This window comes from Paraburkholderia acidipaludis NBRC 101816 (genome assembly GCF_000684975.1).
Classification (GTDB): Bacteria; Pseudomonadota; Gammaproteobacteria; order Burkholderiales; family Burkholderiaceae; genus Paraburkholderia; species Paraburkholderia acidipaludis.
This window is the reverse complement of record NZ_BAXZ01000023.1, coordinates 57672-113510: the sequence shown is the minus strand read 5'-3', so window position 1 is coordinate 113510 and position 55839 is coordinate 57672. Positions and strand designations below refer to the sequence as shown.

Here is a 55839-nt window from a genome sequence, read left to right as displayed (position 1 = left end):
TGCCATTCTCGGCGACGGCAAGCTCGCCGCGAACGTGCAGCGCCTGCGTAATGGCGAAGCGGCGCCCGTTACGGCGCCCGTCCAGCCCGTCGCGCCGGCTGCCCCGGTAAGCGCACCGCACCCCGCGCCGGCCGCAGCGCCCGCACCCGCTATCGAAGCCGCCAGCCCGGACTCCGCCCTGCAACTGCTCGGCCTGCTCCAGCGCAACGCGCGCTTCGTCGATTTCGTCGAAGAGGACATTGCCGGCTATTCGGACGCCGACATCGGCGCGGCCGCGCGCCTCGTCCACGAGGGCTGCCGCTCGACGCTGCGCGAGCACTTCACGATCCGCCCCGTGCGCGACGAGGCCGAAGGCAGCCGCGTCACGCTGCCCGAAGGCTTCGACGCCACGGCCGTGCGTCTCACGGGCAACGTGGTCGGCGCGGCGCCGTTTACCGGCAGCATTGCGCACCGCGGCTGGCGCGTGGCCGACGTGAAACTGCCGAAGCTCGTCAAGACCCACGACGTGAGCGTGATCGCACCGGCGGAGGTGGAGCTATGAGCGAGTCGCGCTACTGCATCGGCATCGACCTCGGCACCACGCACTCGGCGCTCTCGTTTGTCGATCTCGCCGCCAGCGAAGGCGAAAAGACGAACCAGGGTGTGCTGCCCATCGCGCAGCTCACGGCGCCCGGCACGCTCGAAACGCCGAACCTGCTGCCGTCGTTCCTCTACCTGCCGCATTCGGGCGAGCTCACGCCCGGCGACCTCACGCTGCCCTGGACCGCGAGCCGCGACTACGCGGTGGGCGAACTCGCGCGCAGCCGCGGCGCGGGCACGCCCATCCGCCTGGTGTCGAGCGCCAAGAGCTGGCTCTGCCATCCGGGCGTGGACCGCCGCGCCGCCATCCTGCCGAACGACGCGCCGCCCGAAGTCGCGCGCGTCTCGCCGCTCGAAAGCTCGGTGCGCTACCTCACGCACCTGCGCGAAGCGTGGGATCACGCGCATCCGGAAGCGCCCTTCGTCGATCAGGACATCACCGTCACGATCCCGGCCTCGTTCGATCCGGCCGCGCGCGAACTGACCGCCGAGGCCGCGCAGGCGGCCGGCTATGCCCGCATGACGCTGCTGGAGGAGCCGCAGGCCGCGCTCTATAGCTGGATCCAGAAAAGCGGCGGCATCTGGCGCAAGGAGGTCAAGGTCGGCGACATCCTCCTCGTCGTGGACGTGGGCGGCGGCACGACCGACCTCTCGCTGATCGCCGTCGTGGAGCGCGAGGGCAATCTCGAACTGCATCGCGTGGCCGTGGGCGACCACATCCTGCTCGGCGGCGACAACATGGATCTCGCGCTCGCCCACGTGGTCGCGCGCAAGCTCGCGGCGCAGGGCACGCAGGCCGATCCGTGGCAGCTGCGCGCCCTCACCTACGCCTGCCGCGCGGCCAAGGAAACGCTGCTCAACGACCAGAGCGCGGACGCGGTGCCCCTCGTCGTGCCGAGCCGCGGTTCGAAGCTGATCGGCGGCTCGATCCGCACCGAGCTCACGCGCGCCGAACTTACGCAGACGATCCTCGAAGGCTTCTTCCCGATTGTCGACGCAGCGGCGCGGCCCGTGAGCCGCGCACGCGCGGGCCTCACGCAACTGGGCCTGCCGTATGCGCAGGACGCGGGCATCACGCGCCATCTGGCAGCCTTCCTCGGCAAGCAGGTGGGCGCGCTCGCCAACCTCGAAGGCCTCGCCGACGCGGTGCCCGAAGGCGCGAGCTTCCTGCATCCCACGGCGGTCCTTTTCAACGGCGGCGTGTTCAAGTCCGAACTGCTCGCAAGCCGCATTCTCGACGTGCTCAACGGCTGGCTTGCCGCCGAAGGCGTCGCACCCGCGCGCCTGCTGGGCGGCGCCGACCTCGACCTCGCGGTCGCGCGCGGCGCGGCCTACTACGGCTACGTGAAGCGCGGCAAAGGCGTGCGCATTCGCGGCGGCACGGCGCGCGCCTACTACGTGGCGATCGAGTCGGCCATGCCGGCCGTGCCGGGCCTGGAGCCGCCCGTTTCGGCGCTGTGCGTCGCACCCTTCGGCATGGAAGAAGGCACCGACGCGGCCCTGCCCCCGCAGGAATTCGGTCTCGTCGTGGGCGAGCCCGTGCATTTCCGCTTCTTCGGTTCGTCGGTGCGCCGCCAGGACCAGGTGGGCACGATGCTCGACTACTGGTCTCCCGAGGAGTTGCAGGAACTCGATGAAATCCAGGCCACGCTGCCGACCGAAGGCCGCACGCCCGGTGACATCGTGCCGGTGCGCCTGCACGCACGCGTGACCGAGGCGGGCACGCTCGAACTCGAAGCGGTGCCCTCGGGCAGCAGCGAGCGCTGGAAAGTCGAGTTCGACGTGCGCGGCGGCGCCTGACGCCCATGAAGCCGTACCTCGTCGGCATCGACCTGGGGACGAGCAACACGGTCGTGGCCTACGTCGAGGCCGGCGGCGGGCAGATCCGCGTCTTCGACGTCGATCAGCTCGTGGCCGCGGGAGAGGTCGGCACGGCGCCGCTCCTGCCTTCCGCGCGCTATCACCCGGCTCCCGGCGAACTCGCGCCGGAGAGCACGGAGTTGCCATGGAGTCCTGAGAAATCCGCGCAATCCGGCGCCGTGCCGCCCGCGGTGATCGGCCGCTTCGCGCGCGTGCTGGGGGCGCAGGTGCCCGGGCGACTCGTCAGCAGTGCGAAGAGCTGGCTCTCGCATACGGCCGTGGACCGTCTCGCGCCGATCCTGCCGTGGGGCGCCGCGGACGACGTCGCCAAGGTCTCGCCCGTTGCCGCGAGCGCGAGCTACCTCGCGCAGGTGCGCGCCGCATGGAACCGGCGTTTTCCGCATGCGCCGCTCGAAGCCCAGGACGTGGTGCTCACGGTGCCCGCGTCTTTCGACGACGGCGCGCGCGCGCTCACGCTGGAGGCCGCGCGGCTCGCCGGCCTGCCCGCGCTGCGTCTGCTGGAAGAGCCGCAGGCCGCGTTCTACGACTGGCTGTTCCATCATCGCGCGACGCTCGGCGCCGAGCTGGCCGGCACGAAGCTCGTGCTCGTCTGCGACGTGGGCGGCGGCACGACCGACCTCACGCTCATCAAGGTCGAAATCGAGGGCGGCGAGCCGCGGCTCACGCGCATCGGCGTGGGCAACCATCTGATGCTGGGCGGCGACAACATGGATCTCGCGCTCGCGCATCTCGTCGAGTCGCGGCTTGCCGCGCAGCCGGGCGAGGCGCGTCTTTCGGCGGCCGCGCTCTCGCAGCTCGTCGAACGGTGCCGCGCCGCGAAAGAGCAGTTGCTCGACGAAGCGGCGCCCGCCAGCGTGCCGGTCACGCTGCTTGGTACGGGCTCGCGCCTGATCGGCGGCGCGCGGACCACGCAGCTCGCCCGCGAGGAAGTCGAACAGGTTGTCGTGGACGGCTTCTTTCCGCACGGCGAAGCGAACGATCTTCCGCGCCGCGCGCGAGCGGCGCTCGTGGAGTTCGGCCTGCCCTATGCCGCCGATCCGGCCGTCACGCGGCACGTCGCCGCCTTCCTGAACCGTTTCGCCGCGCAGTCGCGCGAAGCGTTTGGCAAGACTCACAGCGAAGCGCAAAACGAAGCGCAAGCGCTCCCGGTTCCCGACACCTTGCTGCTGAACGGCGGCGTGTTCCGCGCGCGCGCCCTCTCGGAGCGGCTGGCCGAAACGCTCGGCGGCTGGCGCGGGCAGCCGCTCAAGGTACTCAACAACGATCAGCCCGACATCGCCGTCGCGCGCGGCGCGGTGGCCTATGCGCTCGCGCGCAGGGGCTACGCGCCGCGCATCGGCGGCGGCTCGCCGCGCAGCTATTTCCTCGTGCTCGACGAAGCGGAGCCAACACAGCGCGGCGTCTGCCTGCTGCCGCGCGGCACCGAGGAAGCGCACGAAGTGCATCTGGACGAACGCGTTTTCGCACTGCGCCTCGGGCATCCGGTGCAGTTCCACCTCGTCTCCACCGTGGCCGACACGGCATGGCGTGCCGGCGAGATCGCCGACGTTTCGACGGCCGACTTCGTGCGCCTGCCGCCGCTCGCGACCGTGGTGCCGCACGACGGCGCAGACGGTGCGCGCGAACGCGAGGTCAAGCTCATGACGTCGCTCTCGGAGCTGGGCACGCTGGAAGTGCACTGCATCGCCACCGACGACCCTGCGCAGCGCTGGCTGCTGGAATTCCAGCTCAGGCGCGAGGACGCCACAAGCGAAGCCGAAGCCATTACGCGCCACCCTTCGCTCGACGCCGCGATCGCCCTGATCGACCGCGTGTTCGGCCCGCCTTCCGCCAAGGGCGACCCCAAGGATGTGAAACGCCTGCGCCAGCAGCTCGAACAGTGCCTCGGCCCGCGCGAAAACTGGGACGGGCCGCTGCTGCGCGAACTGTTCGGAGTCCTGTGGGAGCGCGCGGGGCGGCGCCGGCGCTCGGCCGATCACGAACGGCTCTGGCTGAACCTCGCGGGCTTTTGCGTGCGCCCCGGCTTCGGCTATCCGCTCGACGAATGGCGCGTGGAGCAGCTATGGACGCTCTTCGACGACGGCATCCAGCACGTCAACGACGGCCAGGTCTGGTCCGAATGGTGGACGCTCTGGCGCCGCACGGCCGGCGGCCTGCCCGAAGCGGCCCAGCAGCAGGTGCTCGAAGCGATGGACTGGCTCGAGGAAGCGGCCGCGTCGAAGCGCCACAAGCTGCCCTTCGACGCGGCGAAGCTCGGCCAGGCCGATATGGTCCGCCTCTACGCGTCGCTCGAACACATTGCGGTCGAGCGCAAGATCGCGATCGCGGAGCGCCTGCTCGAACGGCTCGCGCAACCCTCGGAAAATCCGCAGAGCTGGTGGGCCGTGGGGCGCATCGGCGCGCGCCTGCCGTTCTATGGCAGCGCGCACGGCGTGGTGCCGCCCGACGTGGCGACGCGCTGGCTCGAAGCGATACTCGCGCACAACTGGCGCAAGGTGGAGCCGGCCATGTTCGCCGCCGTGCAGATTGCGCGCATGACGGGCGACCGCTCGCGCGACCTGGCCGATCCGCTGCGCGAGGAGATCGTGCGGCGGCTCACGGCGGGCGGCGCGCCACCCGCGTGGATCGCCATGGTTCGCGAAGTGGTCGCGCTCGATCACGCGGATACGGGGCGCATCTTCGGCGAGTCGCTGCCGGCGGGGTTGAAGCTGATCGGCGGATAAAACAGGACGGTGCGCTGCATACCCGCCCCGCCAGCGACGCCTACGCCCCGCCCGCCCCGCTCGCCCGCATGTCGGCCAGCGAGACCCGCTGCCGCCCCGCTTCGTCGAAATTCTCCGCGGCGAGCCAGGCCGCGAAAGCGCGCTTGAGCGGCGGCCACTCCGCATCGACGATCGAGTGCCACGCCGTATCGCGATTGCGTCCCTTGTAGACGATCGCCTGGCGGAAAACCCCCTCGAAGGTGAAACCCAGCCGCGCGGCCGTCGTGCGCGAAGGCACGTTGCAGCTGTCGCACTTCCACTCGTAGCGCCGATAGCCGAGCGTATCGAAGACATAGGCCATCAGCAGAAACTGCGCTTCGGTCGAAACAGGCGTGCGCTTGAGCAGCGGCGAAAACGTCACGTGACCCACTTCGATCACGCCATTGGCCGGATCCTGCCGCATCAGCGCCAGGCTGCCCACGGCGCGGCCCGTCCTGAGATCGATCACCGCGTAGTGACGCGGATCCGTGCTTTGCGCCGCGGCCTCGATGTAGCGGCGAAAGTCTTCCGCATGCTCGAACGGCCCCACGCCAAGATAGGTCCAGTCGCGATGGTCGGGCGCATTGCCCCAGGCGAGGAAGAGATCGTCGGCATGACGCGCGGCGTCGAGCGGTTCGAGGCGGCACCGCGTGCCCGTGAGCACGACGGCTTCGGGCCGCGCGCGCGGCGTCCAGCCGGCAACCGGCTCGCCTATGGGTTGCCCGTATTCGTTGAGGCGCTGAGTCACGGATTGCTCCAGCAAGAGTGATGGGATCGTGTGCTAGATTACGCCTTTCGTGGCTCCTATAGAGGATCCACCGATGCCAATTCTGGTGGTGCCACGCCCTGCGCCTCAGGAACCGTTCCGCCCTTGCCCATGACCGACGATACGCCCGATTCGCTGGTGGACTTTCTGCTCGAAACACCGCTCGAGCGCGATCGCGAGGGCGAGTCCCTCCAGCGGCAACTGCTCCATCGCATCCGCGGCGGCATCCTGGAAGGGCGCCTGCCGTCGGGCTGCCGTCTGCCCGGTTCGCGCGCGCTGGCCGCCGCGATCGGCGTGTCGCGCAACAGCATAACGGCCGCCTATGAACTGCTGAGCGCAGAAGGCTATATCGAACTGAGCCGGCAAGGAACCCGCGTGGCCGCGCTCGCACGGCCGAGGTCCGCGCGGCGCGCGAGCCGCACCGCCCCCGCGCCGGCGATCGCCACGCGCGGCACGCAAGTTCGCCAAAGCTGGCAGAACGGCGCGGACACGCTCGCTTTCCGCCCCGGCGTGCCCGCGCTGGGCCGCTTCCCGCTCGGTGTCTGGAAGCGCTGCCTCGATCGCGCCATCGCGCGCGGCGGCGCGCACACACTAGGCTACGGCACGCCCCAGGGCGACATGGCGCTGCGAGCGGCCATCCTGCGCCATCTGGCGGTGGCGCGCGGCGTGCGCGCGGAGCCGGAACAGGTGGTCATCACGGAAGGCGCGCAGGAAGCGCTCGCGCTGTGCGTGCGGCTCCTGACCAATCCCGGCGACACGGCATGGGTCGAAGACCCCGGTTATCGCGGCGCACAGACGGCGTTCCAGTGCGGCGACCTGAGCGTGCGGCCGGTGCGCGTGGATGCCGACGGCCTGCAGGCCGACGCCGAAGCCTGGGCCAACGGCACGCCGCGCCTCATCTACTGCACGCCCTCGCACCAGTACCCGACGGGGGCGGTGCTGCCCGCGCCGCGCCGGCTCGAACTGATCGACAAGGCATTGGCGCACGGCGCATGGATCATCGAAGACGACTACGACAGCGAATTCCGCCGCTCGGGCGAGCTCGTGGGCGCGATGCAGGGCCTCGTGCCGCACGCGCCGGTGCTCTATGTCGGCACCTTCAGCAAGACGCTGTTCCCCGCGCTGCGCATCGGCTTTCTTGTGCTGCCCGAGGCGCTGGCGGCGCGCGCCGCACCGCTGCTCGGCGAACTGTTGCGCGGGGGCCATCGCCATGAGCAACTGGCGCTGGCCGAGTTCATCGAAAGCGGTCAGTTCAGCCGGCACCTCGGGCGCATGCGCCGGCTCTACCGCAGCCGCCGCGATCTGCTGCAAGCAGCCCTCGCCGCTCATCTGGACACACCGCATAACGTGACGGGCGGCGACAGCGGCATGCACCTCACCGTCCGCCTGCCCGGCGTGTTTCCGGACGAGCGGATCGCAGCGGCGGCGCGCGAGTACGAGATGGCGCCGGCGCCGCTCTCGCGTTTCGCGTTGCGCCCTGCGCCAGATGACAATGGCCTCGTGCTCGGCTACGGCAACACCTCGGAGTCGCTTTATGTGCCGCTCGTGTAGCGGCTCGCGCAGGTGATCCGGTCGAACAAAAAGGAGACGCTGAAAGCCGCCTCTGCGGCACCGGCGACCGTGCGATCGTGCACTCTGAGCGCAGCCCCGCGACAATCTCGCTAACATGACGGATCGCCTCGCGAATCGTTCGCGCGCTGCTGCCGCGCACGGTTCTGGTGCAGTACGGGCCTGGGGTGGCGGCATCCGGTTGTCGCCGTCGGCAACATGGCTCGCAAAAGCGTTCCGATCTCAAACAGGAGAACAACAAGATGGCATTGAGCAAGACGATGTTGGCAGTAGCCGTTCTGGCCGCAGGCGTGGCCACCAGCAGTGCTTACGCGCAGGTCGCCGGCACGCAGCCGCTCAGCGTGACCGTCGAGCAATCGCAGGCGCTCCTCGAAGGCTGGAGCGTGAAGAAGAGCGTGCTCGGCAAGGCCGTGTACAACGACAGCAACGTCAAGGTGGGCGTGGTCCGCGACCTGATCATCGCGCCGGACGGCACGGTTTCGGCGGCCATCGTCTCGGCCGGCGGCTTCCTCGGGGTCGGCGTGCATGACGTGGCCGTGCCCATCGCTTCGCTCGACGTGCACAACGGCAACCTCTATCTGCCCGGCGCAACGAAGGAAGCGTTGAAGGCCACGCCGGCATTCGAATACGCGAAGGTGCAATCGCCGCCGAAGCCGAAGCAGGCCGACGCCAAGCAGCAGTAAGCAGACAAGAAGTAACCAGCAAGTGACTCAAAAGGCGGCGCGGCGGCCTGGTCTTGCACCGAACGCCGCACTCCTCCCCCTCGCTCTCCCTGCCCTGATCGCCGCGCGACTTCCGCCTGACCCTCAGTCCTGCGAATCAACCTGAATTGACCGTCTCGCAACTGTCACACTCGACGGAATATTGCCCGCCTATACTGCGCGCACCCGTCACGCGCGCGACCATCATGAGACGAATCTCCATACACCGTTCGCCCATTCATGGGCGAGGCGTTTTCGCCTTGCAGGCGCTGCACGCCGGCGAGCGCATCTTCGAATACCGGGGCAAGGTGACGACGTGGCGCGAAGCGGCGCGTCACTGGCAATCGCGCGGCGAGTGCGCGCATACCTTCCTGTTCGGCCTTTCGGACGGGCGCGTGATCGACGGCGGCCGCGGCGGGAACGGCGCGCGCTGGCTCAATCACGCCTGCGCCGCCAATTGCGAAACGATCGAGATCGGCGGCCGCGTGTTCATCGACGCGGTCTGCGACATCGCAGCCGGCGCGGAACTGTTCATCGACTACGCCCTGGAAGTCGAGCCCGACACGCCGGTCGAGACGCGGCTGCTCTACGCCTGCCGCTGCGGTTCGAGCCTTTGCCGCGGCACGATGCTGGGCGGCGGCGCATAACGGCGCATGGCGGCACATAGCGGCACGCCGAGTCCGCGCGCCAAGGCAACCGCCTTCACCCCGGCACTCGCTCACGGCTTCGACAACGGCCCGGAAGCTTCCCCCATGTCGGCCAGATAACGCCCCGGCGTCGTGCCTGTGGCGCGCCGGAACATGTCGATGAATGCGCTCACGTTGTCGTAGCCCAGTTCGAGCGCAATCGTCGTCACCGGCACGGCGTCCGCCACCCGCTCCAGCGCACGCATCAGTCTCGCCTGCTGGCGCCATTGCGCGAAGCTAAAGCCGGTCTCGGCCACGAAGCGGCGGCTCAGCGTGCGCGACGACACCCCGCCCCACTCGGCCCACGCTTCCAGCCCGCGGTTGTCGGCAAGGTCGCTCGCCAGGGCGTCGGCAATGCGCACGAGGCGCGCATCCGTGGGACGCGGCAATCCCAGCAACTCCGCCTTCGAAGCCGCCAGCTCGTCGAGGATCACCTCCGCCACGCGGGCCTGCGCCGCGTCGAGTTCCGCGCCGGGCCACGTCGCCGCGCGGCGCACGGCCTCGCGCAAAAGCGGCGTGGCGCGAATCGCGCGCGGCTCGCGCGGCAACGCCGCGCAGCGCGCCTCGGCAATGAACACGCTCCAGCCCGCAAACGGCCCGTACGAACTCACCGAATGCACGCGGTGCGGTGGAATCCAGATCGCGTGGATGGCCGGCACCACCCAGCGTTGCGTATCCACGCCCACCGAAACCAGCCCGCTCAGCGCGCCCATCAGTTGCCCGCGGGCGTGAGCATGCGGGGCGGTCTCGCGACTTTCCTTCTGTGTCAGTTCGGCGGCCGCGAGAAACGGGCCGCTTTGCGAAAGCACGAGATCGGGGCGGATCAAGGGGAGACTCATGGCGGGAACTCCGTATTGAATGGCTGTTATACCGGAGACCGGCCGCTCGCGCACGCCTAGACTCGCCTCATGACATCACTTCCGGAGCCCCGCCCCATGCGAGCCGACCAGATTCTTCCCGACCACCTCGACCACGTCGAACTCGAAGGCACGACGATCCGCAAAGGCACGGTCGGAGCCTTCCTCGCCAATGCGCGCGTGATGACCGATCCCGCGGCCAGCGCCGCCGCGCGCGAGCAGGCCGAAGCGGACCTCGCCGCGATCCTGCCCGCGCTGCGCGCCATCGGCCTCTTCGCAGTGCTGGACATCCGCGACACGGCGCTGCGCGCGTGGGTCGAAGCGCATTGACAGCCCCCATACCATCAGGAGTTCGAATGAAAGCCGCTATCGTCGCCGCCGCGGGCCAGCCCCCCGTTCTCGCCGATTTCGATGATCCCGGCGCGCTCGAAGGTCATCGCCGGATCGACGTTTGCGCGTCCGCGCTGAGCGTCGTGGCGCGATCCAGGGCAGCGGGCAAGCACTATTCGTCGACAGGCGCATTTCCGTTCGTCGCCGGCATCGACGGCACCGGTCGCCTCGACAATGGGCAGCGTGTTTATTTCTTCGGGCCGCATGCGCCCTTCGGCGCGCTGGCCGAACGTACGCTCGTGCCAGCGGCCCAATGCGTTCCGCTGCCCGAAGCGCTCGACGACGTCACGGCCGCCGCCATTGCCATTCCGGGCCTGTCTTCGTGGGCGGCACTCGCCGAACGCGCCCGCTTCGAAGCCGGCGAAACGGTGCTCGTCAATGGCGCCACGGGCACCTCGGGCAAACTTGCCGTGCAGATCGCGAGGCATCTGGGCGCACGACGCGTGATCGCCACCGGCCGCAACGCGGCCTCGCTGGAAGCGCTCAAGGCGCTGGGCGCCGACGTCACGATCTCGCTGCAGCAGGACGAAGAAAGCCTCGTGCGCGCCTTCGAGCCTCTCTTCGCGCAAGGCGTGGACGTGGTGCTCGACTACCTGTGGGGGACGAGCGCGCGCGCCCTGCTCATCGCCGCCGCGCAGGCCGGCGCGGAAACGCAGTCCGTGCGCTTCGTCCAGATCGGTTCGATCAGCGGCGCCGGGATCGCACTGCCGGGTGCGGTCCTGCGCGCCGCGCCGATTACGCTGCTGGGCAGCGGCATGGGCAGCGTGAGCCTCGCCCGCCTGCTCGATGCGGTAAGGGGCGTATTCGGCGCCGTCGCCCCCGCGGGGCTGCGAATCGAGACGCTGGCCCTGCCGCTGGCGGAGTTGGAGGAGCATTGGGCGCGGGAGCGCAGTGACATGCGCACGGTGTTTACGGTCGGGAGCGGGTGGTGAGCCAGCAAAATTTCCGCTTCGGACCATGTGAGATAAAACGCGCGCGGCTCACTCAGTCACTTCACCCAAAAATCGCAAAAAATACATTAAAAATAACTGGACAAAGATCAATATGATTGCGAAAACCACTACCCAAAGCTGAACTCGCCGCCGGTTCCACCTGGCGGCGCGAAGCGCACGACAACCCGGATCAGGAACCGCCATGCCGCGTCCCATCATCGCCCGCATTCATCCCGAAGCCGTCCGCCACAACCTCGGGCTCGTCAAGCAGATGGCGCCCGACTCGCGCGTCTGGGCCGTCGTCAAGGCCAACGCTTACGGGCACGGCATCGAGCGCATCTACCCGGCGCTCGCGCAAAGCGACGGCATCGCCCTGCTCGACCTCGACGAGGCCGTGCGCATCCGGGCGCTCGGCTGGACCCAGCCCATTCTGCTGCTCGAAGGCATCTTCGAGCCCGCCGATCTCGAACTCGCGGACAGCCATCGCCTCACCGTCGCGGTGCACTGCGACGAGCAACTCGACCTGCTCGCCGCCGCGAAGCTGCGCCAGCCCATCGACATCCTGCTCAAGATGAATTCGGGCATGAACCGCCTGGGCTTCCGTCCGCACGCCTACCGCAAGGCGTGGGAGCGCGCGCGGGCGCTGCCCGCGGTCCGCTCGACGGGCCTCATGAGCCACTTCGCCAACGCCGACGACGGCGCCATCGACTGGCAGCTCGACCAGTTCGACGCCGTCACCCAGGACATGCCAGGCGAGCACTCGCTTTCGAATTCGGCCGGCGTGCTCTGGCATCCGCGCGCGCACCGCGACTGGGTGCGCCCCGGCACGATCCTCTACGGCGCTTCGCCCACGGGCGTCGCGCGGCACGTCGCGGGCTTCGGGCTGCGCGCCGCGATGACGCTGTCGAGCCGCATCATCGGCATTCAGACCATCGCGCCACAGGAAACCATCGGCTACGGCCGCACGTTTCAGGCCGATCAACCGCTGCGCATCGGCGTGGTGGCCTGCGGCTATGCCGACGGCTATCCGCGCCATGCGCCCACCGGCACCCCCATTGCCGTCGACGGCGTGCGCACGCGCACCGTCGGGCGCGTTTCGATGGACATGCTCACGGTCGATCTCACGCCCTGCCCGGCGGCCGCCATCGGCTCGCCGGTCGAACTGTGGGGCGAGCAGGTCAAGGTGGACGAGGTGGCCGAGGCTTCCGGCACGATCGGCTATGAGCTCATGTGCGCGCTGGCGCGGCGCGTGCCTGTCGAGGTCGAAAGCGATGCGCCTGCGGCCGGCAGCGTGCGGCAGACGGAGGACGTAGCCGGCTGAGAAAGCCGGGGAGCCAGGGAGCCGGGGGCTGGGCGTCAAATTACGCAGCCGGCCCGCGCCTGGCCGGGTCCGCATCGAGCGGATCCGGCCGGCAACAGGCACAATATGCGGCTCTGGCGCCGCACGGGTTTCATGTTCGATATTCGAACAGATTGGGTTGGCGTCGCGACACCGTTTTTTCGACGCATCCATGAACCACCCGACCTCCGAGAGCGCCGCGACAGCCTCGCGCACGCCGAATTCGCCTCGCTTCCTGCTGATCCTGATCTGCCTATACGCGTCCGCCGGACAACTGGCCATCGACATCTACGTGCCCTCGCTCCCCGCGATGGCGCATTTCTTCGGGATCTCGCCGCAGGCCATCCAGTCGAGCGTCTCCAGCTACATGGCGGCCTACGCGTTCGGCCAGCTCCTCTTCGGGCCGGTGGCCGACGCCTACGGGCGCAAACGCGTCCTGGCATTCGGGCTCATCATCTTCACGATCGGCTGCGTGCTGTCGCTCTGCGCCCCGAATCTGGAAACCTTCGTCCTGGCCCGCTGCCTGCAGGGCTTCGGCATCGCCACGACCAATCTGCTCGCGAAGGCGATCATCACCGACTCGTTCTCCGGGCAGGCGCTCATGCACATGTTCACCTACATGTCGATTGCCTGGGGGCTCGCGCCTATCGTCGCGCCGGTGATCGGCGCCCACCTGCAGACGTGGTTCGGCTGGCAGGCCAGCCTCGTGTTTCTGCTCGTCTACTCGCTGGTGATGTGGGCCGCGCTGTGGCGCTATCGCGAGAGCTTGCCGCGGCCGGTGCGGCTCGAGCCGCGCACGCTCCTCGCGAATGCGCGCAAGGTGCTGTCGAGCCCCGTGTTTCAAAGCTGTTTTCTCGCGCAGGGCCTCTGCTACAGCATCCTGCTCGTGTTCAACATCGTCGGGCCGTTCATGGTGCAGAGCACGCTGCACGAGCCGCCCACCTTTTTCGGCTACCTCGCCCTCGGGGTCGGCATGGCGTACTTTCTGGGCGGCCTCTCGAACCGCGTACATGGTCCGCGTCTGCCAGGCGCCGAGGCGCGGCTGCGCATCGGCGCACGCATCATGGCGGCCGCGTCGATCGTCATGCTCGTGCTGGCGCTGACGATCGGCCTGCGCGTCTGGACGCTCGCGGCGCCCGTCGTGGTGATGGGATTCTGCGCCGGCGCCATGTATCCCACCTTCATGGCCAAAGGCAATTCGCTGTTCCCGCACATCGCGGGTCTGACGAGCGCGATCCTCGGCTGTGCGCTGCTGCTCGTTTCTTCCGCGATGATGGCGCTCGCCGGCTTCGTGTCGATCCAGATCCTGGCGCCGCTCGCGGCGTTCTTCGTGATTCTCGCGTTCACGGTCGTCGGGATGGTGAACAAACTGCTGCGCCATCTCGCGCTGCTTCAGTCCGCGGCCGTCGTGCGCGGCAGCAGCGAAGCGGCATAAGTCTTGCTCCGGTTCCGCGGGCTGTCGCGCCGCGGAATGACCTCGTCAACGATGCACGTCGATCTTCTCACTCTTTATTTCCTCGCGATCGGGACGTTACTCGCCAGTTCCGCGATGACGCTATGGGAACGTCGAACGCATCTGCGACGCAGCCGGGAACTGAAGATTCTGGCGGCGGGATACGCCACGCTGGCCATCGGATGCGTGGCGATCACCGTCCGTCACGCACTGCCTGGCGCGACGGGTTCGGCGCTTGGCAACCTCGTCATCGTCGCCGGCTATCTGCTGATTCTGCACGGCGTCGCGGCCTTGAGCGGACGGCGGTATCTCACGGGCTCGATCGCCATGCTCGTCCTGCTGGCGCTCACGTGGGCGGTGTTCGGCCCGCGCTGGGAAGATGCGGTGTGGTACTACGCCAGCGCGATTCCCATCGCGCTGGCAAGCGGCGCCACGTCGTTCGTGCTGCTAAGAACCGAGGGCATGAAAGCAATGCAGTCGCGGCAGATCGCCGTGCTCGTGACAGGCATTCATGCGCTCCTCTATGCCGCGCGAGCCGGCATCCTGCCCTGGCTCGCGGCACGCTACGGCCAGGAGGTCGTGCTGGCAGCCAGCAACATCACGATATACGAAGGAGTCCTGTATTCGGTCGTGTTGCCGATGACGCTGTTGCGTTTGATCCGCGAGGAAACTCACGGCGAGCTGCTGCGTCACGCCCAGACCGATTACCTGACCCGTCTTGGCAATCGCCGCTGGTTCTTCGAAGAAGGGGCGCGCGCGATACGCGAGGCGGGACCGCGCCGGCAGGTCTCGCTCTTTGCGTTCGACCTCGATCGTTTCAAGTCGATCAACGATCGATACGGCCACAAAGCGGGCGACGAAGTGCTGAAGGCGTTTGGCGACATTGCCCGCAGCACGCTCGGGCCCGACGCGATTCTCGCGCGCATTGGCGGCGAGGAATTTGCCGCCCTGCTCTCCGGCCATGACGCCGCGCGCGCGAGCGAACTAGGCAAGACCATCGCGCAGGATTTTGCCGACACGATCCATCGCGGGGCGGACGGCAGCGTGATACGGGCCACGGTCAGCATCGGGCTTGCCCGGTCGGGAACCGAAACGCCCGCGCTCGCCGACCTGCTGGCCGCCGCGGACGCGGCGCTGTACCAGGCGAAGTCGCTGGGCGGCAACCGGCTTGTCGTAGCGCCGGCGGGCTCACGGCCCGAGCTCGTCCGAACGCAGCGTTGAAGAAGGGTGAGATCATTCGGTTCGTCGAAGCGCACTCCCTGTCCCCTTGATCGGAGGTACACGCCGTGAACCCCAGAACGCCCTCCCCAGGTTTCGGCTTCGCGGCGGCGCTGGGGCGCCGGATGGGTGCGTGGTGCCTCGCGATCGCGATGGCCCTGTCATGCTGTCCGGCGCGCGCGCAAAACCCGCCCAAAGTCATCGACATCCCAACGCGCTCCGGGGTCACCCAGCGCTTTCTCTTCATCGCACCCGAAGCGCCGAAGGCCGTGGCCATACTCTACGCTGGCGGCCACGGCGGCCTTCAGCTCGACCAGGACGGCGCGTTCGGCTGGGGAAAAAACAACTTCCTCGTGCGCACAAGACAGCTGTTCGTCAACAACGGCATTGCCGTCGCCGTCATCGACGCGCCGAGCGACCGCCAATCCCCTCCCTACCTCAACGGCTTCCGCCTCACGCGCGAACATGCCGAAGACGCCCGCGCCGTGATCGCCTGGCTGAGAGGGCAACTGCACGTGCCGGTGTGGCTCGTGGGCACCAGCCGCGGCACCCAGTCCGTCGCGGCGATCGCCATCGCGCTGGCCGACGGCGGCGGCCCCGACGGCATCGTATTGACGTCGACCATCCTTCGCGACGACCGCGGCGGCGAACCGGTCACGGGCATGGATCTCTCCGCCCTCAAGATACCCGTGCTGGTCGTGCATCACGCCGACGACGCTTGCCGGCTTTGCCCGGTGTCCGATACCGATGCGCTCATGCGCAAGCTCACGCAATCGTCCAGGGCGAACCTGATGATCGTTTCGGGCGGCGCGGCACGGGGCGACCCTTGCGAAGCGTTCGGCCATCATGGTTTCAACGGCATAGAGAGCGACGTCGTCAACGCCATCTCCGCGTGGGTGCTTGCCAACTCAACAGCCGGAACGTAGCGACGTAGCGCTCCCGGCGCACGCCGCCTGGTGTTTACCCGCCAACCCATTGCCAGAAAATTATCGAAATATCGACAATGCGTTCATGAACGCAAAAGCCGCGGCGCGCGTCGAACCGGGATCCCGAGCCGGGCGGCCGCGCAGATTCCCCTCTTGCAGGAGACAGTGAGATGCGTTGGCAGAACCGGCCCGAAGGGTCCAACTGGGGCGACTTCGGCCCCGACGACCAGCTTGGCCGCCCGAACCTCATCGGCACGGAGCAGGTGCTCAAGGGCGCGCAGGAGATACGCGCGGGCCTGAGCTTCACGCTCTCGCTGCCGCTCGATTTCCCCGGCGAAAACAAGCTCAACGTGCGCCGCCACCCGCCCGTGCTGCGCCCGACCTTTCGTGACGGCCTGCCCTACGTGAACTTCCCGTTCGCGCGCAACGAGGCGCTCGCCACCGACGTCGTGAGCGACGACCAGGTGCTGCTCTCGCTGCAGTATTCGACGCAATGGGACTCGCTCGCGCACGTGGGCGCGCGTTTCGACGCGAACGGCGACGGCGTGGCCGAAAGCGTCTACTACAACGGCTACCGCGCGAACCACGACATTGTCGGCCCGATGGCGTACCGCGCCGAAGACGGCTACGCGCCGTATGCCTGCGGCGGCGAGCATAGCCATGCGGACGCGCTCGGCATCGAGAATCTCGCCGTGAAGGGCATGCAGGGCCGCGGCGTGCTGATCGACCTGGCCGCCCACTACGGGCGCGAATTCCGCACCGTCGGCTACGACGATCTGATGAGCGTGATGGAGCAGGACAAGGTCATTGTCGAACGCGGCGACATGCTCCTGCTGCGCACCGGCTTCTCGGAGCTGATCCTCGAGATGAACCGCCAGCCCGACGAAGCGGTGCTCGCGAGCCATTGCAGCGCGCTCGACGGACGCGACGAGCGCCTGCTGCAATGGATCACCGATTCGGGCATCGCCGCGCTCGCCGCCGACAACTACGCCGTCGAACGCTACCCGGCCCGGCCGCCCGCCACGCCCGGCGAGCATCCGCTGCTGCCGCTGCATCATCACTGCCTCTTCAAGCTCGGTCTGCCGCTCGGCGAGCTGTGGTATCTGCGCGAACTGGCCGAATGGCTGCGCGCGCACGGCCGCTCGCGCTTCCTGCTGACCGCCCCGCCGCTGCATCTGCCCGGCGCGATGGGCTCGCCCGTCACGCCCATCGCCACGGTCTGAACGTGCCTGGCCGCACTCACCCGTTACCCCCGCACCTCCGAAAATGACACAAGAACGAGTCTCGATCATCGGCGCCGCCGCCGGCATTGGCGCCGCGTGCGCGGCGGCATGACGGTCGGCGTGGCCGGAGTATGAAAAGAGGACTGCGAAGAAACTGAAGCTGCCTTACGCGCAACACGGTAAAGACTACGACGTAACCGAGGAGCCCATCCCATGCTATTTCTGGTCCATATGCAGGTGCAGATTCCGCCCGATGCCGACAAGGCCCACATCGCCGCCATCGTGGCCCAGGAGAAAGCGTACTCGCAGAAGCTGCAGCACGAAGGCAAATGGCGGCACTTGTGGCGCGTGGTGGGCGAGTACGCGAACTACAGCGTGTTCGACGTCGAAACGAACGACGAACTGCATACGATCCTCAGCTCGCTGCCGCTCTTCCTATATATGAAGATCGAAGTCACGCCGCTCGCGCAGCATCCTTCCGCCATCGCGCCGAACTGAGGCGGATCTGAAGCGAAGCCCCACTGTGAAGCCGCCCGGGACCTCGCCCGCTCTGCCGCTCAATGCGAATGCCGCGGCACCTCGGCGCCGCGGCAGCCCACGAGGAAATCGAAATCGCACCCCTCGTCGGCCTGCAGCACGTGTTCGACATACAGCTTGCGATAGCCGCTGCGGTCCTCGGGCAGCGTCTCCAGCGTCTTCGCCCACGCGTCCAGACGCGCGCGCAATTCCGCTTCGCCGATCTCGACGTTCAGCGTCCCGGCCTCGCAATCGAGCGCGATCCAGTCGCCATCGCGCACGATCGCAAGCGGGCCGCCCGCGCGCGCCTCGGGCGCGACATGCAGCACCACCGTGCCATAAGCCGTGCCGCTCATGCGCGCGTCCGAAATGCGCACCATGTCGGTCACGCCCTGCGCGAGCAGCTTGGGCGGCAGGCCCATGTTGCCCACCTCGGCCATGCCCGGATACCCCTTCGGCCCGCAATTCTTCATCACGAGCACCGAGTCCGCCGTGACGTCGAGATCGGGATCGGCAATGCGCTGCTTGTAGTCGTCGATATTCTCGAACACCACGGCGCGTCCGCGATGCTTGAGCAGCGCGGGCGTGGCGGCCGAAGGCTTGAGCACCGCGCCGCGCGGCGCGAGATTGCCGCGCAGAATACATAGCCCGCCGTCGCGCACGAGCGGCGTGTCGAGCGGGCGAATCACTTCGGGGTTGTGTATGGGCGCTTCGCGCACGTTGTCCCAGAGCGACTTGCCGTTCGCGGTAAGCGCATCCGGGTGCGGAATCAGCCCCGCCTCGCCCAGCCGTCGCAGCACCGCGGGCAAGCCCCCCGCGTAATAGAACTCCTCCATCAGGAAGCGCCCCGAAGGCTGCAGATCGACCAGCGTCGGCGTGCCGCGTCCCAGGCGCGTCCAGTCGTCGAGTTCGAGCGGCACGCCTATGCGCCCCGCAATCGCCTTCAGGTGAATCGCGGCATTCGTCGAGCCGCCGATCGCGGCATTCGCGCGGATCGCGTTTTCGAAGGCCTCGCGCGTGAGCAGCTTCGAGAGCCTCAGGTCTTCCAGCGCCATCTCCACGATGCGCATGCCCGAAAGATGCGCCAGCACGTAGCGGCGCGCATCCACGGCCGGAATCGCCGCATTGTGCGGCAGCGTCACGCCCAGCGCCTCGGCCATGCACGCCATCGTCGAGGCCGTGCCCATGGTGTTGCAGGTGCCCGCCGAACGCGACATGCCGGCTTCCGCCGACATGAACTCGTGGATCGAGATGCGCCCCGCCTTCACCTGCTCGCTCAGTTGCCATACTACGGTGCCCGAACCAATATCGCGCCCTTCGTGCTTGCCGTTGAGCATCGGCCCGCCGCTCACGACGATGGCCGGCACGTCGCAGCTTGCCGCCCCCATCAGCAGCGCCGGCGTGGTCTTGTCGCAGCCCACGAGCAGCACGACGGCATCGACAGGATTGCCGCGTATGGCTTCCTCGACATCCATCGAAGCAAGATTGCGCGTGAACATCGCGGTGGGCCGCAGGTTCGACTCGCCGTTCGAGAACACCGGGAACTCGACCGGAAAGCCGCCCGCCTCGGACACGCCGCGCTTCACATGCTCGGCCAGCTTGCGGAAGTGCGCATTGCAGGGCGTGAGTTCCGACCACGTGTTGCAGATGCCGATGATCGGCCTGCCGTCGAATTCGTGGTCGGGAATGCCCTGGTTCTTCATCCAGCTTCGGTACATGAAGCCGTTCTTGTCGGCGGCGCCGAACCAGGCGGCCGAGCGGAGCTTCCTCGGGCGAGTGCTCATGACAGTGCCTTTCTGGTGATCTGGTAACAATGAACTATAAATAGCATGACTATATAGACCTGTATCATCGGGAAAACGCTAATAAAAACCGTGAGATCTCCTGCATATAGTTTGGCTATTGAAGTCGGCAAGGAACAATCTCCCGATTCCTCGGGAGGTTTGGGATGGCGCGAAATCCTCGTGACGTAGTCCGGCTGTGGTGCACGATGGGTGTAGCGCCCTTTGAGAAAAAATAACGCAAGCTACATCAGGAGACATGTATGAAACTGGCAACGCGCATGATTGCGGGCGCTCTCATGGCCACCGCTTTCGCACTCGCGGCGGGCCCTGGCTACGCCCAGGACAAACAGATCACCCTGGGTTTCGCCCAGGTGGGCGCCGAGAGCGCATGGCGTACCGCGAATACCGTATCCGTCAAGGAGGCCGCGAAGGACGCCGGCATCAACCTGAAGTTCTCGGATGCGCAGCAGAAGCAGGAAAACCAGATCAAGGCGATCCGCTCGTACATCGCGCAGCACGTGGACGTGATCGCGTTCTCGCCCGTGGTGGAATCGGGCTGGGAGCCGGTGCTCGAGGAAGCGAAGCGCGCGAAGATTCCCGTGATCCTGACCGACCGCAACATCGACGTGAAGGATACGTCGCTCTACGTCACGATGATCGGCTCCGACTTCATGGAAGAAGGGCGGCGCGCCGGCCGCTGGCTCGAAGAGCACTACAAGGACAATCCCGGCCCCATCAATATCGTGGAACTGCAGGGCACGGTGGGCTCTGCGCCCGCGAACGACCGCCACGCCGGCCTGATGGAAATCATCAAGAACGATCCGAAGTTCAAGATCATCGCTTCGCAGAGCGGCGACTTCACGCTCGCGGGCGGCAAGCAGGTGATGGAGGCATTCGCCAAGACGTATGGAAACAAGATCAACGTCGTTTATGCGCATAACGACGACATGGCGCTCGGCGCGATCCAGGCGATGGAAGAAGCCGGCATGAAGCCCGGCAAGGACGTCAGCGTGGTGTCGTTCGACGCGACCAAGGGCGGCTTTGAAGCGATGATCGCGGGCAAGATGAACGTGGACGTCGAATGCAGCCCGCTGCTCGGGCCGCAGCTCATGCAGGCCGTGAAGGACGTCGTGGCGGGCAAGCAGTTGCCCAAGCGCATCGTCACGAACGAGACCGTGTTCCCGGAAAACGTCGCGGCGCAGATCCTGCCGTCGCGCAAGTACTAACCCTCACGCGAGAAAGCGGCCCGGCGCATGCCGGGCCGCACGCGCATCCGCCTTCATGAGCACGACGCCCCTACTCGAAACGCATGGCCTCTCGCGCACCTTCCCCGGTGTGCGCGCGCTCGCCAACGTCGATTTCCGCCTCTACCCCGGCGAGGTCCATACCTTGATGGGCCAGAACGGCGCAGGCAAATCGACGCTCATCAACGTCCTCACGGGCGTGCATCAGCCCGAAGCCGGCGAGATCCTGCTGGCGGGCGCGCCCGTGCGCTTCGCCACGCCGCTGGAGGCGGAAGCCGCGGGCATCCAGACGCTTTACCAGGAGGTCAATCTCTGCCCGAATCTCTCGGTTGCGGAGAACATCTTCGCGGGCCGCCAGCCGCGGCGGCGCGGCCTGATCGACTGGAAAACGATCCACCGCCGCGCGGCCGAGGTGCTCGCGGATCTGAACCTCGCGCTGGACGTCACGCAGTCGCTCGACACCTACCCCATCGCGATCCAGCAGATGGTGGCGATCGCGCGGGCCGTTTCGGTGGACGCGCGCATCCTGATCCTCGACGAGCCCACTTCCAGCCTCGACGACAGCGAAGTCTCGCGGCTTTTCGACGTGCTGCGCAAGCTCAAGGCCTCGGGCATCGCCATTCTTTTCGTGACGCATTTTCTTGAGCAGACCTACGCGATTTCAGACCGCATCACCGTGATGCGCAACGGCGAACGCGAGGGCGAATACCTCGCCGCGGAACTGCCCGTGCAGACGCTGGTGGCGAAGATGGTCGGCCAGCAGATCGCGCGCGAGCAGCTGCAAGGCGAGGCGGAAGCGCCGCCCGCCGCCCCGCAGGCGCGCGCAGCCGAACCGTATCTCAGCGCACAGGGCGTGGCGCGGCGCGGCGTGCTCAATCCGCTCGACCTCGACGTGCAGCCGGGCCAGATACTCGGCCTTGCGGGGCTGCTCGGCTCCGGGCGCACCGAAACGGCGCGCCTCTTGTTCGGCGTCGACCGGGCGGACCAGGGGGCCGTGTCGATACGCGGCAAGACCGTGAAGCTCGCGACGCCGCGCGACGCGGTGCGCCACGGCATGGCCTATTGCCCCGAGGACCGCAAGAAGGAAGGCATCGTGGCGGACCTCTCGATCCGCGAGAACATCATTCTCGCGCTGCAGGCGCGGCGCGGCTGGTGGCGCACGATTTCGCGCGCGCGCCAGCGCGAGCTCGCGAACCAATACATCGCACAACTCGGCATCAAGGCTCGCGACGCCGAGCAGCCCATTGGCCTCCTTTCGGGCGGCAACCAGCAGAAGGTGCTGCTCGCGCGCTGGCTCGCCACGGAGCCGAAGCTGCTGATCCTCGACGAGCCCACGCGCGGCATTGACGTGGCGGCCAAGTTCGAGATCATGGACCGCGTGCGCGCGCTGTGCGCCAAGGGATTAGGAATACTCTTCATTTCGTCGGAGATCAGCGAGGTGGTGCGCGTGAGCGACCGCATCGCCGTGCTGCGCGACCGCCGCAAGGTGGCCGAGCTCGAAGGCCACGGCCGTTCCGAAGACGAAGTCTACGATCTGATCGCGGGAGGTCGCCGATGATCCGCCTTTCCACGCTGCTCAGACATCCGCTCATCTGGCCCGCGGCCACGCTCGTGTGTCTGTTCGCAGTCGATGTCGCGCACCGCTCGAATTTCCTCTCGATCACGCTGCTGTCCGGGCATCTGTTCGGCGCGCCCATCGACATCCTCATGAACGCCGCGCCGCTCGTGGTCGTGTCGCTCGGCATGACGCTCGTGATCGCCACGCGCGGCATCGACATTTCGGTGGGCGCCGTGGTGGCTATCGCCGGGGCCGCCGCCGCGATCGTGCTCGAAGCCGACCCCTCGCGCGTGGCCACCGCCTTCGGCGCGGCGCTCGTGGTCGGCCTGCTGGCCGGCATGTGGAACGGGCTGCTCGTCGCCTTCATCGGCATGCAGCCCATCATCGCCACGCTGATCCTGATGGTGGCCGGGCGCGGCGTCGCCCAGCTGCTCACCGGCGGCCAGATCATCCCCATCGGCGCGCCCGGCTATCTGTTCGCGGGCGACGGCTACTTCGCGCTCGTGCCGTGCGACGTCTGGATCGCCCTCGCCGTCACGCTCGTCACGGTGCTCATCGTCAACAAGACGGCGCTCGGGCTCTTCGTGCGCTCGATCGGCGTGAATCCGGTGGCCGCGCGCCTCGCCGGCCTCTCGTCCCAGCTCGTGGTGTTCGGCACCTATGCGTTCTGCGGCGTGATGGCCGCCGTGGCAGGCATCCTCATCAGCTCGAACGTGCGCAGCGCCGACGGCAACAATGCGGGCCTGCTGCTGGAGCTCGACGCGATCCTCGCCGTGACGCTGGGCGGCACGTCGCTCGCCGGCGGGCGCTTCAGCCTCGCGGGCACGGTGCTCGGCGCGCTCATCATCCAGACGCTCACCTACACGACCTATTCGATCGGCGTGCCGCCCGAGGCCACGCTCGTCGTCAAGGCCGTGGTCGTGACGGTCGTGAGCGTGGTCCAGTCGCCCACGGCGCGCGCGCTCGCCGCCCGGCAACTGCTGCGCCTCGCCGGGGCCCGCCGGCCCCAGGCTCCCAACTATTAGGACACCGCGAGAAAATCGTGCGCATGACCCGCTCCCCCCTGCCCCTCGCAATGCTCGCCGCGTGCCGGCGCAGCGCCGCACGCTTCGTCGATCCGCGCGTGCTGCCCATTGCCGTCACCGTGCTGTTGTTCATCGTCCTGTTCGGCTTCGGTTCCGTGATGTACACCGGTTTTTTCTCGCTGCAGGTATTGTTCGGACTGCTCGTGGATAACGCCTTCCTGCTGATCGTCGCGATCGGCATGACGTTCGTGATCATCTCGGGCGGCATCGATCTTTCGGTGGGCGCCGTGGTCGCGCTCGCCACGATACTCTGCGCCGTGATGGCCGAGCGCTGGCACTGGCCCGTGGCCCTCATCGTGCTGGCCGTGCTGGCGTGCGGCACGCTCTACGGCGCGGCCATGGGCGCGCTGATCCACTACTTCCGCCTGCAGCCCTTCATCGTCACGCTCGCGGGCATGTTCCTCGCGCGCGGCACCTGCTTTCTCATCACCACCCAGTCCATCCCGATCAACGACCCGAGCTTCCACGCGCTCGCCGGCTTCAGCATTCCTGTGGGCACCGGCTCGCTCACCACGGGCTCGCTCATCGCGCTCGCCATGCTCGCGGCCGCCATCGTGGTCGCGCACTTCACGCGCTTCGGCCGCAACGTCTACGCGATCGGCGGCAACGAACGTTCTGCACTGCTGATGGGCCTGCCCGTCGCGCGCACGAAGATCGGCGTCTATGCGCTTTCCGGCTTCTGCTCCGCGCTAGGCGGCGTGGTGTTCACGCTCTATGTGCTCTCGGGCTACGGGCTGCAGGCGCAAGGCATGGAGCTCGACGCCATCGCCGCCACCGTGATCGGCGGCACGCTGCTCACGGGCGGCGTGGGTTATGTGATCGGTTCGGTGTTCGGCGTAGGCATACTCGGCACGATCCAGACGCTCATCACCTTCGACGGCACGCTCAGCTCGTGGTGGACGCGCATCGTGATCGGCGCGCTGCTGTGCGCGTTCTGTCTGATGCAGCGCGCCACCGAACACCACGCGGCGCGGCGCAAGTCGGGCAGCACCGGCATGGGCGCGCCCACGGTGAAAGCGGCGCGCCCGCAAAGCAGCACGTCGCTCGACGAAGCCCAGCTCGCCTCGGCGCCGCCGCGCGTCTGAACCGGAACCGATAGCCGCAAAACAGATTTGCTCGAAGTGTGCCGGCATCCCGTGAGGCGATGGACGGCGCGTGCGGGCACGGAGGGGACGGGGAACCCGCGCGCAACCTGACAATAGTCCGACTTATTACGGGTATACGTGGATTAGGCCCCAACAAAGCACTGCACTACCATCTTCGTCGTACCGTCCGGCACGGTCTCACTGTTTTCATTCGCCGCGTTCGCAGGAACGCCGCCGCGCCGCCCGGTGCCATCGTGAATGTGCACGCGCCAGGACCTGCTTTTCGGCAGTTTTTCGACAGGCCCCGGACCCACGAAAACAACCGGAGGAAAAGATGTCGCAAGAACGGGATGATGCGCAAGACCAGATGCAAGACCAGACGCAGGGCGTGGTTCATGCAGGACGGCGCGGCCTGCTGCAGGGCGCGGGACTCGGCGCGGCGCTCTCGCTGCTGGGAACGCTGGGCGCCGGCGCGGGCGGCCTGATTTCGACCGCGCAGGCGGCCGAAATGGCGTTCCCCGGGCACAAGAAGTGGAAGATCGTGTTCGTCAACCACGTCACGACGAATCCGTTCTTCGTGCCCACGCAGTACGGCATTCAGGACGCCTGCTCGATGTTCGGCATGGACTACCAGTGGACCGGCTCGGCCACCTCGGACGCCGGCGAGATGGTGCGCGCCGTGAACGCGGCGATCGCCGCCAAGGCCGACGCGATCGCCGTGCCGATCGTCGACCCCACCGCCTTCGACAAGCCGATCCAGGCCGCGCTCGACGCGGGCATTCCGGTGTTCGCCTACAACGCGGACGCGCCGCGCGGGAAAACCAGCCCGCGCCTCGCGTACATCGGTCAGGACCTCTATCTCTCCGGCTACCAGATGGGCGAGCGCATTGCCTCGCTGATCGACAGCGGGCTCGTGGCGCTCTTCATCGCCACGCCGGGCCAGCTCAACATCCAGCCGCGGCTGGACGGCGCGAGCGACGCGATCAAGAAGTCGGGCAAGAACATCGAGGTCCAGAGCGTGGCAACGGGCGCGACGGTCAACGAAGAGCTTTCGAAGATCAAATCCTTCTATCTGGGACACCAGGACCTGAAGGGCATGTTCGCCGTCGACGCCGGCAGCACCCAGGGCGTCGCGCAGGTGATGAAGGAGTCGAATCTGCCGGCGAAGGGCGTGCACGGCGGCGGCTTCGACCTGCTGCCCACGACGGTCCAGCTGATTCACGAAGGCTTCCTCGACTTCACGATCGACCAGCAGCCTTATGTTCAGGGCTTCTATACTGTGATGGAGGCGTTCGTGTTCCTCGCTTCCGGCGGACTCGTCGGGCCGGCGAACATCAACAGCGGCCTCAAGTTCGTCACGAAGGGCACGGTCGAGCCGTACCTCAACACGTCGACGCGCTATGAGGGCAAGAGCACCAAGCCGCAAATCGTCCCGATGAGCGGCGCGATCAAGTCATGATGGGTACGGTAGACGAATCCCGCAAGGCGGATGTCCCGGCGCGGCCCCCGCGGTCGCCCGGGACGCTTGTTTCGGCGTGGTCGGCGGAACTGCGCATCCTGCTCGTGGCGGCGCTGCTCGCCGCCTGGTTCGAGTTCGCCAACCACGATTTTCTGCTGACGAATGCGAGTCTCGTCAACCTCTCGCAGTTCATCGCGCCGGTTGCGATCATCGCGTTCGGCGAAATCATGCTGATGATCGGCGGCGACATCGATCTTTCGGCAGGCATGGTGTTCGCGTTCGCGCCGTTCATGATGGTGTTCGCCAACGAGGCGGGCGCGCCCATGTGGCTCGCCGTGCTCGTGGGGCTTGTCGCAGCCGGAGTGATCGGCTTCGTGAACGGCGCGATCACGGTATGGCTGCGGCTGCCCTCGTTCGTGACGACGCTCGGCACGCTCTTTCTGATCAACGGCATCACGCTCACCGTCTCGCGCGGCACGCCCGTCGAGACGCCCGGCTCGCCCGCTTTCGCGAACTTCATGGGCGCCTGGGGCTACAGCGAAATCCTCTGGACCGTCGTGCTGGCCTTCGTCATGCACATTCTCCTGCGGCACACGCGCTGGGGGCTGCATACGCAGGCGGCCGGCGCGAATCCGCTCGGCGCGAGCGAGGCCGGCATCCAGGTGAACCGGCTGCGGCTGGGCAACTTCATCCTCGCGGCCGTGCTCGCGGGCCTCACGGGCATACTCGAAGGCTTTCGCATCACCTCGATCGACCCGCAGGCGGGCGGCAACCAGATCATGTTCCTCGCCGTCGCCGCGGCCGTGATCGGCGGCACGCCTCTCACGGGCGGCTCGGGCACGATCGTGGGCGGCCTGATCGGCGCGGCCGTGCTCGGCATTCTCAACGACGGCTTCACGCTTATCGGCATCAACGCCTTCACGTTCAACATCATCCTCGGCGCCGCGATTCTCGCCGCGATGGTCTTCAATATCCACGTCGGTCGTATCCGGCGCAAAGGGGGACGCCGATGAGCGAGCCGCAACCGCCCGCAGGGGCCTCGTCCGCCGAAGCCGCGTCCACAGTCTCCACCGCCGCCGCCGGGCCGCTTGCCATGCGCGGCGAGAAGATCGTCAAGCGCTTCGGCGCTGTGACGGCGCTCGACGGCGTTTCGTTCACGCTCGGCGAGGGCGAGATCCTCGGCATTCTCGGCGACAACGGCGCGGGCAAGTCCACCCTCGTCAAGATTCTCACGGGCTTTCATCAGCAGACCGAAGGCACGCTCCACGTGAGCGGCCAGGAAACGCTGCTGCGGTCCGTCGACCACGCGCGCTCGCTCGGCATCGAATGCGTTTATCAGGATCTCGCGCTGGCGAACTCGCTCAGCATCTACCACAACATGTTCCTGAATCGCGAGATCGTGCGGCGCGGCCCGTTCCGGCTGCTCGATCACGGCCAGATGCGCGAGCGCGCCGCGCAGTGTCTCGACGATATCGGCGTGCACGTGCCTTCGGTGGATCTGCCGGTGGAGCGGCTTTCCGGCGGCCAGCGCCAGGCGATTGCCGTGGCGCGCGCCGTGAATTCGAACGCGAAGATCCTGCTGCTGGACGAACCGCTTGCGGCCATGGGCGCGCGCGAAGCCGGGCTGATCATCGACCTCGTGCTGCGCCTGAAGGAAAAAGGCGGGCTATCGATTATCATGATCATGCACAACTATGCGCAGACGCTCGACATCGCCGATCGCATCATGTTGATGCAACGTGGCCGCGTGACGTTCGAACAGCACAGTGCGCAAACCTCGGTACCGGAGCTGATGGACATCGTGCGGCGGGAATACCGCGCGATGCGCGCCACGACCGCGCATTGAGTACAAGCGAGGGCGGGCCCGCCAGGGTCCGCCAGCCAGCCGGGGAATCATGGATTACCGCAACCTGCAGAATCGCAAGAGCATGCACGGCCGCATCGTGCAGGAGCTGGGCATGCAAATCGTCGGCGGACGCTTCGCGCCCGGCCAGCGGCTGCCGCCCGAGCCCATGCTATGCGAAACCTACGGCGTGAGCCGTCCCGTGCTGCGCGAGGCCACGCGCGTGCTGGTCGCGAAGGGCCTCGTCATTTCGAAGCCGCGCGTGGGCAGCGTGGTGCGGCCGCGCGAAGACTGGCACATGCTCGACCCCGACGTGCTGTTCTGGACCGTCAACAGCATTCCCGAAGGCGAGTTCTTCCAGGCGCTCATGACGGTGCGCCAGATCATCGAGCCCGCCGCCGCGGCGCTCGCCGCGATCTCCGCGAGCGATACGGACGTCGAGCGCATCAGCGTGGCCTACACGCGCATGGAAGCGGCGCAGACGGCCTCCGAACTGCTCGAGCCCGACCTGGAGTTCCACCGCGCGATCATGGCCGCCACCCACAACGACATGCTCGCGTATATCGGCAACATGCTCACGCTCGCGCTCACGGAGTCGATCAAGCTCACGAGCCGCCATCCGAACACGCACGCGCTCTCGCTGCCGCGCCACAAGGCCATCCTCACGGCCATCGAGAACCGCGACGCGCTTTCCGCGCGCCAGGCGAGCGTCGTGCAGCTCGACAACGCGCGCGCCGACGCCAACTCGATCCTCGGCGGCGCGGCGCTCGATCATGCGCAGCCGCGCGGCACCTGAACAGCACCCGCGCTCCTGCCGCAAGCCGTCCTCCGCGCCGCCGACACCCACGCTCACGCTCATGCTCAAACCGCGCGACGGCTGCGGCGGAACTGGTCGAACAGCACGGCCAGCAGCAGAATGCCGCCGCGAATCAGGTACTGGTAGAACGTCGGCACGTTCATGAGACTCATGGCGTCCTGCACGGCGCCCATGATGAGCACGCCCACCAGCACGCCGGAGATGGTCGCCACGCCGCCCGTGAGCGACACGCCGCCCAGCACGCACGCGGAGATCACGCCCAGCTCCAGCCCCACCGAGGTCTTCGGGTCGCCGAGGCTCATGCGCGAGGCGAGCATCACGCCCGCGAAGCCGGTAATGAGCCCCTGCAGCACGAACACGGTGATCTTGATGCGCGTGACGGGCAGGCCCGCGAGCCGCGCGGCCTCGCTGTTGCCGCCCACGGCCAGCACGTTCTTGCCGAACACCGTCTTCTTCAGCAGAAAGCCGAACACGACGAAGCCGACGATGTTGCTCCATATGGGGTACGAAATACCGAGGAACGAGCCGCCGCCCAGGTCGAAGAAGCGCTCCTCGGAAATCATCACGGCGTCGCCGTTCGAGGTGAGGAACGCGAGGCCGCGCACCGCTTCCATCATGGCGAGCGTCGCGATCAGCGAATTGATCTTGAAGCGCGCGATCAGCACACCGTTCACGAGGCCCACGGCGCCGCCGGCCAGGATGCCGGCCGCGATGCCGAGCATGACGCTGTGCGACTGCGTGATCACTGTCGAGGCGACGACCCCCGAAAACGCCACGATGGACGCCACGGAGAGGTCCACCTCGCCCAGCGCGAGCACGAACATCATCGTGACCGCAATGGAGCCGATCAGCGTGACCGAGAGCAGCAGGCCCTGAATGTTGCGCGTGGTGAGGAAGTCGGGCACGGTCGCGGAAAGCACCGCGAAGAGCACGACGAACACCACGACGATGCCCGACTTGTTGATCATGTCCCACGCGCGCACGCGCTGGGCGGCCGCCGGCGCGGCGGCTTCGGTAACGGAGGAGGTGCCCGGAGGTTGCATGGCTTGACTCATCTGAGGTTCTACGGTTCAGCTACGTTTCGGTTCAGCGGCCCGCTTCAGTTGCGGGCCGCGCTGGCACGGGCGCGCTAATGCGGCAGCGCCAGCTTGATCAGTTCGTCGGGGCGCGCATCGGCCTTTTGAACGCACCCTGCGATGCGCCCTTCGCGCATCACCACGATGCGATCGGATACGCCGATCACTTCGGCCAGATCGCTCGACACCATGATGACCGTGCGCCCCGCTTCGGCCAGCTCGTAGAGCAGGTTGTAGATCTCGGCGCGCGCGCCCACGTCGATGCCGCGCGTGGGCTCGTCCATCAGGAACACCTCGATGCGCTCGGCCAGCCAGCGCGAAAGAATCACCTTCTGCTGGTTGCCGCCCGAGAGCGTGCCGATGGGCGTGTCGCCGTTGCGCGTCTTGATTGCCAGCTTCGCGATGTAGTCGTCGGTGAGCTCGCGTTCGCGGCGCGCATCCAGCAGGAAGCGCGCGGGGCTGAAATGGCGGCGCGCGCTGATGTTGAGGTTGTCGGCCACGGAGGCGATCGCCACGATGCCTTCCTGCTTGCGGTCTTCGGGGCACAGCGCGAGGCCGGCGCACACGGCGTCGCGCGGGCTGGCGAAATTCACGCGCTTGCCGTTCAGCTCGACGTGGCCCGCCGTGGCGCGCGTCGCGCCGTACAGCAGTTTCATCAACTCGGAGCGCCCCGCACCCACGAGACCGAAGAAGCCCACGATCTCGCCGCGCCGCGCGCTGAACGAAATGGGCTCGGCCAGTCCCGGCCCGAGCAGCCCCTTCGCCTCGATCAGCACCTCGCCCGCCTCGCGCGAACGATAGCCATATACGTCGCTGATCGAGCGGCCGACCATCGCGGCGATCAGGCGGTTGCGGTCGAGGTCGGCCACCGACTCGAAGGTTTCGATGCGGCGGCCGTCGCGGAACACCGTCACGCGGTCGCAGAGCGTATCGACTTCGTCCATGCGGTGCGTGACGTAGACGATCGCGCGACCGTCGGCGCGCAATGCGTTGATGATGCGAAAGAGGTTCTCCGTCTCGCGCGCCGAAAGCGAACTCGTGGGCTCGTCGAAGGCGATCACGCGCGCGTCGCGCATGAGCGCCTTGCCGATCTCGATCATCTGGCGCTGCCCGATCGAGAGCGCCTTCACCGGCGTGCGCGGGTCGATGCGCTCGCCAAGCCGCTGGAGTTCGTTCATCGCGCGCTCGACCAGCGCTTTTTCGTCGAGCACCCCTAAACGGTTGGGCAACTGCCCGAGCATCAGGTTTTCCGCCACCGTCAGCTCGGGCACGAGATGCAGTTCCTGATAGATGATGGCGATGCCCGCGTCGAGCGCGGCACGCGTGGTCGTGAAGCGCTGCTCCACGCCGTTCAGTTTCAGCGTGCCTTCCTGCGGCTGGTTCACGCCCGAGAGCACCTTGAGCAGCGTGGATTTGCCCGCGCCGTTCTCGCCCATCAGGCCGTGCACCTCGCCCGCTCGCACCTCGAGCGAAACGCGGTCCAGCGCGCGCACGCCCGGAAAGCTCACCGTAATGCCGTCGAGTTCCAGATACGCGCGCGGCGCCGCCCGCGCCGGCCCGGCGGCCGGCGTTTCTACCATGGCTTCAGTCATTGCATCCCTTTCGCGAAACGTCCGGCGGCGCTCAGATACCCAGTTCCGCGCGCACGGCCTGCCAGTTCTCGCGCGTCATCAGCTTGCCGGTGGTCTGCGTGTCGGCCGGCGGCTCCTTGCCGGTCTTGATCCAGTCCACGAGGTTCTGCGTGCTGTCCTTGCCGTGGTTCGTCGAGCTCACGGCAATCGTGCCGTAGAAGCCCGTCGGTTCCTTCTTCTGGAACTCGGCGAACGCTTCGCCCGCGCCGTTGATGCCCACGCCGATCACGTCGGCAGACGGAATATGCAGCTGCTCGGTCGCGCGCACGGCGCCCAGCACGGTCTCTTCGTTGAGCGCGAAGACCACCCATTTCTTGATGTTCGGATGCTGCGCGAGCACCGGCGAGGCCGCGTTGAAGCCGCCTTCGTCGTCGGTGGTCTTTTGCGGCGCGTCGAAGATGTTGTCCTTCTTGAAGCCGTTGGCGAGCAGCGTCTGCGTTGCGCCGTCGGTGCGCAGTTTCGCCGTGGGCAGCTCATAGTCGGTAATGCGCAGCGCGCCCACTTCCTCGGGCTTCCAGCCGCGCTTCTTCATTTCGTCGCTGATCGCCTGGCCCACCTGGTTACCGATCTTGAACGCCGACATGCCGAGGTGCGGCACGCCCGCGAGCGGCTTGCCCGACGAGTCGACGAGCTGGTCGTCCACCGTCACGAACTTCATGTTGTAGCGCTTGGCGCGAGCCTGGATCGCCGGTCCGAGACGCACGTCGGGCGCGCAGATCACGAAGCCCTGCGCGCCTTGCGCGCCGAGATTGTCGATCGCGGCCAGCACTTTTTCGCCGTCCGGCGTGCCGATGTTCACCACCGAGAAGCCCTCTTTCTGGCCGAGCGCCGTGGCGGCCTTCTGCTCGTTGATGAACCATGCCTGTTCCGGCATCTTCACGAGGAAGCCGATCTTGACGGGGGCGTCGGCGTGGGCCGCGACGTTCATGCCGAGCGGTGCAATGCACATCGCGGCGAGAACGGCGCGAAGGGTCAGCCGGCGGATCTTGCTGGTCATGCTGTGTCTCCTCTGGTTTTGCGGTTGTGGTACTGCGCGGTTACGTGGGTTGTGCAGGGCTGTGCGCGGCCGTCTGGGCAATCAATGGCCGAACGCTTCGACCTCGACCTGGCGGCCGAGCAGGAACGCGTCGGCGACGAGCTGCAGCGGGCGCACGTCCACGTCCTCGGCGCCGTGCGCGATCAGCCAGTGGAAGCGCTCGTAGAGCGCCGGGTATTCGCGTTCGGGAGGAAGCGCGACGGCCTCGCCCGCGATCGTCATGCGCTTGCCGCCCTCGCTGATCGCGAGGAGCCCGTCCGTGGTCTCCACGTCGATCTCCCATTGCTCGACAGGGCCGTGGCGCCAGTCGAACTCGGCGCGCACGGGCACGCCGTCGGTGTCGAGGCAATCGAGTTCCGCGGCAATGGGGGTCGCGCAATCGGAGGGCACGTGCAGCGTGGCGGCGCGCAGCAGCAGGTCGCGCGGCAGCATGCGCGTGATGATGGAAAGCGCGTTGATGCCCGGATCGAACACGCCGAGGCCGCCCGGTTCCCAGATCCATGCCTGACCCGGGTGCCAGCGGCGCACATCTTCCTTCCAGCGCACGTGCACCGAGCGGATCGTGCGGTCGGCGAGCCACGCGCGCGCGGGCTCGACCGCGCTCGCATGGCGCGAATGCCAGGTCGCGAAGAGCGTGCGACCGTGGGCGCGGGCGAGCGCGCGCAGCGCCTCCACTTCGCTCACGCTCGCGCCCGGCGGTTTTTCGAGCATCACGTGCTTGCCGGCCAAGAGCGCGGCGCGCGCCTGCTCGTAGCGCACCTGCGGCGGCGCGCAGAGCGAGACGGCCACGAGATCGGATTCGGCGGCGAGCAGCCCGCCGATATCGGTGTAGTTGCGCACGCCGTCCACTTCGGCGTGACGGCTCGCGCAGGCAACGAGCGCAAAGCCGGGATTCGCCGCGATGGCGGGCAGATGCTGGTCACGTGCGATCTTGCCGACGCCGACCACGGCCAGCGTAAAGGGTGAGCTCATGGCGTTCTCCGCTTGCGTATCAAGGGATGCGAATTCATGACAAGGTTGCCCCGGGCCTCAACGCCCCGCCCAGCGCAGCACGAGCGGATCGAGGCGCCGGGCGATGGCGATCAGCTCCGCGCGCGTTTCGGGGTGCATCGGCGGCAGCGGATGGCGCGGCGTCTCGCAGGCGATCACGCCGCCTTCCTTCATCAGCGCCTTGGCGGCAAGCAGGCCCGCCTGGCGGTTTTCGTGATTGATGAGCGGCAGCCAGCGCTGATAGAGCGCGAACGCTTCGTCGGTGCGGCCTTCGCGATGCGCGACGATGATCGGGCGAATGCCGTCGGGAAAGCCGCCGCCCGTCATCGAGCCGGTGGCGCCCGCGTTGAGGTCCGCCAGCAGCGTGATGGCCTCTTCGCCGTCCCACGGGCCGATCACGGCGTCGCCGCCCAGGCGGATCAGCTCGCGCAGCTTGTTCGCCGCACCCGGCGTTTCGATCTTGAAGTACGCAACGTGCTCGATTTCCTTCGCCATGCGCGCGAGGAACGGCGCGGAGAGCACCGTGCCGGCCGCGGGCGCGTCCTGGATCATGACCGGAATGTCGATGGCGTCGGAAACGCGCGCGTAGAACTCGTAGATGGCCGGTTCGGGCACGCGGAACGTCGCGCCGTGGTACGGCGGCATCAGCATGACCATCGAGGCGCCCAGCTCCTGCGCGCGCCGGCTGCGGGCCGCGCTGACCCGCGAGCCGTAATGCGTGGTGGTCACGATCACCGGCACGCGGCCCGCCACGTGTTCGAGCACGGTGCGCGTGATGAGGTCGCGCTCGTCGTCGGTCAGCGAGAACTGCTCCGAAAAATTCGCGAGTATGCACAGGCCGTCCGAGCCCGCGTCGATCATGAAATCGACCGCGCGCTTCTGGCTTTCGAGGTCCAGCTCGCCGTTCTCGGCGAACGTGGTGGGCACCACCGGAAAGATGCCCTGGTAGCGGGGCTGCGGGTTCGTCGTCGCATTCATGTGCGTGTCTCCTTCCTTTCCTGTTCGCTGCGCGCGCAATCCATCGGTGTCCTCAATGCGAGTGGCGCGGCACGGCAGCGCCGCGCTGGCCCACGAGGAAGTCGAGGTCGCAGCCTTCGTCGGCCTGCAGCACGTGATCGACATAGAGGCGCGCATAGCCGCCCCGGCCGAGCTGCTCCGCCACGCCCGGCGCCGCCGCCGGATCGATGTCGCTCAGGCGGCGCGCCAGCTCCTCGTCGCTGATGTCCAGATGCAGCTTGCCGGCCTCGCAGTCGAGCTCGATCCAGTCGCCGTTGCGCACCGCCGCCAGCGGGCCGCCCGCCGCCGCTTCGGGCGCGACGTGCAGCACCACCGTGCCGTAGGCCGTGCCGCTCATGCGCGCGTCCGAAATGCGCACCATGTCCTTCACGCCCTGGCGCAGCAGCTTGGGCGGCAGGCCCATGTTGCCCACTTCGGCCATGCCCGGATAACCGCGCGGCCCGCAGTTCTTCATGACGAGGATCGAGTCCTTGTCCACCTCGAGCGACTCGTCGCCGATCAGCGCCTTGTAGTGGTCGAAGTTTTCGAACACGACCGCGCGCCCGCGATGCTTGAGCAATTCGGGGCTCGCCGCCGAAGGCTTGAGCACGGCGCCGCGCGGCGCGAGATTGCCGCGCAGGATGCACATGCCGCCGTCTTCGATCAGCGGCTTGTCGAGCGGCCGGATCACCTCTTCGTTATAGTTCGGCGCGGCGCGCACGTTGTCCCAAAGCGACTTGCCGTTTGCCGTGAGCGCGTCCGGGTGCGGAATCAGCCCCGCTTCGCCCAGCCGTCGCAGCACCGCGGGCAAGCCCCCTGCGTAATAGAACTCTTCCATCAGGAAGCGCCCCGAAGGCTGCAGGTCGACGATCGTGGGGGTGTTGCGCCCAATGCGCATCCAGTCTTCCAGCTCGAGCGGCACGCCAATGCGGCCCGCAATCGCTTTCAGGTGGATGACGGCGTTGGTCGAGCCGCCGATCGCGGCGTTCGCGCGGATCGCGTTTTCAAACGCCTCGCGCGTGAGCAGCTTCGAGAGCCTCAGGTCTTCCAGCGCCATCTCCACGATGCGCATGCCCGAGAGATGCGCCAGCACGTAGCGGCGCGCATCCACGGCAGGAATCGCCGCGTTGTGCGGCAGCGTCACGCCCAGCGCTTCGGCCATGCACGCCATTGTCGAGGCCGTGCCCATCGTGTTGCAGGTGCCCGCCGAGCGCGACATCCCCGCCTCGGCGGAAAGAAAGTGATGCAGATCGATCTCGCCCGCCTTGAGCGACTCGTGCAGGCGCCATACCGCCGTGCCCGAGCCGATGTCCTTGCCTTCGAGCTTGCCGTTGAGCATCGGCCCGCCGCTCACGACGATGGCCGGCACGTCGCAGCTCGCCGCGCCCATCAGCAGCGCCGGCGTGGTCTTGTCGCAGCCGGCCAGCAGCACGACGGCGTCGATCGGATTGCCGCGGATCGCCTCTTCGACGTCCATCGAGGCGAGATTGCGCGTGAGCATCGCCGAGGGCCGCAGGTTCGACTCGCCGTTCGAGAACACCGGGAACTCGACCGGGAAGCCGCCCGCCTCGGACACTCCACGCTTCACATGCTCGGCCAGCTTGCGGAAATGCGCGTTGCAGGGCGTGAGCTCCGACCAGGTGTTGCAGATGCCGATAATCGGCCTGCCGTCGAATTCGTGATCGGGAATGCCCTGGTTTTTCATCCAGCTTCGGTACATGAAGCCGTTCTTGTCCGTGGTGCCGAACCACTCTTGGGACCGCAGTTTGGGTTTCGTTGCCGACATCGTCTCTTGGGTGTGGGGCAAATATTTCGGCCTAGTCTAAGCACAAGTCTGATAACCTTCTAATGAAAAATCGGACGCTTCCGATATCGATATCGACATTGGTATAAACACCTAAGATCATGCTTGAGACTAGCCCCTGGTACGTGCGCACGCGCCTGAAGACGCGACAGCTGCTCCTTGTCGTCGCGCTCGCCGAGGAAGGCAACATCCATCGCGCCGCGGCGGCGCTGAGCATGACGCAGCCCGCCGCCTCGAAGCTGCTGCGCGAGCTGGAGGAAATGCTGGGTGCGCTGTTGTTCGAGCGCATGCCGCGCGGCATGCGGCCCACGCTGTACGGCGACGCGCTGATCCGTCACGCGCGCGCCGTGCTGGGCAGCCTCGACCAGGCGCAGGAAGAACTGGCCGCCTTGAAAGCCGGACGGCTGGGACACGCGGCGGTGGGCGCGATCACGTCGCCGGGCGTGAGCGTGCTGCCGGCCGCCGTGGCGGCGGTCAAGCGCACGCATGCGAATCTGCGCGTGACCGTGGCAATCGACGCGAGCAACGTGCTGCTCGAACACCTCGCGCAAGACAAGCTGGACATGGTGCTCGGCCGGCTCTCCGCCGAACACGACAAGCTGGCGCTGCGCTACGAGCCGCTGACCGGCGAGCCGGTGTGCGCGGTGGTGCGGCCGGGGCATCCGATGCTTGCGGGCGCGCCCGTGGCGCTTGCCGACGTGCAGAGCCATACCTGGGTCGTGCCGCAGGCCGGCAGCGTGCTGCGCCATCGTTTCGAGCTGATGTTCCAGCGCGCGAGTCTCGCACCGCCTTCCAACGTGGTGGAAACCTCTGCACTGCTATTCATCACGCGCGTGCTGGAACAGAGCGACATGATTGCCGTGCTGGCCGAGGACGTGGCGCGCTATTACGAGGCGCATGGAATGGTGGCGGTGCTGCCGGTGCCGATGGATTGCCAGATGGATGACTTCGGGCTCATCACGCGCGCCGACCGCCTGCTTTCGCCGGCGGCGATGGTGATGGCGCAGGCGTTGCGGGTGGCGAGCGCGGCGGTGTACGGAGCGGGTCGGACACCGTAGCCGATCGCCCCGGACCCGGCAATGTCCTTCGAATGCGCGCCGGCCGTCACGCCGTATTCACATGCAAGCGCAGATGAAGACGCCGGAACGCATTCGGCGTCATGCCCTTGCTGCGCTTGAAGATGCGCCGGAAATAGCCGCTGTCTTCGAATCCCGACTGTCGCGCGACCTGGTCGATGGTGAGGTGCCCGTCCGCGAGCAAGGTGGCGGCGTAGAGAATGCGCCGTTCGTGGACCGCATCGGTCAGGGTTCTCCCGTAGACCGACCTGAAGATCCGGCCCAGATAGTCGGCATTGCAGCCCAGTTGATCGGCGATCGATGAAGCGCTAATGGCTTCGTGAAAGTGCGTGCGAATCAGACGGTCCGCACTGGCCGCGAGACGCTGCGGCGCCCCGCCCGCGCCGGCGTTGGCGTTGTGAGAGCGCGTAATTTCCCACAGCATCAAAAGAATCGTGAGCCCGTCCGGAAAGGGCTGCACGCCATAGATTTCCTGATCGTTCAGCAGCCGCTGAAACAAGCCCGTGAGGTGGTCCGGCCGCTCGATCCGGGCGTGCTGCGGCACGCGCAGCACGGGCTCCGGCAGCGCGCCCTGCTCGCGTTGCGCGCCGGCGGGGAAACGACGCTCGGCCTCCGTCGTCGTGAAATGCACCCAATAGAACTGCAGGTCCGGGGCGAACGGCGCCGTGCCCCCATGCTGGCGGCCGGGCCAGAGCAGCAGCGTTTCGCCGGCCGACACCTCGAACGGCACGCCCAGCTCATGCAGCTGCAGCGTGCCGTGCTTCACGTAAATCAGCTCGTGCGAGGGGATGATACGCGAGGGATGCACGCCCTCGCCGCGCGAGACGAAGAGCCCCCCGTTGCTGGCGTCGAGCCCGAGCCGGCTCGACCATTCAAATGCGGAGGGGTTCATGAAAAAGTCGGAATCAGCGCGTATTGATGGGGTTTCTTCATCTTGTGGCAGCCGTCGGCGCGTGTCAATCTTTGGCTGCCGTGCACTGAGCGTGGTGGCCGGACACGGTTCACGGACAAACAAAAGAAGCAATTGCGCTCAATGAACATCTGCGCCCGACACGGCGCCGAACCCGCGACGTGAAGCGGTTCGGTGGCTTGCCAACGGGCTTTGGAGAAGAGGAGACAACATGGTTCGATACAAGGGCTTGCTCGCCGCATTGGGAAGCGTGGCCGCACTCGCGGCAGGTCAGGCGCGTGCAGACGACATCTCGTTCTGGGTACGCGCCCCCGACAGCGGATTTGTTACGCCCGTCGTCAAGGCCTGGAACGACAGCCATCCGACCAAGGTGAACCTGACGATCATCCCGACCAACGATTTCGTGACGAAATTCGGCACGGCGTCGGCCGCGGGCGCCGCGCCGGACGTGGTCGCCATCGACCTGATCTACGTACCGGCGTTTTCGCAGGCGGGCCAGCTCACCGACATCACCGACGAAGCGAAGAAACTGCCGTATTACGCAAGCCTGAGTCCGTCACACATGCGTCTCGCGACGTACCAGAACAAGATTTATGCGCTGCCCTTCAGTGCGGAAAGCTCCGTGCTGCTCTACAACAAGACGCTTTTCCGCAAGGCCGGCCTGAATCCCGATCAGCCGCCCAAGACCTGGGCCGAACTTCAGGAGGACGCAAAGAAAATTACGGCGCTCGGCGGCGGCGTAAAAGGCTTCTACTTCTCCGGCAGTTGCGCCAGCTGCAACATCTTCACGCTAACGCCTTTCGTCTGGGCTTCCGGCGGCGATGTCCTCTCCGAAGACGGCAAGCATGCCACGCTGGACAACCCCGCCCTCAAAGGAACGCTGGCGATGTACCGGCAAATGTGGCAAGCGGGTGAGATGCCGTCCGGGGCGAAAACCGACGGCGGCGAGAACTTCATCAGCGCCTTCATGGGCGGCAAGATCGGCATGGTCGGGTCCGGGGCGTTTTCGATCGGTCTGCTGAAGAAGCAGCGGCCGGATATCGACTTTGGTCTCGCCTACCTGCCCGGCAAGGATGGAAACTGGTCGAGCTTCGCGGGCGGCGACCTGATCGGGATTCCTGTCAGTTCGAAGCACAAGAAGGAAGCGATGGAATTCATCCAATGGTGCCTCAGCGAACAAGTCCAGATCGATCAGTTCGCCAAAAATGGCAGCATTCCCGTCCGCACGGATCTTGCCTCGAACGACTACAGCAAGCTCGACGCGCGCTACGCCATCGCGTCCACGGCCATGGCCAAAGGACGCACGCCGTACAGCGCCAAATTCAATCAGCTGATCAACGATCCGAATGGCCCGTGGCTCCAGATGATCCAGGAGGCCGTGTTCGGCAAGGGCGTCGACGCGGCGGTGGCAGCGGCACAGCAACAGTTCACGCAGATTCTCTCGGGACAGTAACGGCATCGAGGAGCGACGCGCAATGGAGGTTCTGACTCAGTCACCCGCGCGCGGCCAGCCGGACCTGCCGCCGCGCCGGGCGCGCCGGCAACACGGCGGCCTCGGCCGCGAGTGGCAAGGCTATTGGTTCGTTCTGCCCTGCGTGATCTTCACCACGGTGTTCTTCATCGTGCCGCTGGCGATGACGCTGGGCATGTCGCTCTACCGGTGGCCGCTCATGGGCCACGCGACGTTCGCCGGAATGGCGAACTACCTCGAACTCCTGAGGGACCAGTCGTTCTGGAGCGCGCTGTGGTTCACGACCGAATACACGCTGATCGTCACGCCGGCGATTTTCGCTGTCGCGTTCGTCCTTGCGCTGCTCGTGAACCGCGCGGGGCGGATGGTCGGAATCTTTCGCACTGCGTATTTCCTGCCGGTCGTGATCGGCATGACTTCGGCCAGCCTGCTGTGGGTCTGGATGTTCAACGACCAGGTCGGCATCTTTAGCGCGCTGCTCATGCAGTTGGGGATTGTCGACCAACCGGTTCAATGGCTGGGAGACGCAAACTCCGCCCTCGCGTCGATCACCGTCATGGTGCTCTGGAAAGCTTCGGGCTTTACCATGGTCATCCTGCTGGTGGGCATGCAGGCCATTCCCGAGGATCTGTACGACGCCGCCCGCATCGACGGCGCCGGATGGTTCGCCCAGCAGCGCTACATCACCATTCCGCTGATGCGGCGCACGTTCGCCCTGGCCTTGATCATGTGCGTGATCGGCTCGTATCTCGCGTTCGAGCAGTTTTACGTGATGACGCACGGCGGCCCGATGAACAGCACGATCACGGTGGTTCACTGGATCTACCGCGCGTCGTTCACCTACTTCAAGCTGGGATACGGGTCGGCCATGTCCGTCGTGCTGCTGGTCGTACTGCTGATTCTTAGCGTGCTCCAGATGCTCCTTCTGCGAGACGACAATGAATAACGTGCTGAACTCCGGCGGCACGGATCTGCGAGCGGGCGACCCGGCGGCCGTGGCGACGGCGCAGCGGCACGCGCACCGGCACGATGTTTATGTCGCCATCAGGAAGCGGGTGGCGACGTCGCTCTACTACGCGGCGTGCGGCGCATTGATGCTGGTGTTCCTCTTTCCTGTTGTATGGGCGGCTTTCACTTCGCTCTACCCGTCCGTGGACGCGAATGCTTCGCCGCCGAAATATCTGCCCTCGCACCTGTCGCTCGAAAATTACCTCAACCTCGCCGCCTACGGTGCCGGGATCTGGCGGTACCTCGGCAACAGCGCCTCGGTCAGCGGCATGACGGTCGCCATGACGCTGCTGCTCTCGACGCTCGGCGGCTATGGCTTCTCCCGCTTCCGGTTTCGAGGGCGCAACCTGATCTTCATCGTCATTCTCGCCACGCTGATGATCCCGTTCCAGTCGATCCTGAATCCGCTCTTCGTGTTGCTGCGCTGGATGCATATTCAGGGGACGCTGTTCGGCCTCGCGCTGGTGTATACGACCTTCCAGTTGCCGTTCGCCGTTTTTATGATGCGCAACTCGTTCGATGCCGTGCCGCGCGAAATCGAAGAAGCGGCACGCATCGACGGGTGCAGCCCGCTCCAGTCGCTGCGCATGGTCATGCTGCCGCTCGTCATGCCGGGGCTCGTGACGGCCGGATTGTTCGCGTTCTTCGGATCGTGGAATGAACTGCTCGCCGCGCTCATCCTGATCAACGATTCCTCGAACTACACGTTGCCGGTCATGCTGCTCAACGCGCAAAGCGGCCAGCTGGGCGCCGTCGATTGGGGGCTCATGCAGGCCGGCATCACGATCTCGATTCTTCCCTGCGCGGTGCTGTTCCTGCTGCTTCAGCGCTTCTATATCCATGGCCTGATCGCCGGCGCGGTCAAGGCGTAAATCATCGATACCCATGAACGAATCTCTTGCCCGCCGTCCGGTAGTCGTCGATCTTTCCGCGTCCCCTTACGCCCGGGTCAAGCCGGTCCCGGTAAATGCCGTTCATCTGCGCGGCCCATTCTGGGGGCATCGTCATGACCTCAATAGTAAGCATACCTTGTTAAGTCAGTGGGACCTGCTGGAGTCCACCGGGAGACTGAATAATTTTCGGCGGGTTTCCGGCGAGTACCAAGGTGCGTACTCCGGCCTCTTCTTCAACGACTCCGATCTGTACAAATGGCTGGAGGCCGCTGCATGGTCCCTTGCCAAGGGGCCCGACGCGGAGATCGAAAAGCGCATCGACGAAGGCATCGGCCTGATCGAGCGCGCACAGGAGGCCGACGGCTATATCGACACGTACTTCACGGTGGATCGCCCCGATGAAAAGTGGACTAATCTGCGCGACCTGCACGAGATGTATGTCGGCGGACACCTGATTCAGGCCGCGGTGGCTCACCATCGCAGCACGGGCAAGGCGCGCCTGCTGAACATCGCCCTGCGATTCGCGGACATGCTGCACGAACGCTTCGGCCCGGCATCCGAAGGGAAGGTGGAAGGCGTCGACGGTCACGAGGAAGTCGAGATGGCGCTGATCGAGCTTGCGCGCGAGACCGGCCGGCCACGCTACCTCGATCTCGCGCGATACTTCATCGAAGCGCGCGGCCACGGTCTGCTGAAAGGCGGGCGCTTCGGCGATGCGTACTTCCAGGACGATGTGCCGTTCGATCGCATGGAGTCGCTTGCGGGCCATGCGGTGCGCGCGCTGTACATGGCCTGCGGCATTACCGACCTGTACCTCGAGACCGGCGACGCGAACCTGCTGCCGCGCCTCGAAACGCTTTGGGACAGGCTCGCCGCGCGCCGCATGTACATCACCGGCGGCGTGGGCTCGCGTCACGACGGCGAATCCATTGGCAACGATTACGAGCTGCCCAACAGCCAGGCGTACACGGAAACGTGCGCGGCGATCGGCAACATGATGTGGTGCCATCGCATGTTTGCCGCAACCGGCAACGCACGCTATGTCGATCTGTTCGAGTGGACGCTCTACAACGGCATGCTGCCCGGCTGGTCGCTGGACGGGCAGTCCTACTACTACGTCAACCCCCTCGAAAACGACGGCGCGCACCGGCGCAAGACCTGGTACGAATGCGCGTGCTGCCCGCCCAACGTCGCGCGCACGATTGCCTCGTTGCCCGGCTACGTCTATGGAACGGATGCGCAATCGCTTTACGTCAATCTGTACGCCGATAGCGACGCGGCTCTCGAAGTGACTGGAAACGCGGTGCAGATCGGCCAGCGCACGCGGTACCCGTGGGAAGGCCGGGTCGATATTAGTCTGGATGCCGAATCAACCTTTACCCTGAAGCTGCGAATTCCTGGGTGGACCCGCGCGGCGGCAGACGCATCGTTCGATATCGCCATTAACGGAGAGCGAGTCGAAGCAGCGGCCAACGCGGAAGGCTATGTCGAGCTACACCGGATCTGGCGCCGCGGCGACACCGTGCGCCTCGACCTCTCTATGCCTGTTCGCGTATGGCAAAGCCACCCGAAGGTCCCGGACAATCGCGGCCGCGTGGCCTTGAGCCGAGGTCCGGTGCTGTATTGCGCGGAGCAGGCCGATATGCCGGGCGTCGATCTCGACGAGATCTTTATCGACCCGTCGAACCTGCAAACCTCGTGGGATCCGGGCTTGCTCAACGGCATAGTGGTCCTGAAAGGTCCGGCTCAGCGCCGCGCGATCGACTCGTCCTGGTCCGGCGAGCTGTACCGGCCATTCGCCGAGCTATCGCCCGCCGCTCGCGCCGCGCGGTCGCAGCCGGTCTCCCTTACGGCCATCCCCTACTTCGCGTGGCACAACCGTGAGAGCGGCCCCATGAAGGTCTGGCTCAACTACCGGGAAGCATGACTGAGGCTCGACGCCAGGCGGCAAGCCGCTACCTCATCGCGTGTTCGCGCGTCGCGATGTCTTCCCCCTCTCTCCTGGCCTACTTTTCGATCGTTGCGCGGAGAAGCGTCCGGATTTGACGTCGCCCGCGGGAAGCAGATTCGCCGTTTTCCCCTCGAACGCGTCGATTAGCGCGGCCGGCGGCCTGGCGACAATATTGGCGAGAACGTTCAAACGTCCACGGCTTGCCATGCCGAGAATCGAGCTCTCTCCCCCTTTCGCGGCGCTTGGGTGGCCCGGGAGCAGCCGACATTTCGCGCTCCCGATTTATTCCACCGAAGAAAAGCTGTTTGTCCCGGCAGGGTATTCGTAACTGGCGAGAACAAGCCTAGATTGATGTCCATCGGAGCTGTGAATCCGATCGACTGCAGAGCTGAATTCAACCGACTAATTCGAGGTTTCAAATGAGCAATTCCCAAAAGGTTGTCATCGTCACGGGCGCGTCGCAAGGCATCGGCGCGGAAACGGTCAAGGCGTTCCGCAAGCTGGGCTACAACGTCGTCGCCACCGCACGCAGCATCAAGCCGTCGGACGACTCCGGCATCGCAACCGTAGCGGGCGATATCGGCGATCCGGCAACGGCCCGGCGCGTGGTGGAAGAAGCCGTCAAGCGCTTCGGCCGCGTGGACACGCTGGTCAACAACGCCGGCGTCTTCATCGCAAAGCCGTTCACCCAATACACGCCCGAGGACTACGCGACCATCACCAACGTGAACCTGTCGGGCTTCTTCTACATCACGCAGCTCGCCGTCGCCGAGATGGAAAAGCAAAAGAGCGGCCACATTGTCAGCATCACGACGACGCTGGTGGACCATGCAGTGGACGGCGTGCCCTCGGTGCTGGCCTCGCTGACCAAGGGCGGCATCGCGGCCGCGACCCGCTCGCTCGCGATCGAGTACGCCCGGCGCGGCATCCGTGCGAATGCGGTCTCGCCGGGCATCATCAAGTCGCCGATGCACCCGGAAGAAACGCATGCAGCGCTCGGCGCACTGCATCCCGTCGGTCAAATGGGCGAGATGAGCGATATCGTGAACGCCATCACCTACCTCGATTCCGCACCGTTCGTGACAGGCGAAGTCCTGCATGTGGACGGCGGCCAGGTCGCGGGTCACTAAGGACTTTTTTCCTGGGGCGTGGTGAGTCCGCGCCCCGTTTGTCGAACCGATCAAGGTCTACATCATGCCAATCGTCACGATCCAGATTACCCGCGAAGGCACCACGCCCGGCACCGACCACGTTACCGCGGAGGAAAAAGCGAAGCTCATCCACGGCGTCAGCCGCCTGCTGCTCGACGTGCTGAATAAGCCTCTTGACGCGACGTTTGTCGTGATCGAGGAGGTGGAAATGGAGAATTGGGGCTGGGGCGGTCTGCCGGTCCCCGAGTATCGCAAACAGCGGGCAATGAAGTAGAAGCTTTTATTGGCTTTGCCGCTGCACGCGGGCTGGTTTCGGTCAACGGCTACAACATCCAGAATATAGCCGCCGCCGGCCAGCCAATCGACCCCGAAAACGAACACCGGCTGTGATACCAGTATTATCCTCACGGCGAGCGTGGCCAGGCCGGGCTGACCGAAAACCGGCGCAAACTCTGCCGTCTCTTATGGTCACTATGGTCGCCGACCTGGCGTTTCGGCGACGACATCTATGCGCGCTCGGCGGCGGCGTTCGACAACCCCGATTTCGTCGACGTGGTAGTCCGTTCTTAGCCAGTCATTGGGAGACCCGGCAGTTCAACATCCATTGAACGCCGAAGCGATCGGTAAGCTTACCGAAGAGATCGCCCCAAGGTTGAATATCGAGCGGGGTCGTCACATTTCCGCCTTTACTGAGTTGTGCGAAAAGGTGATGGGTCTTCTTCACGTCTTCCATCATCAAGATATGAGCTGAACCGCGCATCGGCTCAGCGTCGTGATTGTCCGATGCATAGAAGAATACCCCGGGCCCCGCAAAGGCGGCGTGCATAACGCGTCCCTGCATCGCCGGAGTCGGTACCGGCATGCCGTTCTCGCCGTACCGTTTTAGCTCGGCGACAGCGCCAAGTCCGCATGCAGTATAGAAAGCTAATGCGGCTTCGCAGTCCTTCGTAAAAAACAAATAGTTCGACAATCGCATGAAGCGGATCTCCCGTACCGATCATCCTATGTCGCCGACACTCACCCCACGCTCGCAAGCATCAGCGCCGGTTCATCGCGGATTCAACCTTCAAGGCACGATCAAATAGGGCTGGTCCGGCCGAAGATTGGTGAAAATGAGAAAGCGCAATATTTCCGATTTGCTGGGGTTTCGGAACAGCGTGTGGGGAATGTTCGGCAGATCCTGCAGCGTCTCGCCCGCGTGGTAAATCCTGGGCGTATCGTCACCGTATGCGGACTCCGCCATGCCCTCGACGATATAGTTCAAACCGGCAACGGGATGATGATGCAGCGGCGACGCAACGCCCGGTTGAAAAGTGACGAGCATCATCTGCATTTCCTGGTCCGAACCGGGAATGGCCCGCTTTTCAAGCAGGGTTCGCACAACAGGCTGGATGGATTGCGCCTCGGCTCGCGCCGGACGACTCCAACTCATCAGGCCTGTCGTCGTAGCTGCGGCAGCGAGCGCCGTACAGGCGAATTGACGTCTCGACAAGGAGATCGGCTTGCTTTGAAAGGTAGGGCAGCACCAGCACATCTGTTCACCCTCGAGAAAGTTGAAAAGAAAGCCTGACGTATCGTGCGCCACAAGCCAATCACCCAATCAACCCGTCGGGTCGACAGCGACGCCAGGCGTTTCGACAACGGCCACCACAATCGCGGCGGCCGTGCCGAAGAAGAGACGGCGCCACTATCGCAGACCTCTCTTCACGCGGAAAGCGACCGATGCACAATTTGGTATTGCAGAACGAGCACGACCCGAACAAACGCGCTACGCATGGCTATTCCGATCCAATTCCTTTTTCTCAAGCCCTGAATTTCTTGAAGCAGTCAAACAGAAAGTCCAGACAAACGCGAACTTTGGGAACACGATTCCGGGGTGCCAGGGTTACGGCCGAGATATCGAACTCGGTCGGGTCTTCATAGTTTTCCAGAACCTGGGTCAGCGCGCCGCGTGCCACGAGCTCGTCGCCTATCACCTTATTGATGCGCCCAATTCCCATGTTTGCCCGCACGAGCGACACGATCGCCGATGTATTGTCTGCGCGAATCCTTCCCGCTACGGGCAGAGTGGACAACTCGCCGCCGCCGTCGAATGGCCATTGATTGTGGGAGCCAACAGCCGCATTGGCGATCAGATCGTGATGCTTCAGGTCGTGCGGAAATCGGGGAGTGCCGCGCGCGGCCAGATAGGCGGGCGACCCATACAACGCCCTTCGGTGCGATCCAAGCTTCAGCGCCACATGTGTGTCGCGCGGAGCGATGCCTGCCCTGACGGCAATATCGACGCCCTCCGTCGACATGTCCACCGCCCGGTCGGAGATATGCAAGCTCACGTTGAGGTCTGCGTGGAGATCGGTCAATGCACGCAAATTCGGAATCACGACATATTCGGCCAGGATGCACGCGACGCTAATCCTGACCAATCCCGATACCCGATTGCTGCGCGCCGCCAGATCGTCGGCCAGGGCTGTCGCGTTTTGCGAAATCGTTTTGGCATGCTCAAGAAAAATGCGGCCGTCGTCGGTGAGGGACAGGCCGTGGGTACTCCGGTGAAACAAACGCAGTCCGCATTCGGCTTCCATTTTCGACAACGTGCGCGATACCTGACTGGGATGTTCGTTGCGTTCCCGGGCGACGGCAGCAACGGAAAGGGATTCGGCGAGTCGAACGAAAAGATAACAATCCTGGAGAGAGAGGTCCATCATAGGATCACGCCTTCAGAGGGCTTCATGAGCATGGCTTCCGGGCATGCTTAACGCCGAAAGCAGTTGTTCACGCATCCAGCGATGCGCGGGCGAGTTCGAATGTCGCCGATGAAAGTACACCTTGAGCAGGTAACGAGGAATATCGAACGGCGCGGGATAAATTGCGAGCGGGATCGCATCGGCCAGCAGTAATGCCACGCGCCGCGGCAGCGTGATCAGAAGCTGCGAGTTGGCGACGATGAAGGGGGCAGTCATCACGCTCGGCAACTGCACGGCCACGTCGCGAACGAGTCCCGACTTGAGCAGCACGCCATCGATAACGCTGCCCTCGGTATTCCATGGTGTGACAACCACGTGCCGCTCCGCAAGATACTGAGCCAGCGATAGCTTTTTCCTGATTCGAGGATGCCCCTTCCGGACCGCAACCACGTAGTCGTCCGCAAAGCCATCGAACGACTCGAGGCCCGTTTCCCGGGACTCGTCTCCGTGCGAAAACCCGAGGGCGAACTGGATTCGGCCGGAGGCAAGGTCGTCCAGCGATTCGCGGTGGGTCGAATAGATCATCCGGACGCGCATCCGGGGCGCGTTGCGTTCCAGCGCCGCGATCAGGGAGGGCAATAGCGCGAACGCGGTGAAGTCGGTTGCGGCGAAGACAAAGGTCTGACTGCTGGTGGAAGGAACGAACCGGCCAAAATCGCTCAGGCTGCCTGTCAGGGACTGTAACGCTGCGCCGACGCCCGGTGCCATCTGTTCGGCTCGCGCAGTCGGCTGCATACCGCTCCCGTGGCGCACGAAAAGTTCGTCTCCCAACGCGCCGCGCAGGCGCGCGAGCGCGTGACTGCATGCCGAGGCGCTGATGGAAAGCTCCTCGGCCGCCGAGACCACGCTCCGCAGCCGGAATAGCGCGTCAAAAACCAGCAACAGGTTCAGATCGATGCGCCGAAGGCCATCATGCATGATGTGCAGTATTGGATGAAAAAAATGCAGTACATGCATTTTGCGTCACTTTTATCATCTTGTCTTTCTCTTCTCGACGGGCCGGTCTCCGGCCGAATTTTGCCGATGACAACCCCAAGCTTCCGACAAGCGGTTCCGTCCGATACCGACCGCTGCCTTGAAATCGAGACTTCAGCCTATGAAGGCGACGAGGCGGCTACGCGGGAGAAGATTGCCGCTCGCATCGACCAATACCCGCAAGGGTTCCTCGTGATGGAACTCGACGGAGAAGTCATTGGCTTTGTCAACAGCGGGTGCGCATTTGAAGTCCTCATGTCCGACGAAGCGTTCAAGGAGCTTGTCGGGCACGACCCTGAGGCGCCGAACGTCGTGATCATGTCGGTGGTGATCGACCCGGCGCATCAAGGTAAAGGCTATTCGTCGCTGATGATGCGAACCTTCGTCTCGCGAATGTCTGGCATGGGCAAGAAAACCCTTCACCTCATGTGCAAGGAACGTCACGTGGCACTGTATAAGCACCTTGGCTACCGCTACGTGAAGCCCTCAAGCTCCGATCACGGCGGTATGTCGTGGCACGAGATGATCATGGCGATTTAATCGTAGCGGGCTCTCGCTTCCTCGACTTCGGAAAGATACTAGCCGTCAAGATGAGACAGCATGGCTGGCAGATCAGCATGTTGCCCTCCTTTGATGGCCATGCAAGCAGAAGACATTGCGGCCGACACGGATATCGACCCCGCCGGTCGTATAGAACGGTGGAATCAACGAAAAGCTGTCGTCCACTGTCTTGCCGATGAGATCGCTGAACAAGGCGCGGATTTCATGGGCATCGTTGAACGTCAACCGGTTGAGAGCGGCGGTAAGCGTCATCGCTCGCCGGACGTTTGCTGACATTGCCGCCGATTCCGGCGTTCTTCTGGAAATGATCGTGGTGCGGTCATCATTCGTCATTTGTCATGTTCCTCCCGTTGCGCTCCTGTGATTGTCGGTTCCGTCGATGCCGCGCGCCATCGATCGCGCGGCGGCGTGGAAAAATGGCGAACGCCGCGGACGAAATCATCCAGCCGTTGAAAAACTGTGCGGTTCCGCACAGACTCCCTGTCGAAGAGATCGCTGACTGGCACCGACGGAACCCGATCGCGCTCCCTTTTCCACGCCGGGCCGATTTCCTCGGCGCCTGTCATCCTGCCGACACCGGCGAGCGTCACCATCCCGTCACGAAAGGGCGACCAGGCCGCGCCACGCTGCACGGCTCCATGGATCATTCCCTTGCTCCACGTCGCCACGAATGGAGCATGGGTCACCCGCGAACCGCCGACGTACCGGTAATCATCAGACGAGGAGCTTTCGGATGCAAGACATGGCGGCTACAAACGACTTGCGAAAGACCACGATCAAGTCGGTCCAGGAGTATATCGACGAACGGCCCATGTGGCCCGACGGCACGCGGCTTCCTTCGATCCCGATGACGGGGATGCAGTGGCGCATCTGGTCACTCGCGGCAGCCGGAAAATTCTTCGAAGGCTTCGTCGTGTTCATGACGGGCGTGGCCTTGCCGCTGATCTCGCGCGAATTCGGCATCAGCGCGGCGCAGAACGGCTTCATCAGTGCCGCAAGCCTGTGCGGCATTCTCGTCGGCGCGGTGGGCCTCGGCGGCATGTCCGACCACTTCGGACGCAAACGCATGTTCATCGTCGAGATGATCATTTTCGTCGCGTTTCTCGTGCTGCTGGTGTTCTGCGCCAACTTCGTCTCGCTCGTGGTCTGCCTGTTCGGCCTCGGCGTGGCGCTCGGATGCGACTATCCGACCGCCCACATGATCATCTCCGAAAGCATTCCGAGCACGAGCCGGGGCAAGCTGGTGCTGGCCGCGTTCGCGTTTCAGGCCGTGGGCGCGCTGGCGGGGACCGGGGTCGGCTTCCTGGTGCTCTCGATGGTGCCGACTCTCGACGCGTGGCGCTGGATGTACGGCACGGCGATTTTCCCGGCGCTGCTCGTCACCATCGGACGTTTCTTCATTACCGAAAGCCCGAACTGGCTGCACGTCCGCGGCGCGACCGAACGCGCGGAGCTGGCCGCGCGCCGGCTGCTGGTTCGTTCTCCGCAATATCCGGCCGAGATCATCCTCGCGCGCGAGTTCGTCGTGGTCGGCAAGGGCGAGCACGAGAAAGGCAGTTTCCTCGCGCTGTTCGAGCGGAAAAACCTGCGCGCGACGATCTTCGCCTCGGCGCCGTGGTTCCTGCAGGATCTGGGCACTTACGGCATCGGCATCTTCACGCCGACGATTCTCGCCACCGCGTTCGGCGCCAAGCCCGATCACGTGCGCAGCATCGCCGACCTGATTCTCAACGATATCCTCGCCGCCAAGGGCGCCGCGCTCATCACGAGCCTGCTGATCATCGGCATCATCTTCGCGGTCGCGCTGGCCGACAAGTTTGGGCGTATCTGGCTGCAGGTCATCGGCTTCATTGGCTGCGCGGCCGGATTGCTGATCGCGTCGCTCTCCGACGGCTTCGACGGCGCGACGAAAACGGCCATGATTTTCGCGGGCTTCATGCTCTTCAACTTCATGACCAATCTCGGGCCGAATGCCCAAACCTATCTGCTGGCCGGGGAAGTCTTCCCCACCGCGATCCGCGGAACAGGTGCGGGCTTCGCCGCGGCGGTCGGCAAGATCGGCGCGGTGGCCACGGCCTTCCTGTTCCCCATTCTCCTCAGCAGCATCGGCACCGGTCCGCTTCTCTACATCCTTGTCGGCACATCGATTCTGGGTGCGGTGGTCACCTGGCTATTCCGTATCGAAACCAACGGGGTGAACCTCGACCAGATCGGCCGCCAGCCGTAAGCAGTTCGTACGCGGCTGCCTGATTCCCGATCCGGGACACTCCGGGAATCAGGCACGCGCGATTCAAGCAACGCTTTCCCAACAAGGCGACGGAGATTCGCATGGCTTACCCGCGCAAGAGCCAGGCATTCTGGCTACGGTGGATCAGGTTGGCTGGACGCACGCTCGGCATGGCGACGATCGCCATGCTGACGAGCGCGCCCGGCTTCGCCCAGGAGACGACGCTGAGCGAGACGGGCTCGACCCTGCTCTATCCGCTCTTCACCACCTGGGTGACGCAGTACACGAAGTCGCATCCCGGCGTTCACATCAACGCCGGCGCCACCGGTTCCGAGGCTGGAATCCAGCAGGTGATCGCGGGCAAGGTGAATATCGGCACTTCGGACGCCTACATGTCGGATGCCGCGATCAGACAGAATCCGCAGATCATCAATGTGCCGTTGGCGATCGCGGCCCAAACGGTCAATTACAACGTGCCGGGGCTGAACGCAACGCACCTGAAGCTGGACGGCCCGACGCTGGCGGGCATTTATTCGGGGGCCGTGCGCTCGTGGGACGCGCCGCAAATCGCGGCGCTCAACCCGGGGGTGACGCTGCCCCATCACGCAATCGTGCCGATCCGCCGCGCGGAGGGCTCCGGCGACACCTTCGTGTTCACGCAGTTCCTGACGTTCTCCACGCCTTCGTGGGAGAGCGATCACGGCTACGGCACGACGATCTCATGGCCCGACGTGCCCGGCAGCCTCACGGCCGTGGGCAATGCCGGAATGGTGAAAGCGATCCAGTCGACGGACTATTCGGTCGGCTATGTCGGCGTGAGCTATAGCGACGACATTGCTCAGGCGAAGATCGGCACGGCGGCGCTGAAGAATGGCGCCGGCGAGTTTGTCTTGCCGACCAAGGCGACGATCATGGCCGGCGCGGCTTCGCTCGGCGCGCGCACGCCGGCGGACGAACGCCTGACACTGGTGTTCGCGCCCGCCAGCGGGTCTTATCCGCTCGTGAACTACGAGTACGCGGTGGTCTCCACCAGGCAGCCCGACCCGGCCACCGCCGCCGCGATTCGCCGTTTCCTGCTCTGGACGATCGTGCCTTCCGAGGACAACGAAGCCTGGCTGACCTCGGCGCACTTCATTCCCCTGCCGCCGCACACCTGGGAATTGAGCCAGGCGCAGATCCACTCGATCAAATAGCGGCTACATCGCGCGGCGGCGCGGCTCGTCATCCCCCCGCGGCCGCCGCGCGCTCGATCGCCGCAATATCGATCTTTCTCATCTGCATCATCGCCTCCATGGCCCGCTTCGCCGCGCCAACGTCGGCCCCGTTGACGCATTCGAGCAGGCGCCTCGGCGTGATCTGCCACGAAAAGCCCCAAGCGTCCCGGCACCAGCCGCAAGCCGATTCCTCCCCGCCGCCGCCGACAATGGCGTTCCAATACCGGTCGGTCTCTTCCTGGCTATCCGTCAGGACCATGAAACTGACTGCCTCGTTGGCCTTGAAATTGGGCCCGCCATTCAGGCCTACGAAGCGTTGGCCGAGCACGGTGAACTCCACCGTCAACTCCGGCCCTTGGCCAATGCCCGGTATCGGGGAGACGTGACCTGCATCGACATGGCTATCGGGAAACGTGGCGGCATAAAATTCCGCCGCCTCGCGCGCTTTACCTTGATCGAACCACAGGCAGGTTACAAGCTCGGCCATCGCAATCTCCTTCGGAAAATACGTATGCCTGACTGATATCAGGCGGTTGGCGCGGACCGCGGCGCGCTCGCCAGGACGTGCCTGACTGCCTTTAGCACAGCGCCCTTCCCGGACTCGGAATTCACGGGAAAACGTTCGAATTCCGGGCCGGTTCTCACGTCCGCATAGAGGCCGCTCACGTCCTCGTGAAAATGCAGGAACGGTTTCGATTTCCAGTAGAAAACGCCTGTCGAGCGCTCCTTCAATTCGGAGAACTCACGCAACGCGCGCAGCAAGCTCTCCAGGCGGCCGAGTGCCTCCAAACCCGCATGTTTCATCGTTTCCCGCTCCCATGGAACACCATTGCCGTTGCCTCGCGATCGTCGACGGATTGTCGGCCATTCCGTCGACGGTGTCGAATGGGCCATTCTGCCCGAACCCGGCTCAAGCGGATTTCCCCGGGTCCACCCCGCTGTTGCCCCACCGCCGCCGCTCTCGACAGCGTAGGGCCAGCCCGCTAAGCTCCCAGCATCAGTCGTCTCCCCCATGCCAACCAAAACGAAAAGGACGGCGGACGTTCATGAAAGCATGTGGTCCGGCAGGCTCTATCCCGGCTGCGCGTTTCGCGCCGTGGCGCGTGCTCATTCGCGCGTGGCTTTGCGCGCTGGCTGCGTTTCTCGCCCCCCACACGTATGCCCAGCCATCGGCTGCAACCGTACGGGTCGGCACCTTCGTCATCGCCCCGTTCGTCATGCAGCAGAACGGCCAGCTCACGGGTTTCTCCATCGACCTGTGGACCGAAATCGCCGCCCGGCTGCATCTGCAAACGCGTTACGACGTGACGCCGAGCGTCAACGCGCTATTCCAGACACTGCGAACGGGCGAAGCCGATATCGCCGTATCCGGGCTTTTCTATAGCGTGGAACGCGACCGCGAGTTCGACTTCTCCTATCCGATCATGGAGGCCGGCCTGCGCGTGATGGTGCGCGACACGGGCGAAACCGCGGAGGTCACGCCGCTGCGCAGCCTCGCCGCGCTGCTCATCTCGCGCACGACGCTGCTGTGGTTCGCCGCGGCCATCGCGCTGAGCGTGCTGGCCGCGCACGTGGTCTGGTTCGTCGATTATCTGCACGCGCGCAAGCGCGGCGAGCGCGAGCCCTACTTCCCCAACATCTTCCGCGCCGTGTACTGGTCCGGTTCCACGCTGCTCACGCAGGCCGACGAGCCTCGCCGCCTGTGGATCTCGCGCGGCATGGCGCTGATCTGGATGTTCGTCGGGATCGTGTTCGTTGCGTTGTACACCGCGGAACTCACGTCGAACCTGACCGTGCAGCACATTCGCGGCGCGATCAACGGACCCAACGATCTCGTGGACAAGAACGTCGCCACGCTGGCCGGCAGTTCGGCCGTGTCCTGGCTGCACGACCACGGCGCGCAGGTGGTCCAGTACGTGCGCAACCGCGACGTGTACGAGGCGCTGGCGAAGGACGAGGTCGATGCCGTCGTGCTCGGCTCGGCCGGACTCAGCTACGTCGCCACGCACGAGGGCAAAGGCCTGTTCAAGCTGGTGGGGCCCGAGTTCAACCAGAACGACGTGGGCTTCGTGTTTCCGGTCGACAGCGCGCTGCGCCGACGCGTGGACGCCGCCCTCCTCGCCATGCGCGAGGACGGGACCTGGCAGCGCATTTACAACAAGTGGTTCGGGGCGGAGGACTGAGGCACAACGGGGCCGCGCAATGCCCCACGCGCGGCCCCGTCTCCTCCAGCCGCTGCCAGGCTATCGGGCTATCGGACTATCAGGCGGCCGAATCGAAATAGCTGCGCTGTTCCAGATCGGCCAGCAGCGTCGGCTGCACCGGCTGCCAGCCCAAACGCGCGCGGGTCCGCTTGCTGGAACTGGGGCAGTCCACACACGCGAACCGCGCGAACCAGCCGAAATGTGCCTCGGCTTCCTCCTGAGAAATCGCCGCCACGGGAACGTTCAGGCCTCGCCCGATCGTCTCCGTAATCTGCCTGAACGGCACGCCTTCTTCAGCGATGGAGTGGAAGGGCCCGCCTTCGGCGCCGTGCTCCAGCGCAAGACGATAAAGCCGCGCCGCGTCGAAACGATGGGTGGCCGGCCAGCGGTTCTGCCCGTCGCCCACATAGGCCGCGACGCCTTTCTCGCGGGCAATCGCGATCAATCGCGGCACAAAGCCGTGATCGCCCATACCGTGCGTGGTGGGCGAAAGCCGGATGGCGGCCACGCGCACGCCGCGCTCGGCGAAAGCGCCGGCAATCAGTTCGGGATTGCGCGGAAACGCGGGCAAGGTCACGTGGGGGCCGTCCTCCTCCGTCGTGACGCGGCCCGGCCCGAGCAGCGCGACGCCCGAGGACACGAGCAACGGACGCCCCGACCCTTCGAGCGCCCCGCCGATAGCCTCGATGGCGAGCCGTTCCTGTTCGCAGTTCTGAGCGAACTTCGAAAAGTCGTGATTGAACGCGGTGTGAATCACGCCGTCGCTGCGCGCGGCGCCGTCTCGAAGCACATCGAGATCGTCGAGCGACCCGCGCTGAACTTCGGCGCCCACCGCCGCCAGGGCGCGAGCGCTCTCTTCCGAGCGCGCGAGGCCGAGCACGCTATGGCCTGCCGCCATCAGATCCTTGACGACCGCCGAGCCCACCCAGCCCGTGGCGCCGGTCACGAATACACGCATGATGAAGTCCTCCAGGGTTTGCGTGCGACTAATATCGATGCGCGCTTTATCGTGGTAAAGTAGTGACGTTATCGTGTTATAAAAAGTAACAGGATGAGCGAACCCAACGGCAGTCCCCGTCTGCTTGGCGACTATCTGAAAGACCGACGCACGAAGCTCGACGCCGCAGCACTCGGCTTTACATCGCAGCGGCGACGCACGCCCGGCCTGCGCCGCGAGGAAGTCGCCCAGCGGGCCAGCATCAGCGCGGCGTGGTACACATGGCTTGAGCAGGGTCGCGGCGGCGCGCCGTCCGCCGACGTGCTGGACCG

At 65.7% G+C, this 55839-nt stretch carries 52 protein-coding genes and 2 pseudogenes (2 of these 54 running past the window's edge); 35 read left to right on the top strand and 19 right to left on the bottom strand.

The annotated features are described in order from the left end of the window. The 3 genes in view from BAC01S_RS23635 to BAC01S_RS23625 are tightly spaced (at most 5 nt apart) and all read left to right on the top strand, a layout consistent with a single transcriptional unit that may run on beyond the window. A protein-coding gene (locus BAC01S_RS23635; protein WP_027796987.1) for a DUF2760 domain-containing protein crosses the window boundary here: on the top strand, window positions 1-541 show its 3' portion. 59 nt of this gene lie to the left of the window's left edge; the window shows 541 of its 600 coding nt (coding positions 60-600); its start codon lies beyond the left edge, outside the window; it ends in the stop codon at window positions 539-541. Further along, on the top strand, window positions 538-2379 hold the full coding sequence (locus BAC01S_RS23630; protein ID WP_027796986.1) for an Hsp70 family protein: 1842 nt from the start codon (window positions 538-540) through the stop codon (window positions 2377-2379). Before BAC01S_RS23635 ends, BAC01S_RS23630 begins: the two co-directional genes overlap by 4 nt. Before the next feature lie 5 nt (window positions 2380-2384). Beyond that, a complete protein-coding gene (locus BAC01S_RS23625; RefSeq protein ID WP_027796985.1) occupies window positions 2385-5183 on the top strand; it encodes an Hsp70 family protein in 2799 nt (932 codons plus the stop codon). 40 nt (window positions 5184-5223) lie between these two features. Here the strand turns inward: BAC01S_RS23625 and BAC01S_RS23620 are convergent, their stop codons facing one another. Then, complete coding sequence (locus tag BAC01S_RS23620) at window positions 5224-5949, bottom strand: GNAT family N-acetyltransferase (RefSeq protein ID WP_027796984.1); 726 nt, start codon at window positions 5947-5949, stop codon at window positions 5224-5226. A 129-nt stretch (window positions 5950-6078) separates the two neighbouring features. On the opposite strand from BAC01S_RS23620, the gene pdxR reads away from it, so the two are divergent. From pdxR to BAC01S_RS23605, 3 genes are all read left to right on the top strand, one after another. Next, window positions 6079-7518 (top strand): MocR-like pyridoxine biosynthesis transcription factor PdxR, encoded by a 1440-nt coding sequence (gene pdxR / locus BAC01S_RS23615; protein WP_052408827.1) that lies wholly within the window; start codon window positions 6079-6081, stop codon window positions 7516-7518. A 260-nt stretch (window positions 7519-7778) separates the two neighbouring features. Beyond that, a complete protein-coding gene (locus tag BAC01S_RS23610) occupies window positions 7779-8219 on the top strand; it encodes a PRC-barrel domain-containing protein (RefSeq protein ID WP_027796982.1) in 441 nt (146 codons plus the stop codon). A 224-nt stretch (window positions 8220-8443) separates the two neighbouring features. Next, window positions 8444-8884, top strand: coding sequence for an SET domain-containing protein (locus BAC01S_RS23605; RefSeq protein WP_027796981.1), 441 nt, complete (start codon window positions 8444-8446; stop codon window positions 8882-8884). A gap of 71 nt (window positions 8885-8955) precedes the next feature. Here BAC01S_RS23605 and BAC01S_RS23600 read toward each other — a convergent pair whose 3' ends face one another. After that, window positions 8956-9762: an AraC family transcriptional regulator gene (locus BAC01S_RS23600; RefSeq protein WP_027796980.1), complete on the bottom strand. Its 807-nt coding sequence runs from the start codon at window positions 9760-9762 to the stop codon at window positions 8956-8958. Window positions 9763-9858: 96 nt separating this feature from the next. Here BAC01S_RS23600 and BAC01S_RS23595 point away from each other — a divergent pair, with 96 nt between their 5' ends. The 8 genes from BAC01S_RS23595 to catC all read left to right on the top strand — a co-directional run bounded on the left by BAC01S_RS23595 (window position 9859) and on the right by catC (window position 17759). Beyond that, on the top strand, window positions 9859-10110 hold the full coding sequence (locus BAC01S_RS23595; RefSeq protein WP_027796979.1) for a hypothetical protein: 252 nt from the start codon (window positions 9859-9861) through the stop codon (window positions 10108-10110). Window positions 10111-10136: 26 nt separating this feature from the next. Beyond that, window positions 10137-11102, top strand: a complete 966-nt coding sequence (locus BAC01S_RS23590) for a quinone oxidoreductase family protein (RefSeq protein WP_027796978.1) — start codon at window positions 10137-10139, stop codon at window positions 11100-11102. Window positions 11103-11304: 202 nt separating this feature from the next. After that, on the top strand, window positions 11305-12423 hold the full coding sequence (gene alr / locus BAC01S_RS23585; protein ID WP_027796977.1) for an alanine racemase: 1119 nt from the start codon (window positions 11305-11307) through the stop codon (window positions 12421-12423). A gap of 190 nt (window positions 12424-12613) precedes the next feature. Further along, entirely contained in the window at window positions 12614-13876 is a 1263-nt protein-coding gene (locus BAC01S_RS23580; protein ID WP_027796976.1) for a multidrug effflux MFS transporter, read from the top strand. 51 nt (window positions 13877-13927) lie between these two features. Beyond that, on the top strand, window positions 13928-15115 hold the full coding sequence (locus BAC01S_RS23575; protein WP_043203425.1) for a GGDEF domain-containing protein: 1188 nt from the start codon (window positions 13928-13930) through the stop codon (window positions 15113-15115). Between the two features lie 65 nt (window positions 15116-15180). Continuing rightward, complete coding sequence (locus tag BAC01S_RS23570; protein WP_245616661.1) at window positions 15181-16038, top strand: alpha/beta hydrolase; 858 nt, start codon at window positions 15181-15183, stop codon at window positions 16036-16038. 170 nt (window positions 16039-16208) lie between these two features. Continuing rightward, window positions 16209-17261, top strand: a complete 1053-nt coding sequence (locus tag BAC01S_RS23565; protein ID WP_027796973.1) for a cyclase family protein — start codon at window positions 16209-16211, stop codon at window positions 17259-17261. 213 nt (window positions 17262-17474) lie between these two features. Further along, window positions 17475-17759, top strand: a complete 285-nt coding sequence (gene catC / locus BAC01S_RS23560) for a muconolactone Delta-isomerase (protein ID WP_027796972.1) — start codon at window positions 17475-17477, stop codon at window positions 17757-17759. 59 nt (window positions 17760-17818) lie between these two features. Here the strand turns inward: catC and BAC01S_RS23555 are convergent, their stop codons facing one another. Beyond that, window positions 17819-19561 (bottom strand): IlvD/Edd family dehydratase, encoded by a 1743-nt coding sequence (locus tag BAC01S_RS23555; RefSeq protein ID WP_027796971.1) that lies wholly within the window; start codon window positions 19559-19561, stop codon window positions 17819-17821. A gap of 278 nt (window positions 19562-19839) precedes the next feature. Here BAC01S_RS23555 and BAC01S_RS23550 point away from each other — a divergent pair, with 278 nt between their 5' ends. The 8 genes from BAC01S_RS23550 to BAC01S_RS23515 all read left to right on the top strand — a co-directional run bounded on the left by BAC01S_RS23550 (window position 19840) and on the right by BAC01S_RS23515 (window position 28631). Further along, complete coding sequence (locus BAC01S_RS23550) at window positions 19840-20787, top strand: ABC transporter substrate-binding protein (RefSeq protein ID WP_407667951.1); 948 nt, start codon at window positions 19840-19842, stop codon at window positions 20785-20787. 55 nt (window positions 20788-20842) lie between these two features. Beyond that, on the top strand, window positions 20843-22363 hold the full coding sequence (locus BAC01S_RS23545; RefSeq protein ID WP_027796969.1) for a sugar ABC transporter ATP-binding protein: 1521 nt from the start codon (window positions 20843-20845) through the stop codon (window positions 22361-22363). Then, on the top strand, window positions 22360-23388 hold the full coding sequence (locus tag BAC01S_RS23540) for an ABC transporter permease (protein ID WP_027796968.1): 1029 nt from the start codon (window positions 22360-22362) through the stop codon (window positions 23386-23388). The genes BAC01S_RS23545 and BAC01S_RS23540 overlap by 4 nt, the downstream gene beginning before the upstream one ends. Before the next feature lie 23 nt (window positions 23389-23411). Then, a complete protein-coding gene (yjfF, locus tag BAC01S_RS23535) occupies window positions 23412-24533 on the top strand; it encodes a galactofuranose ABC transporter, permease protein YjfF (RefSeq protein ID WP_407667950.1) in 1122 nt (373 codons plus the stop codon). Window positions 24534-24867: 334 nt separating this feature from the next. Next, a complete protein-coding gene (locus BAC01S_RS23530; RefSeq protein WP_027796966.1) occupies window positions 24868-25992 on the top strand; it encodes a sugar ABC transporter substrate-binding protein in 1125 nt (374 codons plus the stop codon). Next, entirely contained in the window at window positions 25992-27005 is a 1014-nt protein-coding gene (locus BAC01S_RS23525; RefSeq protein ID WP_027796965.1) for an ABC transporter permease, read from the top strand. The genes BAC01S_RS23530 and BAC01S_RS23525 overlap by 1 nt, the downstream gene beginning before the upstream one ends. Window positions 27006-27085: 80 nt before the next feature. Further along, window positions 27086-27838 carry an ATP-binding cassette domain-containing protein gene (locus tag BAC01S_RS23520; RefSeq protein WP_043203456.1) on the top strand — a complete coding sequence of 251 codons (753 nt, stop codon included), beginning with the start codon at window positions 27086-27088 and terminating at the stop codon, window positions 27836-27838. 49 nt (window positions 27839-27887) lie between these two features. Further along, on the top strand, window positions 27888-28631 hold the full coding sequence (locus BAC01S_RS23515; RefSeq protein ID WP_027796963.1) for a FadR/GntR family transcriptional regulator: 744 nt from the start codon (window positions 27888-27890) through the stop codon (window positions 28629-28631). A 65-nt stretch (window positions 28632-28696) separates the two neighbouring features. Here the strand turns inward: BAC01S_RS23515 and araH are convergent, their stop codons facing one another. The 6 genes from araH to BAC01S_RS23485 all read right to left on the bottom strand — a co-directional run bounded on the left by araH (window position 28697) and on the right by BAC01S_RS23485 (window position 36167). After that, complete coding sequence (gene araH, locus BAC01S_RS23510) at window positions 28697-29707, bottom strand: L-arabinose ABC transporter permease AraH (RefSeq protein WP_027796962.1); 1011 nt, start codon at window positions 29705-29707, stop codon at window positions 28697-28699. A gap of 74 nt (window positions 29708-29781) precedes the next feature. Then, entirely contained in the window at window positions 29782-31320 is a 1539-nt protein-coding gene (araG, locus tag BAC01S_RS23505; protein WP_027796961.1) for an L-arabinose ABC transporter ATP-binding protein AraG, read from the bottom strand. Window positions 31321-31351: 31 nt separating this feature from the next. Beyond that, window positions 31352-32356, bottom strand: a complete 1005-nt coding sequence (locus BAC01S_RS23500) for an arabinose ABC transporter substrate-binding protein (protein WP_027796960.1) — start codon at window positions 32354-32356, stop codon at window positions 31352-31354. Window positions 32357-32437: 81 nt separating this feature from the next. Next, window positions 32438-33367, bottom strand: coding sequence for a Gfo/Idh/MocA family protein (locus BAC01S_RS23495; protein ID WP_027796959.1), 930 nt, complete (start codon window positions 33365-33367; stop codon window positions 32438-32440). Window positions 33368-33424: 57 nt separating this feature from the next. Beyond that, window positions 33425-34363, bottom strand: a complete 939-nt coding sequence (locus BAC01S_RS23490) for a dihydrodipicolinate synthase family protein (protein WP_027796958.1) — start codon at window positions 34361-34363, stop codon at window positions 33425-33427. A gap of 52 nt (window positions 34364-34415) precedes the next feature. Continuing rightward, on the bottom strand, window positions 34416-36167 hold the full coding sequence (locus BAC01S_RS23485) for an IlvD/Edd family dehydratase (RefSeq protein WP_027796957.1): 1752 nt from the start codon (window positions 36165-36167) through the stop codon (window positions 34416-34418). Between the two features lie 119 nt (window positions 36168-36286). Between BAC01S_RS23485 and BAC01S_RS23480 the strand changes: the two genes are divergently transcribed. Next, complete coding sequence (locus tag BAC01S_RS23480) at window positions 36287-37243, top strand: LysR substrate-binding domain-containing protein (protein ID WP_027796956.1); 957 nt, start codon at window positions 36287-36289, stop codon at window positions 37241-37243. 46 nt (window positions 37244-37289) lie between these two features. Here BAC01S_RS23480 and BAC01S_RS23475 read toward each other — a convergent pair whose 3' ends face one another. Then, entirely contained in the window at window positions 37290-38153 is an 864-nt protein-coding gene (locus tag BAC01S_RS23475; RefSeq protein ID WP_027796955.1) for an AraC family transcriptional regulator, read from the bottom strand. A gap of 229 nt (window positions 38154-38382) precedes the next feature. Here BAC01S_RS23475 and BAC01S_RS23470 point away from each other — a divergent pair, with 229 nt between their 5' ends. The 7 genes and pseudogenes from BAC01S_RS23470 to BAC01S_RS35685 form a co-directional block, all read left to right on the top strand. Next, on the top strand, window positions 38383-39624 hold the full coding sequence (locus BAC01S_RS23470; protein ID WP_027796954.1) for an ABC transporter substrate-binding protein: 1242 nt from the start codon (window positions 38383-38385) through the stop codon (window positions 39622-39624). 22 nt (window positions 39625-39646) lie between these two features. Further along, window positions 39647-40588, top strand: coding sequence for a carbohydrate ABC transporter permease (locus BAC01S_RS23465; protein ID WP_043203416.1), 942 nt, complete (start codon window positions 39647-39649; stop codon window positions 40586-40588). Beyond that, complete coding sequence (locus BAC01S_RS23460; RefSeq protein WP_084168808.1) at window positions 40581-41522, top strand: carbohydrate ABC transporter permease; 942 nt, start codon at window positions 40581-40583, stop codon at window positions 41520-41522. Before BAC01S_RS23465 ends, BAC01S_RS23460 begins: the two co-directional genes overlap by 8 nt. Window positions 41523-41535: 13 nt before the next feature. Beyond that, a complete protein-coding gene (locus BAC01S_RS23455) occupies window positions 41536-43470 on the top strand; it encodes a glycoside hydrolase family 127 protein (protein ID WP_027796951.1) in 1935 nt (644 codons plus the stop codon). Between the two features lie 443 nt (window positions 43471-43913). Further along, a complete protein-coding gene (locus BAC01S_RS23450; protein ID WP_027796950.1) occupies window positions 43914-44624 on the top strand; it encodes an SDR family NAD(P)-dependent oxidoreductase in 711 nt (236 codons plus the stop codon). Window positions 44625-44688: 64 nt separating this feature from the next. After that, entirely contained in the window at window positions 44689-44919 is a 231-nt protein-coding gene (locus BAC01S_RS23445; protein ID WP_027796949.1) for a tautomerase family protein, read from the top strand. A gap of 26 nt (window positions 44920-44945) precedes the next feature. After that, window positions 44946-45212, top strand: a pseudogene (locus BAC01S_RS35685) (alpha/beta hydrolase); the annotation flags it as partial. Between the two features lie 7 nt (window positions 45213-45219). Here BAC01S_RS35685 and BAC01S_RS23440 read toward each other — a convergent pair. The 4 genes from BAC01S_RS23440 to BAC01S_RS23425 form a co-directional block, all read right to left on the bottom strand. Further along, on the bottom strand, window positions 45220-45621 hold the full coding sequence (locus BAC01S_RS23440) for a VOC family protein (RefSeq protein ID WP_027796948.1): 402 nt from the start codon (window positions 45619-45621) through the stop codon (window positions 45220-45222). A 90-nt stretch (window positions 45622-45711) separates the two neighbouring features. Continuing rightward, a complete protein-coding gene (locus BAC01S_RS23435) occupies window positions 45712-46245 on the bottom strand; it encodes a cupin domain-containing protein (RefSeq protein WP_218001766.1) in 534 nt (177 codons plus the stop codon). 202 nt (window positions 46246-46447) lie between these two features. Continuing rightward, on the bottom strand, window positions 46448-47350 hold the full coding sequence (locus tag BAC01S_RS23430) for a LysR family transcriptional regulator (protein WP_027796946.1): 903 nt from the start codon (window positions 47348-47350) through the stop codon (window positions 46448-46450). A 12-nt stretch (window positions 47351-47362) separates the two neighbouring features. Then, entirely contained in the window at window positions 47363-48346 is a 984-nt protein-coding gene (locus BAC01S_RS23425; protein ID WP_043203413.1) for a LysR family transcriptional regulator, read from the bottom strand. A 66-nt stretch (window positions 48347-48412) separates the two neighbouring features. On the opposite strand from BAC01S_RS23425, the gene BAC01S_RS23420 reads away from it, so the two are divergent. Next, window positions 48413-48904, top strand: a complete 492-nt coding sequence (locus BAC01S_RS23420) for a GNAT family N-acetyltransferase (protein ID WP_027796944.1) — start codon at window positions 48413-48415, stop codon at window positions 48902-48904. A gap of 108 nt (window positions 48905-49012) precedes the next feature. Here BAC01S_RS23420 and BAC01S_RS32370 read toward each other — a convergent pair. Both BAC01S_RS32370 and BAC01S_RS32365 read right to left on the bottom strand, forming a co-directional pair. Beyond that, window positions 49013-49258, bottom strand: a pseudogene (locus tag BAC01S_RS32370) (sugar O-acetyltransferase); the annotation flags it as partial. Continuing rightward, window positions 49255-49572, bottom strand: coding sequence for a hypothetical protein (locus BAC01S_RS32365; protein ID WP_043203411.1), 318 nt, complete (start codon window positions 49570-49572; stop codon window positions 49255-49257). The pseudogene BAC01S_RS32370 and the gene BAC01S_RS32365, both read right to left, overlap by 4 nt. Before the next feature lie 95 nt (window positions 49573-49667). Between BAC01S_RS32365 and BAC01S_RS23410 the strand changes: the two genes are divergently transcribed. Beyond that, complete coding sequence (locus BAC01S_RS23410; protein ID WP_043203450.1) at window positions 49668-51152, top strand: MFS transporter; 1485 nt, start codon at window positions 49668-49670, stop codon at window positions 51150-51152. 101 nt (window positions 51153-51253) lie between these two features. After that, entirely contained in the window at window positions 51254-52345 is a 1092-nt protein-coding gene (pstS, locus tag BAC01S_RS32360) for a phosphate ABC transporter substrate-binding protein PstS (protein ID WP_218001763.1), read from the top strand. 28 nt (window positions 52346-52373) lie between these two features. On the opposite strand, the gene BAC01S_RS23400 is transcribed toward pstS, so the two are convergent. Beyond that, window positions 52374-52853, bottom strand: a complete 480-nt coding sequence (locus BAC01S_RS23400; RefSeq protein ID WP_027796941.1) for a VOC family protein — start codon at window positions 52851-52853, stop codon at window positions 52374-52376. 38 nt (window positions 52854-52891) lie between these two features. Then, window positions 52892-53170 (bottom strand): hypothetical protein, encoded by a 279-nt coding sequence (locus tag BAC01S_RS23395; protein WP_027796940.1) that lies wholly within the window; start codon window positions 53168-53170, stop codon window positions 52892-52894. A 242-nt stretch (window positions 53171-53412) separates the two neighbouring features. Between BAC01S_RS23395 and BAC01S_RS23390 the strand changes: the two genes are divergently transcribed. Continuing rightward, a complete protein-coding gene (locus tag BAC01S_RS23390) occupies window positions 53413-54549 on the top strand; it encodes a transporter substrate-binding domain-containing protein (RefSeq protein ID WP_027796939.1) in 1137 nt (378 codons plus the stop codon). A 79-nt stretch (window positions 54550-54628) separates the two neighbouring features. On the opposite strand, the gene BAC01S_RS23385 is transcribed toward BAC01S_RS23390, so the two are convergent. Then, a complete protein-coding gene (locus BAC01S_RS23385; protein WP_027796938.1) occupies window positions 54629-55528 on the bottom strand; it encodes an SDR family oxidoreductase in 900 nt (299 codons plus the stop codon). Window positions 55529-55621: 93 nt separating this feature from the next. Here BAC01S_RS23385 and BAC01S_RS23380 point away from each other — a divergent pair, with 93 nt between their 5' ends. Next, window positions 55622-55839 carry the 5' end (the start) of a helix-turn-helix transcriptional regulator gene (locus BAC01S_RS23380; RefSeq protein ID WP_027796937.1) on the top strand. 631 nt of this gene lie beyond the right edge of the window, so the window shows 218 of its 849 coding nt (coding positions 1-218); its start codon is at window positions 55622-55624; its stop codon lies beyond the right edge, outside the window.

What these genes read in the sequence shown, in the direction of transcription:
- araG (WP_027796961.1), bottom strand. Translation starts at nt 31,320, where the DNA reads ATGACTGAAGCCATGGTAGAAACGCCGGCCGCCGGGCCGGCGCGGGCG.
- BAC01S_RS23525 (WP_027796965.1), top strand. Translation starts at nt 25,992, where the DNA reads ATGGGTACGGTAGACGAATCCCGCAAGGCGGATGTCCCGGCGCGGCCC.
- BAC01S_RS23605 (WP_027796981.1), top strand. Translation starts at nt 8,444, where the DNA reads ATGAGACGAATCTCCATACACCGTTCGCCCATTCATGGGCGAGGCGTT.
- araH (WP_027796962.1), bottom strand. Translation starts at nt 29,707, where the DNA reads ATGAGTCAAGCCATGCAACCTCCGGGCACCTCCTCCGTTACCGAAGCC.
- BAC01S_RS23625 (WP_027796985.1), top strand. Translation starts at nt 2,385, where the DNA reads ATGAAGCCGTACCTCGTCGGCATCGACCTGGGGACGAGCAACACGGTC.
- BAC01S_RS23465 (WP_043203416.1), top strand. Translation starts at nt 39,647, where the DNA reads ATGGAGGTTCTGACTCAGTCACCCGCGCGCGGCCAGCCGGACCTGCCG.
- BAC01S_RS23595 (WP_027796979.1), top strand. Translation starts at nt 9,859, where the DNA reads ATGCGAGCCGACCAGATTCTTCCCGACCACCTCGACCACGTCGAACTC.
- BAC01S_RS23425 (WP_043203413.1), bottom strand. Translation starts at nt 48,346, where the DNA reads ATGCATGTACTGCATTTTTTTCATCCAATACTGCACATCATGCATGAT.
- BAC01S_RS23550 (WP_407667951.1), top strand. Translation starts at nt 19,840, where the DNA reads ATGATTGCGGGCGCTCTCATGGCCACCGCTTTCGCACTCGCGGCGGGC.
- alr (WP_027796977.1), top strand. Translation starts at nt 11,305, where the DNA reads ATGCCGCGTCCCATCATCGCCCGCATTCATCCCGAAGCCGTCCGCCAC.
- BAC01S_RS23475 (WP_027796955.1), bottom strand. Translation starts at nt 38,153, where the DNA reads ATGAACCCCTCCGCATTTGAATGGTCGAGCCGGCTCGGGCTCGACGCC.
- BAC01S_RS23430 (WP_027796946.1), bottom strand. Translation starts at nt 47,350, where the DNA reads ATGATGGACCTCTCTCTCCAGGATTGTTATCTTTTCGTTCGACTCGCC.
- BAC01S_RS23445 (WP_027796949.1), top strand. Translation starts at nt 44,689, where the DNA reads ATGCCAATCGTCACGATCCAGATTACCCGCGAAGGCACCACGCCCGGC.
- BAC01S_RS23565 (WP_027796973.1), top strand. Translation starts at nt 16,209, where the DNA reads ATGCGTTGGCAGAACCGGCCCGAAGGGTCCAACTGGGGCGACTTCGGC.
- BAC01S_RS23555 (WP_027796971.1), bottom strand. Translation starts at nt 19,561, where the DNA reads ATGAGCACTCGCCCGAGGAAGCTCCGCTCGGCCGCCTGGTTCGGCGCC.
- BAC01S_RS23515 (WP_027796963.1), top strand. Translation starts at nt 27,888, where the DNA reads ATGGATTACCGCAACCTGCAGAATCGCAAGAGCATGCACGGCCGCATC.
- yjfF (WP_407667950.1), top strand. Translation starts at nt 23,412, where the DNA reads ATGACCCGCTCCCCCCTGCCCCTCGCAATGCTCGCCGCGTGCCGGCGC.
- pstS (WP_218001763.1), top strand. Translation starts at nt 51,254, where the DNA reads ATGGCTTACCCGCGCAAGAGCCAGGCATTCTGGCTACGGTGGATCAGG.
- BAC01S_RS23610 (WP_027796982.1), top strand. Translation starts at nt 7,779, where the DNA reads ATGGCATTGAGCAAGACGATGTTGGCAGTAGCCGTTCTGGCCGCAGGC.
- BAC01S_RS23575 (WP_043203425.1), top strand. Translation starts at nt 13,928, where the DNA reads ATGCACGTCGATCTTCTCACTCTTTATTTCCTCGCGATCGGGACGTTA.
- BAC01S_RS23530 (WP_027796966.1), top strand. Translation starts at nt 24,868, where the DNA reads ATGTCGCAAGAACGGGATGATGCGCAAGACCAGATGCAAGACCAGACG.
- BAC01S_RS23395 (WP_027796940.1), bottom strand. Translation starts at nt 53,170, where the DNA reads ATGAAACATGCGGGTTTGGAGGCACTCGGCCGCCTGGAGAGCTTGCTG.
- BAC01S_RS23410 (WP_043203450.1), top strand. Translation starts at nt 49,668, where the DNA reads ATGGCGGCTACAAACGACTTGCGAAAGACCACGATCAAGTCGGTCCAG.
- BAC01S_RS23455 (WP_027796951.1), top strand. Translation starts at nt 41,536, where the DNA reads ATGAACGAATCTCTTGCCCGCCGTCCGGTAGTCGTCGATCTTTCCGCG.
- BAC01S_RS23450 (WP_027796950.1), top strand. Translation starts at nt 43,914, where the DNA reads ATGAGCAATTCCCAAAAGGTTGTCATCGTCACGGGCGCGTCGCAAGGC.
- BAC01S_RS23540 (WP_027796968.1), top strand. Translation starts at nt 22,360, where the DNA reads ATGATCCGCCTTTCCACGCTGCTCAGACATCCGCTCATCTGGCCCGCG.
- BAC01S_RS23390 (WP_027796939.1), top strand. Translation starts at nt 53,413, where the DNA reads ATGAAAGCATGTGGTCCGGCAGGCTCTATCCCGGCTGCGCGTTTCGCG.
- pdxR (WP_052408827.1), top strand. Translation starts at nt 6,079, where the DNA reads ATGACCGACGATACGCCCGATTCGCTGGTGGACTTTCTGCTCGAAACA.
- BAC01S_RS23440 (WP_027796948.1), bottom strand. Translation starts at nt 45,621, where the DNA reads ATGCGATTGTCGAACTATTTGTTTTTTACGAAGGACTGCGAAGCCGCA.
- BAC01S_RS23490 (WP_027796958.1), bottom strand. Translation starts at nt 34,363, where the DNA reads ATGAATGCGACGACGAACCCGCAGCCCCGCTACCAGGGCATCTTTCCG.
- BAC01S_RS23500 (WP_027796960.1), bottom strand. Translation starts at nt 32,356, where the DNA reads ATGACCAGCAAGATCCGCCGGCTGACCCTTCGCGCCGTTCTCGCCGCG.
- BAC01S_RS23600 (WP_027796980.1), bottom strand. Translation starts at nt 9,762, where the DNA reads ATGAGTCTCCCCTTGATCCGCCCCGATCTCGTGCTTTCGCAAAGCGGC.
- BAC01S_RS23385 (WP_027796938.1), bottom strand. Translation starts at nt 55,528, where the DNA reads ATGCGTGTATTCGTGACCGGCGCCACGGGCTGGGTGGGCTCGGCGGTC.
- BAC01S_RS23420 (WP_027796944.1), top strand. Translation starts at nt 48,413, where the DNA reads ATGACAACCCCAAGCTTCCGACAAGCGGTTCCGTCCGATACCGACCGC.
- BAC01S_RS23580 (WP_027796976.1), top strand. Translation starts at nt 12,614, where the DNA reads ATGAACCACCCGACCTCCGAGAGCGCCGCGACAGCCTCGCGCACGCCG.
- BAC01S_RS23495 (WP_027796959.1), bottom strand. Translation starts at nt 33,367, where the DNA reads ATGAGCTCACCCTTTACGCTGGCCGTGGTCGGCGTCGGCAAGATCGCA.
- catC (WP_027796972.1), top strand. Translation starts at nt 17,475, where the DNA reads ATGCTATTTCTGGTCCATATGCAGGTGCAGATTCCGCCCGATGCCGAC.
- BAC01S_RS32365 (WP_043203411.1), bottom strand. Translation starts at nt 49,572, where the DNA reads ATGATCCATGGAGCCGTGCAGCGTGGCGCGGCCTGGTCGCCCTTTCGT.
- BAC01S_RS23400 (WP_027796941.1), bottom strand. Translation starts at nt 52,853, where the DNA reads ATGGCCGAGCTTGTAACCTGCCTGTGGTTCGATCAAGGTAAAGCGCGC.
- BAC01S_RS23590 (WP_027796978.1), top strand. Translation starts at nt 10,137, where the DNA reads ATGAAAGCCGCTATCGTCGCCGCCGCGGGCCAGCCCCCCGTTCTCGCC.
- BAC01S_RS23470 (WP_027796954.1), top strand. Translation starts at nt 38,383, where the DNA reads ATGGTTCGATACAAGGGCTTGCTCGCCGCATTGGGAAGCGTGGCCGCA.
- BAC01S_RS23520 (WP_043203456.1), top strand. Translation starts at nt 27,086, where the DNA reads ATGCGCGGCGAGAAGATCGTCAAGCGCTTCGGCGCTGTGACGGCGCTC.
- BAC01S_RS23485 (WP_027796957.1), bottom strand. Translation starts at nt 36,167, where the DNA reads ATGTCGGCAACGAAACCCAAACTGCGGTCCCAAGAGTGGTTCGGCACC.
- BAC01S_RS23460 (WP_084168808.1), top strand. Translation starts at nt 40,581, where the DNA reads ATGAATAACGTGCTGAACTCCGGCGGCACGGATCTGCGAGCGGGCGAC.
- BAC01S_RS23480 (WP_027796956.1), top strand. Translation starts at nt 36,287, where the DNA reads ATGCTTGAGACTAGCCCCTGGTACGTGCGCACGCGCCTGAAGACGCGA.
- BAC01S_RS23630 (WP_027796986.1), top strand. Translation starts at nt 538, where the DNA reads ATGAGCGAGTCGCGCTACTGCATCGGCATCGACCTCGGCACCACGCAC.
- BAC01S_RS23545 (WP_027796969.1), top strand. Translation starts at nt 20,843, where the DNA reads ATGAGCACGACGCCCCTACTCGAAACGCATGGCCTCTCGCGCACCTTC.